This is a genomic window from Cupriavidus sp. GW823-FHT07A04 (assembly GCF_058794615.1).
This window is the reverse complement of sequence record NZ_JBXAHA010000001.1, coordinates 318,215-372,762: the sequence shown is the minus strand read 5'-3', so window position 1 is coordinate 372,762 and position 54,548 is coordinate 318,215. Positions and strand designations below refer to the sequence as shown.

55 protein-coding genes (2 of these 55 running past the window's edge) are annotated in these 54,548 nt (G+C 66.9%); 25 read left to right on the top strand and 30 right to left on the bottom strand.

Translation table 11 applies throughout. The features are described from left to right. From AC1Q7Q_RS01730 to tldD, 3 genes are all read left to right on the top strand, one after another. Positions 1 to 744 carry the 3' portion of a YhdP family protein gene (locus AC1Q7Q_RS01730; protein ID WP_492375768.1) on the top strand. The gene continues 3,567 nt to the left of window position 1, outside the view, so only the last 744 of its 4,311 coding nucleotides appear in the window; the start codon falls outside the window, past its left edge; the stop codon is at positions 742 to 744. Between the two features lie 66 nt (positions 745 to 810). Beyond that, positions 811 to 1,680: a carbon-nitrogen hydrolase family protein gene (locus AC1Q7Q_RS01725; protein ID WP_492375769.1), complete on the top strand. Its 870-nt coding sequence runs from the start codon at positions 811 to 813 to the stop codon at positions 1,678 to 1,680. A gap of 120 nt (positions 1,681 to 1,800) precedes the next feature. Next, positions 1,801 to 3,261 (top strand): metalloprotease TldD, encoded by a 1,461-nt coding sequence (tldD, locus tag AC1Q7Q_RS01720; RefSeq protein ID WP_492375770.1) that lies wholly within the window; start codon positions 1,801 to 1,803, stop codon positions 3,259 to 3,261. 45 nt (positions 3,262 to 3,306) lie between these two features. Here tldD and AC1Q7Q_RS01715 read toward each other — a convergent pair whose 3' ends face one another. Next, positions 3,307 to 4,362: a class I SAM-dependent methyltransferase gene (locus AC1Q7Q_RS01715; RefSeq protein WP_492375771.1), complete on the bottom strand. Its 1,056-nt coding sequence runs from the start codon at positions 4,360 to 4,362 to the stop codon at positions 3,307 to 3,309. Positions 4,363 to 4,574: 212 nt separating this feature from the next. Between AC1Q7Q_RS01715 and AC1Q7Q_RS01710 the strand changes: the two genes are divergently transcribed. Together AC1Q7Q_RS01710 and aroG are read left to right on the top strand one after the other, a co-directional pair. Next, positions 4,575 to 4,874 carry a helix-turn-helix domain-containing protein gene (locus AC1Q7Q_RS01710; RefSeq protein WP_492375772.1) on the top strand — a complete coding sequence of 100 codons (300 nt, stop codon included), beginning with the start codon at positions 4,575 to 4,577 and terminating at the stop codon, positions 4,872 to 4,874. Between the two features lie 326 nt (positions 4,875 to 5,200). Next, a complete protein-coding gene (aroG, locus tag AC1Q7Q_RS01705; RefSeq protein WP_416048049.1) occupies positions 5,201 to 6,280 on the top strand; it encodes a 3-deoxy-7-phosphoheptulonate synthase AroG in 1,080 nt (359 codons plus the stop codon). 120 nt (positions 6,281 to 6,400) lie between these two features. On the opposite strand, the gene AC1Q7Q_RS01700 is transcribed toward aroG, so the two are convergent. Both AC1Q7Q_RS01700 and AC1Q7Q_RS01695 read right to left on the bottom strand, forming a co-directional pair. Continuing rightward, positions 6,401 to 6,799 (bottom strand): c-type cytochrome, encoded by a 399-nt coding sequence (locus AC1Q7Q_RS01700; protein ID WP_441633577.1) that lies wholly within the window; start codon positions 6,797 to 6,799, stop codon positions 6,401 to 6,403. A 12-nt stretch (positions 6,800 to 6,811) separates the two neighbouring features. Next, entirely contained in the window at positions 6,812 to 7,159 is a 348-nt protein-coding gene (locus AC1Q7Q_RS01695; protein WP_043344837.1) for a c-type cytochrome, read from the bottom strand. A gap of 410 nt (positions 7,160 to 7,569) precedes the next feature. Between AC1Q7Q_RS01695 and AC1Q7Q_RS01690 the strand changes: the two genes are divergently transcribed. From AC1Q7Q_RS01690 to AC1Q7Q_RS01680, 3 genes are read left to right on the top strand one after another with little or no spacing between them, the layout of a single operon-like run. Further along, entirely contained in the window at positions 7,570 to 8,448 is an 879-nt protein-coding gene (locus AC1Q7Q_RS01690; RefSeq protein WP_043344836.1) for an AAA family ATPase, read from the top strand. Positions 8,449 to 8,458: 10 nt separating this feature from the next. Beyond that, positions 8,459 to 9,073 carry a GNAT family N-acetyltransferase gene (locus AC1Q7Q_RS01685; protein ID WP_492375773.1) on the top strand — a complete coding sequence of 205 codons (615 nt, stop codon included), beginning with the start codon at positions 8,459 to 8,461 and terminating at the stop codon, positions 9,071 to 9,073. Positions 9,074 to 9,125: 52 nt separating this feature from the next. After that, positions 9,126 to 10,301: a vWA domain-containing protein gene (locus AC1Q7Q_RS01680; RefSeq protein ID WP_006156773.1), complete on the top strand. Its 1,176-nt coding sequence runs from the start codon at positions 9,126 to 9,128 to the stop codon at positions 10,299 to 10,301. Positions 10,302 to 10,333: 32 nt separating this feature from the next. On the opposite strand, the gene AC1Q7Q_RS01675 is transcribed toward AC1Q7Q_RS01680, so the two are convergent. The 7 genes from AC1Q7Q_RS01675 to gcvA all read right to left on the bottom strand — a co-directional run bounded on the left by AC1Q7Q_RS01675 (position 10,334) and on the right by gcvA (position 16,002). After that, positions 10,334 to 11,494, bottom strand: a complete 1,161-nt coding sequence (locus AC1Q7Q_RS01675; RefSeq protein ID WP_492387124.1) for a DUF1501 domain-containing protein — start codon at positions 11,492 to 11,494, stop codon at positions 10,334 to 10,336. A 5-nt stretch (positions 11,495 to 11,499) separates the two neighbouring features. Then, on the bottom strand, positions 11,500 to 12,885 hold the full coding sequence (locus AC1Q7Q_RS01670; protein ID WP_492376730.1) for a DUF1800 domain-containing protein: 1,386 nt from the start codon (positions 12,883 to 12,885) through the stop codon (positions 11,500 to 11,502). Between the two features lie 76 nt (positions 12,886 to 12,961). Then, positions 12,962 to 13,447, bottom strand: a complete 486-nt coding sequence (locus AC1Q7Q_RS01665; RefSeq protein WP_174422869.1) for a periplasmic heavy metal sensor — start codon at positions 13,445 to 13,447, stop codon at positions 12,962 to 12,964. Beyond that, a complete protein-coding gene (locus AC1Q7Q_RS01660; RefSeq protein ID WP_492376729.1) occupies positions 13,444 to 13,842 on the bottom strand; it encodes a hypothetical protein in 399 nt (132 codons plus the stop codon). Before AC1Q7Q_RS01660 ends, AC1Q7Q_RS01665 begins: the two co-directional genes overlap by 4 nt. Next, positions 13,839 to 14,399, bottom strand: coding sequence for an RNA polymerase sigma factor (locus AC1Q7Q_RS01655; protein ID WP_492376728.1), 561 nt, complete (start codon positions 14,397 to 14,399; stop codon positions 13,839 to 13,841). Before AC1Q7Q_RS01655 ends, AC1Q7Q_RS01660 begins: the two co-directional genes overlap by 4 nt. 238 nt (positions 14,400 to 14,637) lie before the next feature. Continuing rightward, positions 14,638 to 14,943, bottom strand: a complete 306-nt coding sequence (locus AC1Q7Q_RS01650; RefSeq protein ID WP_492376727.1) for a YXWGXW repeat-containing protein — start codon at positions 14,941 to 14,943, stop codon at positions 14,638 to 14,640. Between the two features lie 156 nt (positions 14,944 to 15,099). Beyond that, positions 15,100 to 16,002: a transcriptional regulator GcvA gene (gene gcvA / locus AC1Q7Q_RS01645; RefSeq protein WP_441633559.1), complete on the bottom strand. Its 903-nt coding sequence runs from the start codon at positions 16,000 to 16,002 to the stop codon at positions 15,100 to 15,102. 179 nt (positions 16,003 to 16,181) lie between these two features. Here gcvA and AC1Q7Q_RS01640 point away from each other — a divergent pair, with 179 nt between their 5' ends. The 3 genes from AC1Q7Q_RS01640 (at position 16,182) to AC1Q7Q_RS01630 (ending at position 19,182) form a co-directional block, all read left to right on the top strand. Further along, the gene (locus tag AC1Q7Q_RS01640) at positions 16,182 to 17,168 is read left to right on the top strand and encodes a tripartite tricarboxylate transporter substrate binding protein BugE (RefSeq protein ID WP_150983798.1); all 987 of its coding nucleotides are present in this window, start codon (positions 16,182 to 16,184) and stop codon (positions 17,166 to 17,168) included. 12 nt (positions 17,169 to 17,180) lie between these two features. Next, positions 17,181 to 18,053 carry an N-formylglutamate amidohydrolase gene (locus tag AC1Q7Q_RS01635; RefSeq protein ID WP_492376726.1) on the top strand — a complete coding sequence of 291 codons (873 nt, stop codon included), beginning with the start codon at positions 17,181 to 17,183 and terminating at the stop codon, positions 18,051 to 18,053. Positions 18,054 to 18,366: 313 nt separating this feature from the next. Next, positions 18,367 to 19,182: a BspC domain-containing protein gene (locus AC1Q7Q_RS01630; protein WP_492387123.1), complete on the top strand. Its 816-nt coding sequence runs from the start codon at positions 18,367 to 18,369 to the stop codon at positions 19,180 to 19,182. A gap of 85 nt (positions 19,183 to 19,267) precedes the next feature. Here the strand turns inward: AC1Q7Q_RS01630 and AC1Q7Q_RS01625 are convergent, their stop codons facing one another. Then, positions 19,268 to 20,410: a M14 family metallopeptidase gene (locus AC1Q7Q_RS01625; protein WP_492376473.1), complete on the bottom strand. Its 1,143-nt coding sequence runs from the start codon at positions 20,408 to 20,410 to the stop codon at positions 19,268 to 19,270. Between the two features lie 94 nt (positions 20,411 to 20,504). Then, positions 20,505 to 21,290 (bottom strand): peroxide stress protein YaaA, encoded by a 786-nt coding sequence (gene yaaA, locus AC1Q7Q_RS01620; RefSeq protein ID WP_492376474.1) that lies wholly within the window; start codon positions 21,288 to 21,290, stop codon positions 20,505 to 20,507. 39 nt (positions 21,291 to 21,329) lie between these two features. On the opposite strand from yaaA, the gene AC1Q7Q_RS01615 reads away from it, so the two are divergent. Further along, a complete protein-coding gene (locus AC1Q7Q_RS01615) occupies positions 21,330 to 21,884 on the top strand; it encodes a putative toxin-antitoxin system toxin component, PIN family (protein ID WP_492376475.1) in 555 nt (184 codons plus the stop codon). A 54-nt stretch (positions 21,885 to 21,938) separates the two neighbouring features. Beyond that, positions 21,939 to 23,126 (top strand): pyridoxal phosphate-dependent aminotransferase, encoded by a 1,188-nt coding sequence (locus tag AC1Q7Q_RS01610; protein WP_492376476.1) that lies wholly within the window; start codon positions 21,939 to 21,941, stop codon positions 23,124 to 23,126. Between the two features lie 222 nt (positions 23,127 to 23,348). Here the strand turns inward: AC1Q7Q_RS01610 and AC1Q7Q_RS01605 are convergent, their stop codons facing one another. After that, positions 23,349 to 23,990 (bottom strand): glutathione S-transferase, encoded by a 642-nt coding sequence (locus AC1Q7Q_RS01605; protein WP_492376477.1) that lies wholly within the window; start codon positions 23,988 to 23,990, stop codon positions 23,349 to 23,351. 240 nt (positions 23,991 to 24,230) lie between these two features. On the opposite strand from AC1Q7Q_RS01605, the gene AC1Q7Q_RS01600 reads away from it, so the two are divergent. The 8 genes from AC1Q7Q_RS01600 (at position 24,231) to AC1Q7Q_RS01565 (ending at position 34,013) form a co-directional block, all read left to right on the top strand. Continuing rightward, the gene (locus AC1Q7Q_RS01600; protein ID WP_492376478.1) at positions 24,231 to 25,754 is read left to right on the top strand and encodes a 3-hydroxyacyl-CoA dehydrogenase; all 1,524 of its coding nucleotides are present in this window, start codon (positions 24,231 to 24,233) and stop codon (positions 25,752 to 25,754) included. A gap of 92 nt (positions 25,755 to 25,846) precedes the next feature. After that, the gene (locus AC1Q7Q_RS01595; protein WP_492376479.1) at positions 25,847 to 26,626 is read left to right on the top strand and encodes an oxepin-CoA hydrolase, alternative type; all 780 of its coding nucleotides are present in this window, start codon (positions 25,847 to 25,849) and stop codon (positions 26,624 to 26,626) included. Positions 26,627 to 26,731: 105 nt separating this feature from the next. Next, on the top strand, positions 26,732 to 27,466 hold the full coding sequence (locus AC1Q7Q_RS01590) for a histidine phosphatase family protein (protein ID WP_416048032.1): 735 nt from the start codon (positions 26,732 to 26,734) through the stop codon (positions 27,464 to 27,466). Between the two features lie 99 nt (positions 27,467 to 27,565). Further along, positions 27,566 to 28,642 (top strand): phosphotransferase, encoded by a 1,077-nt coding sequence (locus AC1Q7Q_RS01585; RefSeq protein ID WP_492376480.1) that lies wholly within the window; start codon positions 27,566 to 27,568, stop codon positions 28,640 to 28,642. 274 nt (positions 28,643 to 28,916) lie between these two features. Beyond that, a complete protein-coding gene (locus AC1Q7Q_RS01580) occupies positions 28,917 to 29,924 on the top strand; it encodes a Bug family tripartite tricarboxylate transporter substrate binding protein (RefSeq protein ID WP_492376481.1) in 1,008 nt (335 codons plus the stop codon). A gap of 128 nt (positions 29,925 to 30,052) precedes the next feature. After that, the gene (locus AC1Q7Q_RS01575) at positions 30,053 to 31,864 is read left to right on the top strand and encodes a vWA domain-containing protein (RefSeq protein ID WP_492376482.1); all 1,812 of its coding nucleotides are present in this window, start codon (positions 30,053 to 30,055) and stop codon (positions 31,862 to 31,864) included. Between the two features lie 98 nt (positions 31,865 to 31,962). Then, a complete protein-coding gene (locus AC1Q7Q_RS01570) occupies positions 31,963 to 32,583 on the top strand; it encodes an RNA polymerase sigma factor (RefSeq protein ID WP_492376483.1) in 621 nt (206 codons plus the stop codon). After that, positions 32,580 to 34,013, top strand: a complete 1,434-nt coding sequence (locus AC1Q7Q_RS01565; RefSeq protein WP_492387122.1) for a hypothetical protein — start codon at positions 32,580 to 32,582, stop codon at positions 34,011 to 34,013. The genes AC1Q7Q_RS01570 and AC1Q7Q_RS01565 overlap by 4 nt, the downstream gene beginning before the upstream one ends. 25 nt (positions 34,014 to 34,038) lie before the next feature. On the opposite strand, the gene AC1Q7Q_RS01560 is transcribed toward AC1Q7Q_RS01565, so the two are convergent. Further along, positions 34,039 to 34,974, bottom strand: coding sequence for a LysR family transcriptional regulator (locus tag AC1Q7Q_RS01560; RefSeq protein WP_492376725.1), 936 nt, complete (start codon positions 34,972 to 34,974; stop codon positions 34,039 to 34,041). Positions 34,975 to 35,166: 192 nt separating this feature from the next. Here AC1Q7Q_RS01560 and AC1Q7Q_RS01555 point away from each other — a divergent pair, with 192 nt between their 5' ends. Together AC1Q7Q_RS01555 and AC1Q7Q_RS01550 are read left to right on the top strand one after the other, a co-directional pair. Then, positions 35,167 to 36,429: an acyl-CoA dehydrogenase family protein gene (locus tag AC1Q7Q_RS01555; protein WP_492376724.1), complete on the top strand. Its 1,263-nt coding sequence runs from the start codon at positions 35,167 to 35,169 to the stop codon at positions 36,427 to 36,429. Between the two features lie 198 nt (positions 36,430 to 36,627). Then, positions 36,628 to 37,320, top strand: coding sequence for a glutathione binding-like protein (locus tag AC1Q7Q_RS01550; RefSeq protein ID WP_492376723.1), 693 nt, complete (start codon positions 36,628 to 36,630; stop codon positions 37,318 to 37,320). A 33-nt stretch (positions 37,321 to 37,353) separates the two neighbouring features. Here AC1Q7Q_RS01550 and AC1Q7Q_RS01545 read toward each other — a convergent pair whose 3' ends face one another. Continuing rightward, the gene (locus tag AC1Q7Q_RS01545) at positions 37,354 to 38,115 is read right to left on the bottom strand and encodes a hypothetical protein (protein WP_492376722.1); all 762 of its coding nucleotides are present in this window, start codon (positions 38,113 to 38,115) and stop codon (positions 37,354 to 37,356) included. On the opposite strand from AC1Q7Q_RS01545, the gene AC1Q7Q_RS01540 reads away from it, so the two are divergent. Then, complete coding sequence (locus tag AC1Q7Q_RS01540) at positions 38,114 to 38,929, top strand: helix-turn-helix domain-containing protein (RefSeq protein ID WP_492376721.1); 816 nt, start codon at positions 38,114 to 38,116, stop codon at positions 38,927 to 38,929. The two genes, AC1Q7Q_RS01545 and AC1Q7Q_RS01540, sit on opposite strands and share 2 nt — an antisense overlap. Positions 38,930 to 38,940: 11 nt before the next feature. On the opposite strand, the gene AC1Q7Q_RS01535 is transcribed toward AC1Q7Q_RS01540, so the two are convergent. From AC1Q7Q_RS01535 to urtA, 15 genes are all read right to left on the bottom strand, one after another. After that, a complete protein-coding gene (locus tag AC1Q7Q_RS01535; protein WP_492376720.1) occupies positions 38,941 to 39,960 on the bottom strand; it encodes a threonine/serine dehydratase family protein in 1,020 nt (339 codons plus the stop codon). 396 nt (positions 39,961 to 40,356) lie between these two features. Beyond that, positions 40,357 to 40,989, bottom strand: coding sequence for an urease accessory protein UreG (gene ureG, locus AC1Q7Q_RS01530; protein WP_492376719.1), 633 nt, complete (start codon positions 40,987 to 40,989; stop codon positions 40,357 to 40,359). Between the two features lie 49 nt (positions 40,990 to 41,038). Then, positions 41,039 to 41,731: an urease accessory protein UreF gene (locus AC1Q7Q_RS01525; protein WP_492376718.1), complete on the bottom strand. Its 693-nt coding sequence runs from the start codon at positions 41,729 to 41,731 to the stop codon at positions 41,039 to 41,041. Next, on the bottom strand, positions 41,728 to 42,285 hold the full coding sequence (locus AC1Q7Q_RS01520) for an endonuclease domain-containing protein (RefSeq protein WP_492387121.1): 558 nt from the start codon (positions 42,283 to 42,285) through the stop codon (positions 41,728 to 41,730). The genes AC1Q7Q_RS01525 and AC1Q7Q_RS01520 overlap by 4 nt, the downstream gene beginning before the upstream one ends. A 104-nt stretch (positions 42,286 to 42,389) precedes the next feature. After that, positions 42,390 to 43,019 (bottom strand): urease accessory protein UreE, encoded by a 630-nt coding sequence (ureE, locus tag AC1Q7Q_RS01515; RefSeq protein ID WP_492376160.1) that lies wholly within the window; start codon positions 43,017 to 43,019, stop codon positions 42,390 to 42,392. Positions 43,020 to 43,028: 9 nt separating this feature from the next. Continuing rightward, a complete protein-coding gene (ureC, locus tag AC1Q7Q_RS01510) occupies positions 43,029 to 44,747 on the bottom strand; it encodes an urease subunit alpha (protein ID WP_492376159.1) in 1,719 nt (572 codons plus the stop codon). Further along, complete coding sequence (locus AC1Q7Q_RS01505; RefSeq protein ID WP_492376158.1) at positions 44,747 to 45,052, bottom strand: urease subunit beta; 306 nt, start codon at positions 45,050 to 45,052, stop codon at positions 44,747 to 44,749. The genes ureC and AC1Q7Q_RS01505 overlap by 1 nt, the downstream gene beginning before the upstream one ends. 28 nt (positions 45,053 to 45,080) lie before the next feature. Further along, a complete protein-coding gene (locus AC1Q7Q_RS01500; protein WP_492376157.1) occupies positions 45,081 to 45,704 on the bottom strand; it encodes a HupE/UreJ family protein in 624 nt (207 codons plus the stop codon). A gap of 32 nt (positions 45,705 to 45,736) precedes the next feature. Next, positions 45,737 to 46,039 carry an urease subunit gamma gene (locus AC1Q7Q_RS01495; RefSeq protein WP_043351444.1) on the bottom strand — a complete coding sequence of 101 codons (303 nt, stop codon included), beginning with the start codon at positions 46,037 to 46,039 and terminating at the stop codon, positions 45,737 to 45,739. Between the two features lie 66 nt (positions 46,040 to 46,105). Then, complete coding sequence (locus AC1Q7Q_RS01490) at positions 46,106 to 46,978, bottom strand: urease accessory protein UreD (RefSeq protein ID WP_492376156.1); 873 nt, start codon at positions 46,976 to 46,978, stop codon at positions 46,106 to 46,108. Positions 46,979 to 47,219: 241 nt separating this feature from the next. After that, positions 47,220 to 47,912, bottom strand: coding sequence for an urea ABC transporter ATP-binding subunit UrtE (gene urtE, locus AC1Q7Q_RS01485; protein WP_006156811.1), 693 nt, complete (start codon positions 47,910 to 47,912; stop codon positions 47,220 to 47,222). 33 nt (positions 47,913 to 47,945) lie between these two features. Then, positions 47,946 to 48,794, bottom strand: a complete 849-nt coding sequence (gene urtD / locus AC1Q7Q_RS01480) for an urea ABC transporter ATP-binding protein UrtD (RefSeq protein ID WP_492376155.1) — start codon at positions 48,792 to 48,794, stop codon at positions 47,946 to 47,948. Further along, on the bottom strand, positions 48,791 to 49,996 hold the full coding sequence (gene urtC, locus AC1Q7Q_RS01475; RefSeq protein ID WP_492376163.1) for an urea ABC transporter permease subunit UrtC: 1,206 nt from the start codon (positions 49,994 to 49,996) through the stop codon (positions 48,791 to 48,793). Before urtC ends, urtD begins: the two co-directional genes overlap by 4 nt. Beyond that, positions 49,996 to 51,633 carry an urea ABC transporter permease subunit UrtB gene (gene urtB, locus AC1Q7Q_RS01470; protein ID WP_492376154.1) on the bottom strand — a complete coding sequence of 546 codons (1,638 nt, stop codon included), beginning with the start codon at positions 51,631 to 51,633 and terminating at the stop codon, positions 49,996 to 49,998. Before urtB ends, urtC begins: the two co-directional genes overlap by 1 nt. A 184-nt stretch (positions 51,634 to 51,817) precedes the next feature. Then, a complete protein-coding gene (gene urtA / locus AC1Q7Q_RS01465; protein ID WP_150983768.1) occupies positions 51,818 to 53,083 on the bottom strand; it encodes an urea ABC transporter substrate-binding protein in 1,266 nt (421 codons plus the stop codon). A 347-nt stretch (positions 53,084 to 53,430) separates the two neighbouring features. Here urtA and AC1Q7Q_RS01460 point away from each other — a divergent pair, with 347 nt between their 5' ends. Continuing rightward, on the top strand, positions 53,431 to 54,548 hold the 5' portion of the coding sequence (locus AC1Q7Q_RS01460; protein WP_492376153.1) for a flavin-containing monooxygenase. Its footprint extends 370 nt past the window's final position; 1,118 of the gene's 1,488 nt are visible here — the first part of the coding sequence; the start codon lies at positions 53,431 to 53,433; its stop codon lies off the right edge, out of view.

The window sequence follows — 54,548 nt, the reverse complement described above, 5'->3', positions numbered from 1 at the left end:
TTTACCGGCAGCGGCAGCTGGCGCTTGCCGCGCCGGGTGCGCGAAGGCGCTGCCGCCGAGCGCCGCACGCTGCTCGACTTCAAGCTCGACGTGCGCAACGGCGGCCAGGTGCTGGAGCGTATGGGCCTGCCCCACATGCTGGCTGATGGCCACGGCACCTTCGAAGGCCGGATCGGATGGCGCGGCTCGCCGCTGTCGATCGACTACCCTACCTTGTCGGGCCGGATGAAGCTGCAGCTGGAGAATGGCCAGATCCTCAGCGTGGACCCGGGCGCGGCCAAGCTGCTGGGCGTGCTCAGCCTGCAAGGCCTGATGCGGCTGGCCACCTTCGACTTCCGCGGCGTGGCGGGCCAGGGCATGGTGTTCGACGAGATCACCGGCACCGGCACGATCGAGAACGGCGTGGCCAGCACCAAGGACTTCGCGCTCAAGGGCGGACAGCTGCGCGCCTCGATGACCGGCAGCGCGAACATCCCGCGCGAAACGCAGGACCTGGACGTGACGGTCGTGCCGCGCATCAACGCCACCTCCGCCTCGGTGGCGGCGGCGTTCATCAATCCCGCGCTCGGCATCGGCACACTGGCGGCGCAGTTGCTGTTCGCTGACGAATTCTCCAAGGCCTTCAGCCGCCGCTTCCATATCAGCGGTGGCTGGGCGAACCCGCAGATCATCAAAGTGGGGGAGAATAAGACCGATTCGCCGCCCGTGCAGGGTTTGTTCAATCGTGTCTACCCGGCGCCATAACCGTAGCGACCGGCCCTGCCGTCCGAGCCCCGCCGCGCAGCCGCCGCAAGCCAAGGAAACCGCTTCATGACCGCAAATGCCTCCGCATCAGCACCCAGCGCAGCCCCTAGCTCGGCCCACGGCGCGACCCCTTTTCGCGTCGCTGCCATCCAGACCATCAGCGGGGTTTCGCCCGAGGCCAACCTGGCCCGCGCCGACGCGCTGATCGCGCAGGCCGCCAAGGGCGGCGCCGAACTGGTGCTGCTGCCGGAGTACTTCTGCATGATGGGCCTGCGCGAAGGCGACAAGGTGGCGATCCGCGAGCGCGACGGCGACGGGCCGATCCAGTCATTCCTGGCCGATGCCGCGCGCCGCCACCGGATCTGGCTGGTCGGCGGCACCCTGCCCTTGTGGTGCGAGGACGAGGCCCGCGTCTACAACACGTCGCTCGTCTACGACCCGCGCGGCGAACGCGTGGCGCGCTACGACAAGATCCACCTGTTCGGCTTCACGCGCGGCACTGAAAGCTACGACGAATCGCGTACCATCCTGGCCGGCCAGACCCCGGTCAGCTTCGAGGCGCCCTGTGGACGGGTCGCCATGTCGGTCTGCTATGACTTGCGCTTCCCGGAGCTCTACCGCCAGCTCGCCGAGAGCGGCGGCACCAGCTTGATTTTGATGCCGGCCGCCTTCACCTACACCACCGGCCAGGCACACTGGGAGATCCTGCTGCGCGCCCGCGCCATCGAAAACCAGTGCTATGTGCTGGCCGCCGCACAGGGCGGGAAGCACGAGAACGGACGGCGCACCTGGGGCCACTCGATGCTGATCGATCCCTGGGGCGAGGTGATGGCGGTGCTGCCGGAAGGCGAAGGCGTGGTGAGCGGGCTGATCGACCCCGCGCGCCTGGACGAGGTGCGGCAGAACCTGCCTGCGCTGCGCCATCGGGTGCTGTAGCATGTACAAGCAATGACCTGGCCGATTCCCCGATTCCCCGATTCCCGGGAATCGCCAGCATCCCAGATTTTTACGCGGCGGCGTCATTTCGCCACCGCGGCACGACGATAAAGGACAACCATGAACGCCGGCGACCTCGGAATCCGCAACCTCGCCACCGCCCAGCAGTTGCTGCTGGCGCCCTACGGCCTGGACGAAACCAATCTGCAGCGCGTGCTGGCGGACATCTTCACGCATAAGGTCGACTACGCCGACCTCTACTTCCAGTACACCCGCAACGAGGCGTGGAGCCTGGAAGAAGGCATCGTCAAGTCGGGCAGCTTCAGCATCGACCAGGGCGTTGGCGTGCGCGCCGTGTCCGGCGACAAGACCGCCTTTGCCTACTCCGACGACATCAGCCTGGACGCCTTGCTCAAGGCCGGCTCAGCAACCCGCACCATCGGCCGCGCTGGCAGCGGCCGCGTCAAGGTGGCGAGCAAGATGGCCTCCCAGGGCGGGCGCAACCTGTACTCGCCCAATGACCCGCTGGACTCGATGGACGCCGCCGAAAAGGTGGCGCTGCTCGAGCGCGTGGAACGCATGGCCCGCGCCAAGGACCCGCGCGTGGTGCAGGTGATGGCAGGCCTGGCCGGCGAATACGATGTGGTGCTGGTGGCGCGCAGCGACGGCGTCATCGCCGCCGACGTGCGCCCGCTGGTGCGGGTCTCCGTCACGGTGATCGCCGAGCAGAACGGACGCCGCGAGATCGGCTCCTCCGGCGGCGGCGGGCGCTATGCCTACGGCTATTTCACCGATGAGCTGCTGCGCCAGTACGTGGACGAGGCCGTGGCCTCGGCGCTCGTCAACCTCGAGGCGCGTCCGGCTCCCGCCGGTGCGATGACCGTCGTGCTCGGCCCGGGCTGGCCCGGCGTGCTGCTGCACGAGGCCATCGGCCATGGCCTGGAAGGCGACTTCAACCGCAAGGGCTCGTCGGCCTTCGCCGGCCGCATGGGTGAGCGCGTGGCGGCCAAGGGCGTGACGGTGGTGGACGACGGCACGCTGGCCAACCGCCGCGGCTCGCTCAACCTCGACGACGAGGGCAACCCGACCCAGTGCACCACGCTGATCGAGGACGGCATCCTCAAGGGCTATATCCAGGACACGCTCAACGCGCGCCTGATGAAGATGCCGGTAACCGGCAACGCACGCCGCGAGAGCTACGCTGCGCTGCCGATGCCGCGCATGACCAACACCTACATGCTCAATGGCAACCGCGACCCGCAGGAGATCATCGCCAGCGTCAAGCGCGGCCTCTACGCGGTCAACTTCGGCGGCGGCCAGGTCGACATCACCAACGGCAAATTCGTCTTCTCCGCCAGCGAGGCTTACCTGATCGAGGACGGCAAGATCACCGCCCCGGTCAAGGGCGCCACGCTGGTCGGCAACGGCCCGGAATCGCTCAAGGACGTCACCATGATCGGCAACGACATGCGCCTGGACTCGGGCGTGGGTGTGTGCGGCAAGGAAGGCCAGAGCGTGCCGGTGGGCGTGGGCCAGCCGACCCTGCGCATTGAGAACATGACGGTGGGCGGCACGGCCTGATTGCCGTCCCGCTGGTCGGGCAGGTCGGGCGCGGTCCCTAGCCGTTCAGGGCCGCGCCTCGTAGATCAGGTTGAACGGCGTTTGCGCCGCCCGGCGAAAACGCGAAAACCCGCCCTGCTGCACCACCGATCGCATGCGTGCCTCGCCCGACTGGGCGCCCAGGCACAGGCCCACCTCCTGCGAGCGCGACGCTGGCGTGCAAATGAAGGTCGAGGCCGAGTAAAACACCCGCCCGACCGGGTTCAGGTTGTCTTCGAGCCGGTCGTTGGCGAAAGGCTCGACGATCATCCAGGTGCCGTCCGGGCGCAAGGTCTCGCGCACATGCGCGGCGGCGCCTACCGGATCGCCCATGTCGTGCAGGCAGTCGAACACGGCCACCAGGTCGTAATCCTTGCCGCCATACTCCTTGGCTTTTGCCACCTCGAAATGCACGCGGTCCTGCACGCCGGCGCGCGCCGCCGCCTCGGTGGCAAAGCGGATCGACGGCTCGTGGTAGTCAAAGCCGTAGAACTCCGATGCCGGATACGCCTGCGCCATGATGATGGTGGAGGCGCCATGCCCGCAGCCCACGTCGGCCACGCGAGCGCCAGCCTGCAGCCTGGCCTGCGCATCCTCTAGCGCGGGAATCCATTCCGCCGTCAGGTGCGCCGCATAGCCCGGACGGAAAAACCGCTCGGTGCCGTGAAACAGTGACGGATCGTGTTCATGCCAGCCCAGCCCGCGCCCGTTGCGAAAGGCGTCCACGATCTTGGGAATCGCCTTGAACTGCGCGACGGCAATCTGGAAGGCGCCGGGAATAAAGGCCGGACTACCCTCCTGGGCCAGCGCGAAGGCCTGCTCCTCGGTCAGGCTGAACAGATCGGTGGCCGGGTCGTACGCGACATAACCGCTGGCCGCCTGCGCGGACAGCCACTCGAGCAGATAGCGCTCATCGGTATGGGTTTTCTCGGCCAGCACCTGCACTGTCATCGGTTTCTCGGCCAAGGCTTTGTACAGGCCAAGCGTATCGCCGACCACGATGGTGGCTGCATGCATCACCGCGCCCAGATCCTGGACGAACTGCCCCATGAAGGCGTTTAGCCTCCCCTCATCGATCGCCATGATGTTTCCCTCCCCCCCTCAGCCCCGCGTGCCTGAGCTGCCCGGCACGCCGCGTTCGCCTGTCTTCCCCCCGGGCAAACCGGTGCAGGCGCCGCCGCCGCACTGCGGTGCGCGCTGGCGACGCCTATACTGGCCTCATTCATGTTGGTTCACGCACGGGAAGGCGCCAATACGCAGCATTGCGTACCCGCGCGCTACCCAAAGCCGCCGCAATGCTCACATCCAGCCGCTGCCAGGATGGCCAGGCGCTCTCCATGCTCGCCAGGCTGACCGCGCGCGAGCAGCAGGTGCTGCGCTGGCTGGCGCACGGCAAGACGGACCGCGAAATTGCGGGCATGCTCGGCATCAGCGCCCGCACGGTGCAAAAGCACCTCCAGCATGTGTACGTGAAGCTGGGCGTGGAGAACCGCACCGCCGCTGTGATGCGCGGGCTGGAACTGGATCCGGGCGCCGCCATGGAACGGCCGGAAATTGTGGCCAGTCCAATGCCGGACGCTTGCCAAGCCCCTTAAAACGCGCTATAAAGATGCTTCGTTACCCGATGGTCAACGGCCTCAGCCGGCAGAATTGGCAAGGCCGGCGCAATTTTCTGCCATCTCGTGACGCATTGCCGCAAATAACCGACGCCATTTGAGCCGCATCCCATCCATGTCCGCTAAGTTTTATTTTTACTTTTTTAGCGATCTCGCACCGCTGGCGGATGGAGAGGGACGATCGTAAGTGCCTCCAGAATTCAAAAAAAGCCGCCAGCGAACCTGGCGGCTTTTTTTATACCGGCCCGCACCCAGCTCTAGCCCAGACACCCCAAACACACGACCCTACAAAATCCGGAGCCATCATGCTGAAGAACACCGACGACCTGCGCATTCGCGAACTCAAGGAATTGTTGCCCCCGGCGCACCTGATCCGCGAGTTCGGCTGCTCCGAAAAGGCGTCCGACGTGATCTATGGCGCGCGCCAGTCCATGCACCGGATCCTGCACGGCATGGATGACCGCCTGATCGTGATCATCGGCCCCTGCTCCATCCACGACACCCGCGCCGCGCTCGAGTACGCCAAGCTGCTCAAGGTCCAGCGTGACCGTTTCGCCGGGGAGCTGGAAGTCGTGATGCGGGTGTATTTCGAAAAGCCCCGCACCACCGTGGGCTGGAAGGGCCTGATCAACGACCCGCACATGGACGGCAGCTTCAAGATCAACGACGGCTTGCGCACCGCGCGCGAACTGCTGCTGAACATCAGCGAGCTGGGCGTGCCGACCGGTACCGAATACCTCGACATGATCAGCCCGCAATACATCGCCGACCTGGTCAGCTGGGGTGCCATCGGCGCACGCACCACGGAAAGCCAGGTGCACCGGGAGCTCGCCTCCGGACTGTCGTGCCCAGTTGGGTTCAAGAACGGCACCGATGGCAACGTCAAGATCGCTGTCGATGCGATCAAGGCCGCCTCGCAGCCCCACCATTTCCTGTCGGTGACCAAGGGCGGGCACTCCGCCATCGTGTCGACCTCGGGCAATGAGGATTGCCACATCATCCTGCGCGGCGGCAAGGCGCCTAACTATGATGCCGCCAGCGTGCAGGAAGCCTGCGAAGCGATCTCCAAGGCCGGCCTGGCCGCGCGCCTGATGATCGATGCCTCCCACGCCAACAGCAGCAAGAAGCACGAGAACCAGATCCCGGTCTGCGAGGACATCGGCCGCCAGATGGCCGCGGGCGACGAGCGCATCGTCGGCGTGATGGTGGAATCCCACCTGGTGGGCGGCCGCCAGGACCACGCCCAGGGCACGCCGGTGGAAGACCTCACCTACGGCCAGTCGGTCACCGATGCCTGCATCGGATGGGACGATTCGGTAAAGGTGCTCGAAACCCTGGCCAGCGCCGTCAAGGCACGCCGCCTGGCCAAGGGCACCGGCAACTGAGCCGCCTGACGCGGCCCGGGGCGCTTGCGCACCGGGCGCGCGGGCAAAGAAAAAGCCGCTGGGACCAGCGGCTTTTTCTTGTTCCGGACCCGCGCGCGGCCTGGGCCGGCGCCGTCTGGCTTACTTCTTCAGGACCAGGCCGCCCGGCAACGATTCGATGTAGGCGGCGATATCCTTCAGCTCATCCCGGGTGAAGGGACGCGGCTTGCCATCCTTGCCCGTCACGCCGGGGTTGGCGTTGACCTGGCCAGCCATGATGGCGTTGGAGCGGCCCACCTGCGGGTTGGTGGTGATCTGGTAGGCAGCCAGCGCGTGGTACAGGTAGTCGGCATGCTGGCCGGCCAGCTTCGGGTAATCCGGGGTGATCGGGGCATTCAAGCCGGCGCCGTGGCAGGCCGCGCAGTTGCCCTTCTCCACCAGCGCCTTGCCGCGCGCGAGGTCGGCAGCCGAGGCGGTGATGGCCGAGGCGCCCAGCACGAGTGCGCCGATCGCGAGCGAAAGCGTCTTAAGCGTATTCATGGGTGGGTCCTCTTACTTCTGGGTGTTGTTTTGCGTGCTGGAAGACTGCTGCGCGTAGTAGGCAGCCACGTCGGCGATGTCCTGGTCGGTCAGGGTCGCGGCAATGCCACGCATGGTCGGGTGCTTGCGGTCGCCCTTCTGGTATTCCTTGAGCGCATTTTCGATGTACTTGGCGTTCTGGCCGCCGAGCAGGGGCACCTGGTACACCTCGGGGAAGGAGGCGCGATAGCCGGGAATCCCATGGCAACCAATACACATCGCGACCTTGTTTTTGGCGGCGTCCACATTGCCCTTGACTTCCTGGGCTTGCGCAGCCGTTGCGGCCGCGCCCAGCACCACCATCGTGAGGAGCTTTTTCATTGTCGTAGCTGATTGGAAGTGTTAAACCCTGCGTGACCTGCCCAACCGGTCGGAAATGGCTTCAGAATGCGTCCGGCCGGACCGTATCTGCCCGCGGGTAGATGCGGTGCTGCCAGCGTGGGCCGGATACCCGGGCGCCGTGGTAAGCGCTGCCGGTGCATCTCGGCGTTGTCTCCGCCTCATTCTGTAACCATCTCTTGTCATCGCCGCCTCCCGGCAAGGACCGCGGGAGTGACAAGGCGGACAAAGCGAGGGGGGTGGAGTCTTGGACGTGGGGGGCGCGTCAAACCGCCGCATTGTACAGCACGCTGCACGTGGCAGTCCAGCATGGCACGGCGAGCCACACGCGAACCGAAAAGCTCTTTTATACTGGCCAATTCCGACACGCACAAACCCCTTCAGGTTGCCCCATGTCCAACACCACCAACGCCAGCCAGAACCAGCAAAACCGTTTCGAAGGCACGCAGCAATACGTCGCCACCGATGACCTCAAACTGGCCGTGAATGCCGCCCGCGCCCTGCAGCGCCCGCTCCTGATCAAGGGCGAGCCCGGCACCGGCAAGACCATGCTGGCCGAGGAGGTGGCCGCGGCGCTCGGCATGCCCCTGCTGCAGTGGCACATCAAGTCCACCACCAAGGCGCAGCAGGGCCTGTATGAATACGACGCGGTGTCGCGCCTGCGCGATTCGCAGCTCGGCGACGACCGCGTCCACGACATCCGCAACTACATCATCAAGGGCGTGCTTTGGCAGGCCTTCGAGGCCGACCAGCAAGTGGTGCTGCTGATCGACGAGATCGACAAGGCCGACATCGAATTCCCGAACGACCTGCTGCGTGAAATCGACCGCATGGAATTCTATGTGTACGAGACGCGCGAGCTGGTCAAGGCGCGCCACCGCCCGCTGGTGATCATCACCTCGAACAACGAGAAGGAGCTGCCCGACGCCTTCCTGCGCCGCTGCTTCTTCCACTACATCAAGTTCCCCGACGCGGAGACCATGCAGCGCATCGTCGACGTGCACTATCCCGGCATCAAGCGCGAGCTGGTAGCCGCGGCGCTCGAATCGTTCTACGAGATGCGCAACCTGCCGGGCCTGAAGAAGAAACCCTCCACGTCGGAACTGATCGACTGGCTCAAGCTGCTGATGGCCGAGGACATCCCGCCCGAAGCGCTCAAGAGCCCGGACAAGAAGGCCGCGATCCCGCCGCTGCATGGCGCGCTGCTGAAGAACGAGCAGGACGTGCACCTGTTCGAGCGTCTCGTCTTCATGAACCGCGCCAACCGCTGAGCGCCGCGCCATGGCACGCTTTATCGAACCCGTCACCCTGCGCGGCCAGCACGCCTTGCTGGAGCCGCTGCGCCCGGAGCATGAGGCCGAGGTACAGGCCGCCGTCGCCGATGGTGAGCTGTGGAAGCTCTGGTACACCTCGGTGCCGGCGCCGGACCAGGTGCGCGCGTGGACCGACACCGCGCTGCTAATGCGCGAGCAGCAGGGCGCGATGCCGTTTGTGATCCGCGAAGTCCGCGACGGCGTGCCGGGCGCGGTGGTGGGCGCGACGCGTTACTTCAATGTCGACGGCGCCAACCGGCGCCTGGAGATCGGCCATACCTGGCATGCGCAGCGCGTGCAGCGCAGCGCCGTGAACACCGAATGCAAGCTGATGCTGCTCACGCACGCGTTCGAGCAGCTGGCATGCATCGCCGTGGAATTCCGCACGCACTGGATGAACCACCAGAGCCGCACCGCCATCGCCCGGCTTGGCGCCAAGCAGGACGGCGTGCTGCGCAACCACCAGCGCATGCCCGACGGTTCGCTGCGCGATACCGTGGTGTTCTCCATCATCGCCAGCGAATGGCCGACGGTGAAGCGCCACCTGCAATACCGCCTGGACCTGCCGGGGCGTGCCTCGTGAACCGGCACGCAAACCGCCGCACCCGCTCCGGGAAACTCTAAGCGAGCCCACCATGCTGATCGATTTTTTCTTCTCGCTGCGCCACGCCAAGCTGCCCGTCTCGGTCAAGGAATACCTGACCATGCTGGAAGCGCTCAAGGCCGAGGTGATCACGCCGTCGATCGACGAGTTCTACTACTTGTCGCGCATGACGCTGGTCAAGGACGAGAAGCACTTCGACAAGTTCGACCAGACCTTTGCCGCCTACTTCAAGGGCATCGAAAGCCTGGTCGACTGGAAATCCGACATCCCCCTGGACTGGCTGCAAAAGACGCTGGAGCGCGAGCTCTCGGCCGAGGAAAAGGCCAAGATCGAAGCCATGGGGGGCCTCGACAAGCTGATGGAGCGGCTCAAGCAGCTGCTCGACGAGCAAAAGGAAAAACACGAGGGCGGCAACAAGTGGATCGGCACCGGCGGCACCTCGCCGTTCGGGCACGGCGGCTATAACCCGGAAGGCATCCGCATCGGCGGCCCGTCCAAGGGCAACCGCACCGCCATCAAGGTGTGGGAAACCCGCGCCTACAAGGACTACGACGACCAGGTCGAACTCGGCACGCGCAATATCAAGGTGGCGCTGCGCCGCCTGCGCCGTTTCGCGCGCGAAGGCGCGGAAACCGAGCTGGACCTGGACGACACCATCCACTCCACCGCCGCCAATGCCGGCCTGCTCGACATCAAGCTGCGCCCGGAGCGCCACAACAAGGTCAAGGTGCTGATGCTGATGGACGTCGGCGGCTCGATGGACGACCACATCAAGCGCGTGGAGGAATTGTTCTCGGCCACCAAGACCGAGTTCAAGCACCTGGAGTACTACTACTTCCATAACTGCGTGTACGACTACGTCTGGAAGAACAATCGCCGCCGCCATGCGGAGAAGATCGCCACGTGGGACCTGATCCACAAGTACACGCCGGACTACAAGGTGATCTTTGTCGGCGATGCCACCATGAGCCCGTACGAGATCCTGCAGCCCGGGGGCTCGGTGGAGTACAACAACCCCGAAGCCGGGGCGGTATGGCTCAACCGCCTGATCGAGCAGTTCCCGCGCTTCGTCTGGCTCAACCCCGAACCCGAAGGCCTGTGGCAATACCGGCAGTCGGTCACGGTGATCAACCAGATCATGAAGTCGCGCATGTATCCGGTCACGCTCGGCGGACTGGAGCAGGCGATGCGCCTGCTCTCCAAGTAACGCCACCGGGTCTGGACTGCTGCCCCTGTGTTTCAGGCGCGCAGCAGTCCGCCCAGCATTCCCCCCTGCTCGCCCCCGCCCCCCCGCCCGCGCCCGAACAGCGTGCGCGCCACGCGCTCGCTATCCAGCCCGAAGCTCTGTGCCGCTGCCGCGGCGATCAATCCATCCAGTTCCGTGGTCGGCGCCAGGTCGCGCCCCTGGTAAAGCGATCCCTGCGCCAGCCCCGGCCAGTCGGCCAGCACGCGCCCGCCTTTGACCCCGCCGCCCAGCAACATCGCCGCCGCGCCGGTGCCGTGATCGGTGCCGCCGGTACCGTTGGCAGCGGCGGTGCGCCCGAACTCGGTGGCCACCAGCACGGTGGTGCGCTCCCATGACGGGCCCAGCCCGTCGCGCAGTGCTGCCAGCATGGTGTCCAGGGCCTTGAGGCGAGCCGCCAGGCGTGGCGCTTGCGCACTGTGCGTATCCCAGCCACCGGTCTCGATCATGGCAATGCGCGGCCCGTCCGCGCGCGCCAGGAAGCCGGCTGCTAGACGGCCGAGGCTGGCCGGGTCCTGGCGCGCACCGGCGTCGCCTGCCAGCCCGCGTGCCTGCATGGCCGCGTTCCAGAGCGGATGCAATTGCGGATCCATCTCGTAGAGCTGCCCGACGCGGGCGAGCAGGTCATCGGGCGCTGACGGCAGTGCCGATGGCGCATAGGAGCCGACCTCCACCGGCCCGCGCAGCGCCGCCGGCACCGTGGGCGCGAAGGCGATGGCATTCTCGGGCCGCTTGGGCAGCAGGCTCACCAGCCGGTTCATCCAGCCATCTTTCACCTGGTAAGGCGCGGCGCCGCCGGTCTCCAGCACGTTCTGGCCGTCGAAGTGCGAACGTTCGCGATATGGCGATGCCACTGCCTGCACGAACAGCGCCTGCCCGGCGGCGTACATCCGTGCCGTTTCCGTCAGCGCGGGATGCAGCGCGAACGTGCCATCGAGCTTGGTGGCTTGCGCCGCGTCGATGGCCAGCGCGCCACGCAGGCGGGCGTAACCAGGATCGGCGTAGGGAATAACCGTGTTCAGGCCATCGGCGGCACCGCGCTGGATGACGAAGACGAAGCGGCGATCGGAATCGACGCTGGCGAGCGTGAGGCGCGGCAACGCAAGCATGGCGGCGGCACCGCCCGTCGCGCGGAGGAAATCTCGGCGGGAAAACATGGCAATCACCTCCGTTGAAAATCGGGCGACACCAGCAGCAAGGCCAGTGCGGTCTGCGCGCTTTCGGCACGCGCGATGGCGGCAGCGGTTGGTGCCGACAGCGTGCCCGCAAGCAGCTTGGGGCCGAGCTCGCGCGCGTCGATCCGGTCGCCGACGCGTGCGGCCAGCCGCTGCGCCAGCTCAACCCGGCGCACCAGCGCATCGGGTGCGGCCCAGCTTGCGGCAATGTCGTCGTAGCCCGCTGGCGAGCCCGGGCGCCAGACCGGCTGTCCGAGCTGGGTCAGCATGGGCGCGAAGTGCTGTGCGCCCGCCTCGCGCAGACCCAACCCGCGCAGGGAGGAAAGGGTCCACTCCCACGGCGTCTTGAATTTTGCCGGCTCGCTGGCCCAGGCCTCGGGCGACTGCACCAGCGCGCGGTACATCTCGGGCAGCGCGCCACCGCTACGCAGGTACGCCTGCGACACGCGCGCCACTAGCGCGGGCGGCGGCGCATCGGCAACGAAGTGGCGCACCAGCTTGGTGGCCAGGTGATTGGCCGTGGCCTCGCTCTGTGCAAGATCATGCAGCACGGCCAGCGCCTGCGCCTCGCCCTGCTGCGGGTAGCTGCGGCCGAGGATAGTGCGGGTGCCAGGCTCATGCACGCGCGCGCGGAACTGGAAGCGCCCGGGCTCGCCGTCGTCGCGCGCGCCCAGGCCGCCGATGCTCCAGCCGGTCAGCGCACGCGCGAACTCGGTCACGTCGGCCTGCTGGTAGCCGCTGCGCACGCCGAGCGTATGCAGCTCCATGATTTCACGCGCGAGGTTTTCGTTCAATCCGAGCTGGCGCTCGGGTGCGCGCTGCGCAGCCACCCGCGCGGCCATGCTGCCGGGGCCGATCGAGCGGACCTGGTCCAGGAAGACTTGCATGGCGGGATGGCGCTCCACCGCGACCAGCATGTCCTCGAAGCGTCCGAGCACATGCGGGCGGATCGCCTCGGCCTCGAAGGCGCCGGCCAGCGCGGCGACGGCCGGCTTCTCCACCGAGACCGCGAAGTGGTTGGACCAGAAATGCACCAGCCGCTCGACAAACGGCGCTTGCGTCACCAGCGCACTGGTCACGCGCGCGTCGACGGCATCGCGATAGGCCTCGCGCGTCTCGCGCTGCAATTGCTGGCGTGCCGCGGTCTTCGCATCGGCCTGCGCCTGGCGCACCTCGCGCTGCTGGGCGCCGAACTCGCCGGCCAGCGCGGCCGTGTCCGGCTGCGCGCTCCAGGCCGCGGGCCTGGCCTCGTAGTGCGCGAACTGGCCCAGCAGCCAGCCACGCGGATCGGCCGGCAGCGGCTCGTCCGGGCGCGCGCCCAGCCCGAACCGGTTGACCGCGACAGCCGCAGCCGTCATGGCGGTGTTTGTCATGCGTTGCTCCCCTGGGAAGTGCCTGTTGGCTTTGTCGCTATCGCCATTGCCATCGTTGTCGTGGTCGATCGCCGCATCATGGCGCCGCCTTCGCGGGCCGCGCCTGGCCGGTGCGCAGCGGGCCGCGCTGGACCAGTGCATCGGCCAGAGTCTGCCGCTCCTCGGGCGACAGCGTGGCGGCGAAATCCACCACGCTGCTTTCCAGGCGGGCACGCACCGCGGCATCGGCCTCGCGCGTGCGGGCCAATGCCGCCGCCAGCGCGTCGCGCTCGAACTGCGGCTGCCGCAGCAATTGCTCCACCTGGTGGCGTCCGTCGCGCGCGGCGTCCACGTCCGACGCCGCGGCACGGCGCGCCGCGCGCAAGCCTTGCAGGAATTGCCTGCGCTGCTCGGCCTCCAGCCCGTCGGCGGCAAAGCGCAGGCCGCGCGGCTGCGCGGCCGCTTGGCGCTCCACGGCGTACCAGCGATAGCCGCCACCGCCAATCGCGCCCAGCAGGAACACGTTGACCAGCACGGAGACCGCCAGCGCTACCTTGAGCCGCTTCGGCGTACGCTCGTTCATTCCTCGCTCCCGTTATGCGCCATGCCACCAAAGCCGGTCGGGGCGTAGGGCAGATCGATAGCGGCCGGCGCCGACACCGTGGCCAGCACGGCCGAGACCAGCAACGCGCCCGCCAAGGTGCCGGCCAGGCCGACGCCGGCCAGCCCTAGCCCGGACCACCACCACGGCGCGCGCGGCGCGGGCGCGCTCTGCGCAATGCGGCGCTGCAACGCCATCTCCGGGGCGGCCACCTGATGCGCGGCCAGCAAGCGGTCGAGCGCGGCGGCTTCGGCCAGCGCGCCACGATGCCCGGGCGCGGCAGCCATGGCCTGGCCCGCGGCGCGCTCCCCTTCGGGCCAGCGTGCCGGATCGGCGCCATAGCTCTCGGTCAGTGCGCGAAATCTCTCGGGTGTCATCGCAAATCCTCATGATGGCCGTCTTGCATGAGCAAATCGCGCAGGTTGCGGCGTGCGCGAGCGAGCAAGCTTTCCAGCGCCTCGATACTGATGCCCATCAGCGCGGCGGCCTCGCCATTGGGCAACTCCTGGTAATACTGCAGCACCAGCGCCTCGCGCTGGCGCGCGGGCAGCTTCGCCAGCGCCGCGCCTACGCGCGCGCCCTGCGCCGCCGCATCCAGCGCTTCCTCGGGCCCAGCCCCGGGCGTCGCCTGCTCGGGTCCCAGCTCCATGGCCTGCTCGCGCACGCCGCGCAAGCGGTCGTAGCAAAGGTTCAGCGCCACACGATGCAGCCAGGTGTCAAAGCGCGCCCGCCCGGGTTGCCAGCGCGCGGCCTGCTTCCACAACCGCACGAAGACTTCCTGCGCCACGTCTTCCGCTTCGCCGCGGTCGCCCAGCATGCGCGTGGCCAGCGCCAGCACGCGCGGCAGCTTGCGCGAAACCATCTCGCGCACCGCGGCTGCATCATGCCTGCCGACCCGCGCCAGCAGCGCATCGTCCGGATCTGTGTCGCTCAATGGGTGTGGTTCCGCGTTGCCGGTTCGTCCTTCTCATATGCCGCGCCCCCCTGGGGCGGGCGCGGCTTGCCTCGTCAGTAAACAAAAACCGGCGCGCGATAGTGGTAATAAGCGGGCCGGGCCGGCACGATCACACAGCCGGACAACGTGACGGCGAGAAGCGCCGCGATCAGAAGGCTTTTCATCGGTTACCCCTTGCTGTGGTGACTGCCATCGCGTTTGACGAATGCCATGCCGCTCATGGCGCCCAATGCCCTTCGACCCAGCGCCATTGCGGGCCACGCGCCACCCAGTGCCCCGGCACCCAGCGGTAGCCCGCCCTGGCCGGGCGCCAATGGCCGCCCACCCAGACGTAGGCGCCATTGCGCCATTGCCAGTGGCCCGGATCCCAGACATAGCCGCCGCGCGCGGGCGGCAGGACCTCCTGGCGCATCGGCGGGGGCGCCGCGGGTGCAATCACGATGGTTTGAGCGAATGCCGGCGCCAGCGCGAACGCCGCCGTCACGGCGACGCCCAGGCGGATAAGGCGAGATGAGAGGGGCATTGGTCTGCGCATGAGAGCCTCCAGTCCATGATCCACAGCCTGGCGCGGTTTGCACGCAGGCTTGTCATTCATGTCTGTCATGTCTCTTAAACGCAGGCGGGTGGAAAAAACCGTCGCGGAAAAGCGTAAGTTTTGATTACAGCGGCGGCGCGCGGCTCACGCCACCACGTCGACGCCTTCCATCACCCACTGGCGAAAGGTCTGCAGCGCCGGCAGATGCTGTTTCTGCTCGGGATAGCAAAGGTAGTAGCCCTTCTTGCTCAGCACCCGCGCCGGATGCGCCACCACCAGCACGCCGGTGGCGAGTTCCTCCTCGATCAGGCAGCGCGGGATCAGCGCGATGCCGAGCCCCGACATCGCCGCCTGCGTCAGCAGCGAGAACTGGTCGAAGCGCGCGCCGCTCCACGCCTTGCGGGTCGCCACGCCAAGCTCGGCGAACCAGTCGGGCCAGGCTTCGGGTACGGTGGTGTGATGCAGCAGGGGAAAACGCAGCAGCGCCGAGGGCACGCGCGCCATGCCTTCCGGCTCGCCGGCCAGCAGGGCCGGGCGGCACACGGGAAGCACTTCGCGGCCAGTCATGTAGTCGGCAAGGCTGCCGGGCCACATGCCGTCGCCGAAGCGGATGGCGGCATCGAGGTCGGGCTGGGAAAAGTCGTAGCCCTGCGCGTGCGGCACGAATTCAAGGCTGACGTCGGGATGCTTCTCGAAGAATTGCGGCAAGCGCGGAATCAGCCACTTGGCGCCCAGCGTGGGCATGCTGGCGATATGCAGGGTGCCGCCGCGGCCCTGCTTGGCGATCAACTCCACCGTGGCGGCCTCGATCTCGGTCAGGCTCGGGCGGATGCGGTCCAGGTAGCGCTGGCCGGCATCGGTCAGCATCAGGCGCTGGCGCACGCGCTCGAACAGTTCCACGCCAAGGAAGGCCTCCAGGCTGCGCACCTGCTTGCTCACGGCACCCTGGGTGACGTGGAGCTCCCGCGCCGCGGTGGTGAAGCTGTTGTAGCGTGCGGCAGCCTCGAAGGCCTGCAATTCAGTCAGCGACGGACATAAGCGTCGCATAGATAACCCCTTACTTCACTACCAAACGGAATGATCGCACGATTTTATTTCGTTTGCGGTGTGCCTGCACGAACAAGCAGAATCAGGGAAGCCTTTCTTTTCCGCGCTTTCACCGCTTTCACCGCTTTCACCGCTTTAATCGCTCTCCTTCTCTCCTCCCTCCATTCAGGAACCGAACCATGCAACGCCGTAACATGCTCCGCCTCCTTGCCGCCGCCACTGGCGCCGCCGCCGCCGGCCTGTCGCTGTCGGCCGCTGCCCAGGGCACGTACCCGACCAAGCCGATCTCGCTGGTTGTGCCGTTCCCGGCAGGTGGCACCACCGACATCGTGGCGCGCATCGTGGCCGACAAGCTCGGCCAGCAACTGGGCCAGACCGTGGTAGTGGACAACCGCGGCGGCGCCGGCGGCAGCATTGGTACCGGTTACCTGGCCAAGGCCGCGCCGGACGGCTACACCCTGGGCATCGCCACCGCGTCCACGCACGGTATCAACCCGGCCGTGTACCCGCGCCTGTCGTACGACGCCACCAAGGACTTCACCACCATCACCAACCTGGCTTCGGTGCCCAACGTGATGAGCATCAACCCGGCGGTGAAGGCCAACGACATGAAGGCCTTCATCGCGCTGGCCAAGGCCCAGCCGAACAAGATGGCCTACGGCTCGGCCGGCAACGGCAGCGTCTCGCACATGATGGGCGAGCTGTTCAAGATGAGCAGCAAGACCGAGCTGCTGCACGTACCTTACAAGGGCGTGGGCCCGGCGCTCAACGACGCGCTGGCCAACCAGGTGCAGGTGCTGTTCGACAACCTGCCGTCCTCGCTGCCGTTCATCGAAGGCGGCAAGCTGCGCGCCCTGGCCGTGGCCTCGCCCAAGCGCGTGCCGGCCCTGCCCAACGTGCCGACATTTGCCGAACTCGGCCTGCCTGAAGTCAACGACGCCGCCTGGTTTGGCCTGATCGCGCCGGCCAACCTGCCCGCCGACGTGCAAGCCAAGCTGCACGACGCCACCGTGAAGGTGCTGGCGCTGCCAGAAGTAAAGGCTAAGCTGGAGAAGCTGGGCGCGGTGCCGGTTGGCAACACGCCGGCGCAATTCGCCGCGCAGATCAAGTCCGAAGTGGCGAAGAACAAGCGCATCGCCGCCGCAGCCAAGATCACCCTGGATTAAACGACGCACATCATGACGGAAGCAGACCGAAAGACCGGGCTCAGCCCTTACCTCCTGCAACTGCCGCAAGGCGAGAGCAGCCCGCTCTTTCTCGATTCGCCGCATAGCGCCACCAGCTACCCGGCCGATTTCCGGCCGGCGGCCGGCCTGCCCCTGGCGCTGCTGCGCCAGGCCGAAGACACCTTCGTCGACGAGCTGTACGCCGACGCTCCCGCACGCGGCATTGCACTGCTGTGCGCGGGCTTCCCGCGCAGCTACCTCGATGCCAACCGCGGCATCGAGGAAATCGACGAAGCCGTGCTCGACGCGCCCTGGCCCGGCCCGCGCCAGGAAACCTCCAAGACCCGTCTTGGCAAGGGCCTGGTGTGGCGCGTGCTGGATACCGGCGAGGCCATCTACGACCGCAAGCTGAGCGTGGCCGAGGTGCAGGCGCGCATTACGCAGTACTACCTGCCCTACTACGCGCAACTGCAAAAGCTGGCCGACCAGGCCATCGCCACGCACGGCAGCGCCTGGCACATCAACTGCCACTCGATGCCCAGCCAGGCGGCGCAGTACGCCACCGAGCATCCCGGGCTGCAGCATCCGGACTTCGTGGTGGGCGACCGCGACGGCACCACCTGTGACACGCGCTTCACGGACCGCGTGGAAGGCGTGCTCAAGGAGATGGGCTACGACGTCTGGCGCAACCACCCCTACAAGGGCGTGGAAATCGTGCGCGTGGTGGGCCAGCCGGCGCAAAAGCGCCACAGCCTGCAGCTTGAGATCAACCGCAAGCTGTACATGGACGAAGTCGGCCTGGTGCACAACGCGGGCTTCGGCAAGCTGAAGGCAGACCTCAACGCGCTGCTGGACGACCTCAAGGCCTTCGTCAAGACAATCTGAGCGGGTTCAGCGTTTTCGCATTCGAGGGCGTTGAACGCCGGGAGGCCCGCCGCGCATTGCGTGGCGGGCCCAACTGGCACCCGCGCCGGGCTCACTCGTGCCTCACGCTTGCATCACCCCTCGCGCCGCCATCCCCGGGCGGCCCGTGCAGCCGGGCAAAACACTGCCCTGCGCTGCACTCTGCTGCACATCCGGCATGTATTCCCTTCGGGTAGAACCCTTAAGTCGGGAGATTTCGGAACTTTGCCGCATGGGTTTCCTCTATCATGGCAGACCTTTGCCAACCCCTTACGCTCCAAAGCAAGACGATCCCGTGATCCGACGAATCTCTGACCTCCTCAGCAGCCGGCTGTGTGCGCTCGCTGCTGCAGTGGCAGGTGCGATCGCCCTGGTGGGCTGCGCCGATACCCCGCTCAATGATCGCGACGCCGTGATGTCCTCCAGCATCGCCACCCCGGCAGCCGCTGCCAACTCCGCATCCACCCGCCCCGCGCCGACCCCGCCCGCCACCGCCGCACCGCCCACCAAGACAGTGACCCTGCCCGCGCAAGGCCGCGTGAGCCTGGCCGAGTACCGTGCGCAGATGCGCGAGCAACTGATGCAAACCGAGAACGCCAGCGCAGATGTGGCCGATTGCGCCGCGCACGCCAGCTGGGTCGTGCCCCGCTCGGCCACCTACGACGCCTTGAAGATCCCCACCGGCGCGCTCGGCGCCGGCCAGGCTACCGTCGAGCCATGGGACGGCCGCTTCTCGCAAGGCAAGCAAGCGGTGCCGGTCAGCTCGGTGGTGACATTTTCCGCGACCGCCCACAAGCGCCGCGCCGAAGCCCAGTGGGAACCGGTCAAGGTACGCTGCGGCTATGCCGACGGCATGATGCTGGCCTATGAATTGCTCGATGGCAGCGGCACCGTCATCAGCGAGCCGGCAGCCGCGCCCGCCGTACGCAGCAGCAGCACGCGCCAAGCCACCAGCGGCAAGGGCCGCAAGGGCAGCAAGGCAAGCAAGTCCAGCTCGGGCAAGTCCGCGAAGGCAACCGCGTCCTCTTCCAGGTCGGGCAGCAGCAAATCGACCGCGAAGAGCAGCAGCGCCAAGACCACCAGCAAGTCGACTACCAAGAAGACACACTGAGTGCTGCCCAGGCGCTGCCAGCCCTGCGCATGGAGCCGCCCGGCACCTGGCCACCTGAGTGGCGGCCAGGTGCCAGATCGCGCCCTCAGCCCAGTTGCGCCAGCACCGCCTGCAGCATCGCAGCGCCCAGCAGGGCGCTGCGCGCGCCATTCCAGCCCACCGCCGGATCGGGCTGGTCGGCATTGTCCTTGAATGGCATCTCCAGCGTCAGCGACAGGCAGCCAAAGGTATGGCCGATGTACTTCGAGGCCAGTTTGAGCGCGTCCTGGTTGTACTTGCTGGCGGCGTAGCCGTGCACATCCTGGAAGTCCGGCGTGGCGCGCTTGAACGCGTCGATGAAACGCAGTTGCTCGGCCTTCTGCACCTCGGTAAAGCCGGGCAGCATCTCGCTGCCCGCGACGAAGTTATAGGGCAGGCCCTCGTCGCCATGGATGTCGAAGAACATGTCGCAGCCGGTGGCCTCGATGGCACGGCGCACGTGATACACCTCCGGGCTGGTCTGCTCGCTGGGGGCCATCCATTCGCGGTTGAGGTTGGCGCCAGCCGCATTGGTGCGCAGGTTGCCACGCGCCGAGCCGTCGGGGTTCATGTTCGGCACGATATGGAACACGGCGCGCTCCAGCAGGCGGCGCGCCACGGGGTCGCCGGCCCACATGCCAGTGCCCGTCAGGCGCTGCAGCACGCCCTCGCAGAACCATTCCGCCATGGATTCGCCGGGATGCTGGCGCGCGATCATCCAGATGGCCTTCTTGCCGTCGCCAGGCGTGCCGACCGTGACCGCGGTCATGTCGCGGCCATCCACCGTGCTGCCCAGGTGTGACAGCCGCGCCAGCGGCGAACGCTGGCAAGTGGCTAGCAGGGACAGGTGGCGGTCCTCGGAGTACGGCTCGAAGTAGGCCAGCCACACGCTGTCGTGCTCGGGCGTGAAGGCCACCGTCATGGTGCTGCCATCGAAGCTGGTCGGCACGCGGAACCATTGCGCGCGGTCATAGGAGGCCACGGCCTGGTAGCCGCGCCAGCCGTCGGGGTAGGTGCAGTCGCCGGCATTGAGGAACTGCAGGCGGCATGCCTGGCCAGCCGCGCCCTGCAGCCGGAAATGGAACCACTGGCGGAATTCTGCATGCGAGTCGGCCCGGATGCGCAGGCGGATGTCGCTCGCCTGCGCAAGCGATTCGACTTCAATCGCGCCCGAATCGAAGCTGGCGGAAATATGCAGGGCTGAACTCATGATGTGGCGTCTCGGAGGGTTCGGGCCGGGATGCCTGTAGGCCATCCCTGGCACTGGGTTCGGGGGCGATAGGGCGTAGCCGGCGCAGCGTGCGTCAGTCTTCCAGGCGGCGGCGGAAGACCCAGCGGGCGTCGTCGGATGCCGCGGCATCAAAGGCGTAGCCATGCTCGGCGAAACGCTTGAGCTTGGCCGGCTCGGTGATGCGATGCGTCACCGCGTAGCGGGCCATGAAGCCGCGCGCCCGCTTGGCGTGGAAGGAAATGATCTTGTAGCGGCCGCCCTTCCAGTCCTCGAACACCGGCGTGACGATCCTGGCGCCAAGCACCTTGGGGCGCACCACCTTGAAGTATTCCTCGGAGGCCAGGTTGACCAGGGCCGGACTGCCTTCTGCCTTCTGTGCCTTGAAGTCATCGTTGAGCAACTGCGTGACGTCATCGCCCCAGAACGCATAGAGATCCTTGCCCGCCACGTTGTCCAGGCGCGTGCCCATCTCCAGGCGGTAGGGCTGCATCCAGTCGAGCGGGCGCAGCACGCCGTACAGGCCGGACAGGATGCGCACATGCTTCTGCGCGAAGCCAAGGTCATCGTCCGACAGGCTGGATGCGTCGAACCCCTCGTACACATCGCCGTTGAAGGCGAGCACGGCCTGCTTGCTGTTGGCCGCGGTAAATTCCGGCGACCAGTCGCCGTAGCGGGTGGCGTTGAGCACCGCGAGCTTGTCGGAGATGTCCATCAGCGCCCCGATATCCTGCAGCGCGAGCTTGCGCAGCCGCTCGATCAACACCGCCGAACGGTCGATAAAACGGGGCAGCGTATGGGTCTTCAGACGCGGGGGCGTCTCGTAGTCGAGCGACTTGGCAGGGGACAAGACGATGAGCATGGCAAAATCGCGGCAAACACAAAGGCCAGATTGTAACGAATGCACCCCGACTCTACCGCAGTACCCCTCAATTCCCCGCCGTCCCCACAGGCCATTCCTGTCCCCGGCCCGCTGGTACCGCGGGTCGTGCTCGACTCCAACATCTGGGTCGACCTGCTGGTCTTTGCGGATCCGCACGTCGAACCGATCCGGGCCGCGCTGGACACCGGCGCCATTGCCGCGGTGATCCGCGCCGATTGCCGCGAGGAGTTGCGCCGAGTGCTGGCTTATCCGCAATTTGCCCATTTTGGTGTCGATATTCCCGCCGCCATGGCCACTGTCGACCGGCTGACCGCCCTCATCGCCATCCCGGAAGAAGCCGACATCGCGGCGGCCCGCCTGCCGCGTTGCCGCGATACCGACGACCAGAAGTTCATCGAGCTGGCGCACTTTGCCCAGGCCGCCTGCCTGGTCTCCAAGGACAAGGCCGTGCTCAAGCTCAAAGGCCGCCTGCGCCGCCAGAGCGGCGTGGATATCCTGCTGCCCCAGGCCTTCGCCAACTGGCTGACGGCGCGCGAGGAGGCCGCGGCACAGGCGCCGGCCGATCCCCGCTAGAATGCCAGCATCGTTTTCCGCCCATCCCGACCGCCCAGCCTGACGCAGCTTCCCATGCCCACGAACCTTTCCGCCCAGCCCGGCACCCTTGCTCCCCTCACGCCGCCGGCTTCGCGCCTGCCCAAGGTCGGCACCACCATCTTTACCGTGATGTCGGCGCTGGCCGCCGAGCGCAATGCCGTCAACCTCGGCCAGGGCTTCCCGGATTTCGACTGCGACCCGAAGATCGTCGATGCCGTCGCGCACGCCATGCGCGCTGGCTTGAACCAGTACCCGCCGATGGCGGGCGTGCCCAAGCTGCGCCAGGCCATCGCCAGCAAGATCGGCAAGCTGTACGGCCATGCCTATGACTGGGACAGCGAGATCACGGTCACCGCGGGCGCCACCCAGGGCATCCTGACCACCATCCTGTGCGCCGTGCATCCGGGCGATGAAGTGATCGTGCTGGAACCCTGCTACGACAGCTACATCCCCGCGATCGAAATGGCCGGTGGCAAGGTCGTGTCGGTGGCCCTTGACGCGCCGCACTTCCACATCCCCTTTGACCGCCTCGCCGCCGCGATCACGCCGCGCACGCGGATGCTGCTGATCAACACGCCGCACAACCCCACCGGCACCATCTGGCGCGCCGGCGACATGGATCGTCTGGCCGCACTGCTGGCCGGCACCGACATCCTGCTGCTGTCAGACGAGGTGTACGAGCACATGGTGTTCGACGGCCAGCCGCACCAGTCGGTATCGCGTCACCCCGAGCTGGCACGGCGCAGCTTCGTGGTATCGAGCTTCGGCAAGACCTACCACGTGACTGGCTGGAAAGTGGGCTATGTGGCCGCGCCGGCCGCGCTCTCGGCCGAGTTCCGCAAGGTGCACCAGTTCAATGTGTTCACGGTGAACACCCCGGTGCAGCATGGCCTGGCCGACTACATGGCGGACCCGGCGCCCTACCTGGACCTGGCGGCCTTCTACCAGGCCAAGCGCGACTTCTTCCGCGCCGGGCTGGCCGGCACGCGCTTCAAGCTGCTGCCGTCGGACGGCACCTACTTCCAGTGCGTGGACTACTCCGCCATCTCGGACATGAGCGAGGCGGATTTCTCGATGTGGCTTACGCGCGAGATCGGCGTGGCGGCGATTCCGGTTTCGGCGTTTTACTCGCAGCCGCGGGAGTCTGGGGTGGTGCGGTTCTGTTTTGCCAAGAAGGAAGAGACGCTGGCGCTGGCGTTGGAGAGATTGAAGCGGCTGTAAGTGGGATGACGGTTTGACTGTAACTGCAACTGCAACTGCAACTGCTTAAATTCAAGGACAAAGTCAAAAGCAGTTTCACCTCCCCTGCGGGGAGGCGACCTCCTTTCTTGTCTCGCCAAGAAAGGAGGCAAAGAAGGCGACCCGGGTGGGGCGAAAGACTCCTCGCCCCATAACGGGAGATCACACCTTCACGGCTCGCTTCGCATCGCGCGACGTCTCGCCTTACTTCCGGCCGCTCAGCATCAGCTCGGTATTCGCCTTGCGATCCTCATTCACCTTTTGCACCGTCGGGCGCTCCGACATGCGCTTGAGGTACTCCTTGACCGGCAGGTCGGCCAGCATGTCCGTACCGTAGATGATCTTGGTGCAAGACGAGATCAGCGGAAAGTGCACCACCGCGGCGCAGTCCGCCAGTGTAAAGGTGTCGCCCGCCAGGTAGGGCGAGAACTTCGCCAGCTTGGCGAAGGCGGGGATATAGCGCTCCAGCAGCTTTTTCTGGCGTTCCTTGACGCCGTCGCTGACCTTGCCGCCGAAAAACGCTTCAGCGTAAAGCTCGCGCGCGGTCAGCTCCAGGTACAGCTCCAGGAAGGTCACCAGTTCGCGCACCTTGGCCGCCTCGTAGGGGCTGGCGGGCAGCAGCGGCGTTTGCGGGTAGGTCGCCTCGATGTAAGCGTCCAGTACTTCGGACTCGCATAGCGGGCCGTGATCGGTGATCATGTAGGGCACCTTGCCCAGGGGGGTGGCTTCGAGATCGGTCTTGCCGATCCAGGCCAGCTCCTCCTCGAACGGCAGGTTCTTTTCCAGCAAGGCCAGCTTGACCTTGTTGTAGTAGTTGCTGGCGGCAAAACCACAGAGTTTCAGCATGTCGTCTCTCTCCTCGTTATGGCGTGATTGGCGTGATTGGCAACCCACCGGGTGGATCGCGATGAAATCAGGGGCTAAGGTACCCTGCCCACACACAGGCAAGCAGGCATTGTGTGCCATGACAGACTCTGGCGGTCCGCGTTGGCCGATCAGCGCACGCCGCCTGCATCGCCCCACTGTCGCGGATGATGCAAAAAACGTACGATCGTGCTAATTTAACCACACTTTTCTGGACGCACTATGAGCACTTTCACCATTGACTCGCTAGGCATCGTCGGCACCGGTGCCATGGGCCGGGGCATTGCCCAGATCGCCGCGCAGGCCGGGCTGACCGTCAGCCTGTACGACACCAACCCGCAAGCCGTGGCAGCCGCCCGGCAATACCTGCAGGATACGTTCGCCAAGCTGACCGAAAAAGGCAAGATGAGCGCCGAGGACGGCGCCGCCGCGCTGGCCCGCGTGCTGCCCTGCAATGCGCTGGAAGACCTGGCCGGCTGCGACATGGTGCTCGAGGCCATCGTCGAGAAGCTCGAAGTCAAGCGTGACCTGGTGGCCAAGCTCGAAGCCATCCTGCGTGCGGATGCCGTGATTGCCTCCAACACGTCGTCGCTGTCGATCACCGCGATCGCGGTGGGCGCCAAGCAACCTGGCCGCATCGCCGGCTACCACTTCTTCAACCCGGTGCCGCTGATGAAGGTGGTCGAGGTGATCGACGGCCTGTCCGGCGACCCCGCCGTGGGGGACGCGCTGATGGCGCTGTCGCGCCGCCTGGGCCATACTCCGGTGCGCTGCAAGGACATGCCCGGCTTTATCGTCAACCATGCCGGGCGCGGCATGAACATCGAAGGCCTGAAGGTCGCGCAGGAAGGCGTGGCCGGGTTCGCCGACATCGACGCCATCATGCGCGAGCAGGCGGGTTTTCGCATGGGCCCCTTCGAGCTGATGGACCTGACCGGGCTGGACGTGTCGCACCCGGTGATGGAGTCCATCTACAACCAGTTCTACCAGGAACCGCGCTACCGGCCGTCGCCCATCACGGCGATCCGCTCGGTGGGCGGCCTGATCGGCCGCAAGGCCGGCGCCGGTTTCTACCGCTATGCCGACGGCCAGAAGCAGCTGCCCGCCACCGCCGCCGTGCCCACCGCGCGCCCGGCCAGCGTCTGGGTCAGCCTTAACGACGAACGCGGCCACGGCATGGCCGTCAAGCTGCTGCTCTCGCTGGGCATCACGCCCGAAGCCGGCAACCGGCCCTCGGACGACGCCCTGATCGTGGTCACGCCGCTGGGGCTGGACGCCACCACCTGCGCCCTGCATGAGGGCCTGGACCCCACCCGAGTGGTCGCCATCGACACGCTGCTGCCGTTCGAGGCCACCAAGCGCCGCACGCTGATGACCACGCCAGCCACGTCAGCCGCCATGCGCGAGGCCGCACACGGCGTGTTTGGCAGCGACGGCGTGCCCGTGACCGTGATCCGCGACTCGGCCGGCTTCGTGGCCCAGCGCATCATCAGCTGCATCGTGAACATCGCCAGCGACATCGCGCAGCAGCGCATTGCCACGCCGGTGGACATCGACCTCGCCGTCAACCTCGGCCTGGGCTACCCCAAGGGCCCGCTGGCGCTGGGCGACGTGATCGGCCCGCACCTGGTGCTGACCGTGCTGCGCAACCTGGAACGCCTGACCGGCGACATGCGCTACCGCCCCAGCCCGTGGCTGTGGCGCCGCGCCGGCCTCGGCCTGTCGCTGCTGACCGAAGAGCAGTAAGAACCGCGACCGCAGGCTTGTTTCTGGCCTGCGGTCGTTTCGTATCCGACACCGCGTTGCATCGTTGCATTCGCGCATCCGCACAGGCCGCCATGACCGCACAGCTGCTATCCGAACGCGTCGACACCACCCTGGTGCTGACCATCTCGAACCCCGAGGCACGCAACGCGCTGCATCCGGACATCTACGCGGCCTCGCAGGAAGCGCTTGAGCTGGCCTCGCGCGACGACGAAATCCGCGCGGTGGTGATCACCGGCGCCGATGGCGTGTTCTGCGCCGGCGGCAACCTCAACCGCCTGCTCGGCAACCGCGCCAAGCCGCGCGAGGTGCAAGCCGAGAGCATCGAAGTCCTGAACCACTGGATCGAAACGCTGCACGCCTTCCCCAAGCCGATCATCGCCGCCGTGGAAGGCCCCGCCGCGGGCGCCGGCTTCTCGCTGGTGCTCGCCTGCGATTTCGTGGTGGCCGCCAGCGACGCCAAGTTCGTGATGGCCTACGTCAACGTTGGCCTGACGCCTGACGGCGGCGGCTCGTACGAGCTGGCCCGCGCCCTGCCCCGGCAGCTCGCCTGCGAACTGATCATGGAAGGCAAGCCCGTGGATGCCGCGCGCCTGGCGCATTTCGGGCTGGTCAACCGCGTGGTGCCGCCCGGCCAGGCGCTGACCGAAGCCCTGCGCCTGGGCGAATCGCTGGCCACGCGCTCGCCGCACGCCATGGGCCGCATCAAGGGCCTGATCAACCACGCCGCTACCGCCAGCCTGACCGAACACCTGGCGGAAGAACGCGACAACTTCGTGGCCGCGCTGCATCACAAGGATGGCGGCGAAGGCATCGGCGCCTTCCTGGAAAAGCGCAAGCCGAACTACCGCTGAGCCGCCCTGCCCGCCGGGTTCGCCAATGCGCGCACCCGGCCTCGCAATGCCACGCCAACGATGCCCGCGCAGACGGGCACAGAAGCAAAAGCACCGGAGACTTGCATGGAATTGCCGCCCTCGCCCCGCCGCCGCGTCTACCTGATGCGCCATGGCGCGGTGACCTACTTCGACGAGACCGGGCGCCCTGCGCTGCCCGAGCTGGTGCCGCTCAACGAGACCGGGCGCGAACAGGCCAGCGCGGCTGGCCGTGCCTTTGCCGCCGAGAACATCCGCTTCGACCGCATCATCGTCAGCGGGCTGCCACGCACGGTGGAAACCGCCGAGCGCGTGCTGGCGGAGTTGCCCGGCATGGCCGATGCCGCGATGGAAACCTGGCCCGAGCTGCAGGAAATCCGCGGCGGCAAGCTGCAAGGCATCAGCGACGACAAGCTGCGCGACGCATTTATCGGCGCCTTTGAAGGCGAAGTGCCCGAAGACAAGCGCTTCCTCGATGGCGAGAGCGTGGGCGAATTCCTCGACCGCGTGCTGCCTGCGCTGCGCCGCCTGCGCGACGACCCGAACTGGGACACCGCCCTGCTGGTCCTGCATGGCGGCACCAACCGCGCCATCCTTTCCCACGCCATCACCTGCGGGCGCCGCGTGTTCTACGGCAGCCTGATGCAAACCGCCGGCTGCATCAATGTGCTCGACGTGGGCGACGATCCGCTGGACTGGGTGGTGCGCATGATGAATTACTCGCCGCCCACGCCCGTGCACAGCGGTTCGCGCCACACCACCATGGAAGTGTTGCTGCATCAATACCTGCGCTTTCGCGACCTGCGCGGGCCGGCCAGCTAGCCACGCCGCACAGAGATAAAGATAAAACAGACAAGACGGACAAGACAGACGTAATCGAATCTCGGAAAACCCGGAACATACCGAAAACATGGAGACAGCATGAGCACCAACGTTTCGAATTTCGAAGGCACCCGCGAGGTAGCCGAGCAGCAACGCTTTGACCTGGCCGCGCTGGAAGCCTGGATGCGCGAGCATGTTGCCGGCTTTGCCGGCCCGCTCTCCATCGAGCAGTTCAAGGGCGGCCAGTCCAACCCCACCTTCAAGCTGATCACACCTGGCCAGACCTACGTGATGCGCGCCAAGCCGGGCCCCAAGTCCAAGCTGCTGCCTTCGGCCCACGCCATCGAGCGCGAGTACCGCGTGATGGCCGCGCTGGCCGGCACCGACGTGCCGGTGGCCAGGATGTACGCGCTGTGCGAAGACGAAGCCGTGATCGGCCGCGCCTTCTACATCATGGAATTCGTCGCCGGCCGCGTGCTGTGGGACCAGTCGCTGCCCGACATGACGCCGGCAGAGCGCGCCGCCATCTACGACGAGATGAACCGCGTCATCTCCGCGCTGCACACCGTCGACTACAAGGCCATCGGCCTGGGCGACTACGGCAAGCCGGGCAACTACTTCTCGCGCCAGATCGAGCGCTGGACCAAGCAGTACAAGCTGTCCGAGACCGAGAGCATCCCGGCCATGGACTCGCTGATGGCCTGGCTGCCCGAGCATATCCCGCAGGAAGACGCCGATCTCACGTCCATCGTGCATGGCGACTACCGGCTGGATAACCTCATGTTCCACCCCACCGAGCCGCGCGTGCTGGCCGTGCTCGACTGGGAACTGTCCACGCTGGGGCACCCGATGGCCGACTTCGGCTACCACTGCATGAGCTGGCACATCGCCCCGGGACAGTTCCGCGGCATCGCTGGCCTGGACCATGCCGGGCTTGGCATCCCTGACGAGGCCACGTACCGCCGCACCTACGAGCAACGTACCGGCCGGCCGATCACCGGCGACTGGAATTTCTACCTGGCGTTCAGCATGTTCCGGATTGCCGGCATCCTGCAGGGGATCATGAAACGCGTGGTGGACGGGACAGCTTCCTCCGCGCAGGCCGCGGATGCAGGAAAGCGCGCCCGGCCGATGGCGGAAATGGGCTGGGAGTACGCAAAGAAGGCAAAGCAATAACAATCTGGCAATCTGGCGCTTCGCCGGGATCATCGGAAAACCTCTTCCCCCAGCGCGGGGAAGAGGTTTTTTTACGGGGCAAGTTATCGTATCAGATGATGTGTAGGCCTGTTTTCGGCAACGACCTCACTGCGACTCTCGTCAGGCTCGCCATCCTTCACGCCTGAAATCCCGCCAAAAAATGCCCTGGACCCGCCCAGGACTTCCGGCTATGATCCAACATATACGACAACATACAACAATCATAAAGAAAACAAAGCCGGAGACAACGCCCATGGCAACCAGCCGCCGCACCTTCCTGACCCAACTCTCGACCCTCGGCACAACCGCCACGCTGGGCAGCCTCGGCGCGGCCGGCACGCTGCTGTCGTCGCCGGCGCAAGCCGCCGACTGGCCTACCCGCCCGATCCGGCTGGTTGTGCCCTATCCCGCCGGCGGGTCCTCCGACATCATTGCCCGCCTGATCAGCCGCCAGCTCGGCGAAGCCCTCGGCCAACCCATCGTGGTGGATAACCGCCCGGGCGCCAACGGCAATATCGGCGCCGCCATGGTCGCGCAGGCCGGCACCGACAATCACACGTTGCTGCTGTGCGATGTCGGCGCGCTGGCCATCAGCCCGTCGGTCTACACCAAACTCACGTTCGATCCGGGCAAGGACCTGAAGGGCGTTTCCATGCTGGCGTACTCGCCGCATTTGCTGGTGGTCCATCCGTCGGTGCAGGTCAGCAACCTCAAGGAACTGGTGGACCTGTCCAAGCGCACCCAGCTCAACTTTGCCGTGACCGCCATCGGCAGCGCGCCGCACCTGGCGGGCGTGGCGGTGGCGCAGGCTACCGGCGCGAAGTGGCAATACGTGCCTTACAAAGGCGGTGCGCAGGCGGTGGCCGATACCGTGGGCGGCACCGCCCAGGTGCTGATGAACGGCATGCTGGCGACGCTGCCCCAGGTGCAGGCCGGCAAGCTGAAGGTGATCGCGGTGTCCAAGAAGACGCGCATGCCGCTGGTGGGGCAAGTGCCGACCATTGCCGAGCAAGGAGTGCCAGGCTTCGAGTCCGGAACCTGGCAAGGCGTGATGGCGCCCGCGGGCATGCCCGATGCGCTGGTGGCACGCATCAGCAGCGAACTGATCCGCATCATCCGCTTGCCGGACGTGCGCGCGCAGCTCGCCGGCCAGGGTGCGGAAGTGGTGACCATGACGCCGCCGGAGACAAACAAGTTCTTCAGCGCCGAGCGTGCGCGCTGGGCCACCGTGGTGAAGCAGGCCGACATCCGGCTCGACTGACCCGCGCCGGGTCTTGGCACGTTCTGACTTTTTTTGATCGCGCTTAACCCCTTGCGCCAGGCTGCCTCGTTTCACTGACAGCGCCCAGCCGCCGGCATCGCCGGCGCGGCCCTTCAGGAGAAAAGAACATGCTTAAGCGCTTGGGAGCCTTGGCCATTGCCTTTGCGGTGGCCGCTTGCGGTGGTCATTCCACCACTGCCCCTACCCCGCCGGATTTGCCCGCGCGCGCCGACAACGCGCCACCGGCCACGCAGCCGGTGGCAACTCCCCCGGTTGCGCCGGTTGCCCCGGCCGCTCCCGTGCAGTCCGTGGCCACCGTGCCGACGGCAGAAGCCCGCGACACCGCATCTGCCGCCAAGGAGGCGGTCGCCGGCGCCGTGGCCAATGCATACGCGCCTGCCATGCGCGCCATGCCTGCGGCGCCCATGACCCTGATGGCACGCCCCATGCCCTACCCGCAGCCGCAGCCTGGGCCAGACCGTGAGCGCTATGGCGCCATCGACGAGAACGGCGTGCAGCAGGTAGCGCAAGCGCCTGTCTCCACCTTCAGCATCGACGTCGACACCGGCAGCTACAGCAATGTGCGCCGCCTGCTCAATGCCGGCCGCCTGCCGCCGGCCGACGCGGTGCGCGTGGAGGAAATGGTCAACTACTTCCCGTACGACTACGCGCAGCCGCGCGACGGCCGCCCCTTTGCCGTGCACGCTGACGCCGCGCCCGCGCCATGGCAAGCGCGCAACGTGCTGCTGCGCATCGGCATCAAGGCCGCCGACGCGGCACGCGACAGCCTGCCGCCGGCCAACCTGGTCTTCCTGGTCGATGTGTCGGGGTCGATGTATTCGCCCGACAAGCTGCCGCTGCTAAAGTCCTCGCTCAAGCTGCTGACCAACGCGCTGCGCGCGCAGGACCGCATCACGCTGGTGACCTACGCCAGCGGCACGCGCGTGGTGCTGCCGCCGACGCCAGGCAGCGACAAGGCTACCATCTCGTCGGCCATCGATTCGCTGGTAGCGGGCGGCTCGACCGCCGGCGCGAGCGGCATCGCGCTGGCCTACCAGGCGGCGCAGCAGAGCTTTATCGCGGGCGGCATCAACCGCGTGCTGCTAGCCACCGATGGCGACTTCAACGTGGGCATCACCGACTTCCGCCAGCTCAAGGCCCTGGTCGCGGAGAAGCGCAAGTCCGGCGTTTCGCTGTCCACGCTGGGCTTTGGCACCGGCAACTACAACGACCAGCTGATGGAGCAACTGGCCGACGCGGGCGACGGCGCCTACTCGTACATCGACAACCTGATGGAAGGCCAGAAGGTGCTGGCCGAGGAGTTCAGCTCCACGCTGGCGACGGTGGCGCGCGACGTCAAGATCCAGGTCGAGTTCAACCCCGCCACGGTCAAGGAATACCGCCTGATCGGCTATGAAAACCGCGCGCTCAAGCGCGAGGATTTCAACAACGACCAGGTCGACGCCGGCGACATCGGTGCCGGCCACACCGTGACAGCCCTCTATGAGCTGACGCTGGCGGGCCAGCCCGGCCTGATCGACCCGCTGCGCTACCAGCCGGCGAGCCCTGCCGCCCAGCCAGGCAAGGGCGCCGCTGGCGAGCTGGCCCACATCAAGCTGCGCTACAAGCTGCCGCAGGCGCAAGCCAGCGAGCTGATCGACCTGGCCGTGCAGGACAGCGCGGTGCGGCCGCTGGCGCAGGCCGACGACGCCATGCGCTTCGCCGCGGCGGTAGCCGGCTTCGGCCAGATACTGCGTGGCGGCAATCATGTCAACGGCTGGACCTACGCCGACGCGCGCACCCTGGCGCTCGGCGCGCGCGGCGCCGACCGCTTTGGCTACCGCGGCGAGTTCATCAAGCTGGTCGACCTGGCGCAGGCCCTGTCGACGCGCGCACCGCTGGCACAAGGCGGCGAGCCTGCCGGGGAGCCGCCACGCTGAGGCCGCCTCGCCCACCATCCGCCGGGTTGCCCGCGCGCAGGCACCCGGCACCGACAGCCCCTCGCGGCGGCGCGCGGGGCTGTCATATACTCCCGCGCATGCATGCCCCCTCACCTGGCGCCCCGCCCTCCCCATCCTCTGCCGGACTGTCCGCGCTGCCGGATACCGACCTGATGCTGCTGGTCGCCAACGGCCTGATCGAGCAGCCGGTGGCCGAGCTGTTCCGCCGCCACAACGCGGCGCTGTACAACTACGTGGCCTGGCTTTGCCAGGGCAACACCAGCGAGGCCGAGGACGTGACCCAGAAGACCTGGGTCAAGCTGATGACCCGCTGCGCGGACTACCAGCCCAGCGCGGCCCTGCGCACCTTCCTGTTCCAGATCGCACGCAATACCTGGCTGGACCAGTTGCGCGGCGCCTACGAGCGCCAGCGCGACACGCTCGACGAGACGCATCTCGCCATGCCTGCCGACGACCTCAGCCCCGAGGCCGAGGCGCAGTTGCGCCAGAACCTGCAGGGCGTGCGGCAAGCGCTGCTGGCGCTGCCGGCGGCGCAGCGCGAGGTGATCGTGCTGCGCTTCTTCAGCGAGATGAGCGTGGAGGACATCGCCCTGACGCTGGGCGAGAAGTTCGAGACCATCAAGAGCCGGCTGCGCTACGCCTTTGCACGGCTGCGCGAGAACCTGGTGGCCACGCCATCGCAGGAGCGGCTGCCATGAGCGCGGACGAACGCTTCATCGCCGGCGAGGACCGGCTCGCGGCATTGCTGCGCGAGTTACCCGCCTTTATACCGCCCGCCTCGCTGGAGGCCTCGGTGATGGCTGCGGCGCGTGCGGAGCAGGCGGCGCGCAACGCGCCAGCGCCGCTACCGCCAGCCTCGCTGCCGGCCAAGGTCCGGGCCTACGCCGAACAAGCCGAGGCGCCCGCCGACGATGACGAACTGGATTTCACGCCGCCGGCGGGATTGCAGGCAGCGGTCATGGCGCAAGCCGCGCGGATGCAAGCGGCGCAGGCCACGCGCCGCAATGCCGTGCTGGAGGAAATCCGGCGCGGCGACGTGCCGCAAAGCGTGCTAGGCGCGCCAGTCAGCGAGGCAGCGCAGGCGTGGCTGCGCGAGCAGGCGCTGCCCGCACAACCGGCCGCCGGCGCAGAGCCAACTGGCAAGCCGCCCCGTGCCCGCCCCGCACGGCGCTGGTGGCCCGCGCTGGGCGCGCTCGCCGCCACCCTTGGCGTGGGCGTCTTGTCGCTGCAGATCGTCATGCGCCAGCTTGACCTGCGCCACGGCGAAATCACGTTACCCGCCCAAGCCCCGGCCCCCGTGGCGGACACGGCAGCAAACAAGACGGCAAAGCAGGCGGAACCCGCCAAGCCGGTTGCACAAGCGGCGGTGCAGCCAGCGGCTCCGGCCCCGGCTCCAGCTCCGCAAGCGGAATCCGCGGGACAGCAGGCATCGCCGCGCGCGGATGCGCCAGTGCCTCCGCCCGACACTCAAGCCGCTCATGCCGCACAGCCTGCGCCTGCACCGGCCCGCCCGCCCGCCGAGGCACAGGCCAAGGCCGCGCCTCGCGAGCCGGACCGGCTAGCGGAACAGCGTGCACCTGCATCCAGGGATAGCGCAGCGGGCGCGACCGGCTCACTCTCTGCCGGAGCGCCTCCCGCCGCAGCGGCAGCGCCTGCGGTACCTGCCCCGGCACCCATGGCGCCGATCGCGCCGATGGCTGCCATTGCGCCGCCAGCCCCGATCGCCCCCATCGCCCCACCGGCGCCAGCGCCCACCATCGATGCACCCAGGTTGGCACTGCGCGCCAGCCCGTCGCAGCAGGCCGATGCGGCACGCGCACCCGCGCCTGCCGCACGCGTGCAAAGGGTGGGAACGTTGACGATGAGCTTGCGGGAAGAACCTCAGCTAGCGGTGGAGCGCTTGCTATCCGCCCCGTCGGGGGCCGAGCCCGCCGCCGGGGCGCAGCTGGCGCTGCGTGTCACGGCGTCGGCGCCGGCCAGCCCCGAGGTCAGGGCGTGGGTCGAGCGGCTATGGCAGGCGGTGCCGGCGCAATACCGGCCGCCGCTGCCCTATGCGGTGCAGGCCGACAGCACATTGCCGCCAGCCACCGTGCGCATCGAGCGCCAGGCCGATAGCGCATCCTGGTAGGCGCAGGGGACGAGGCTCGGCGCACTCAGTCCAGGGCCACCTCGCCCACACCGCCGCCGAGCGAGTTGATCACCACCAGCAGTTGCTCGCGCAGCCAGCGATTGGCGCCATCATTCTCGCCGCCGGCATGCCAGTAAAGGTGCAGTTCCAGCGTAGGCACCTTGAAGGGCAGCGAGAGCAAGCGGTTGGCATATGGCTCGTTGGCGATGCGCGCGTAGCGCAGCGGCAGCGTGGCCAGCAAGTCGGTGCAGCTCACCACCCGGCAGGCCGCGGCGTAATGCTGGCAGCGCAACCGCACCCGGCGCGTCAGGCCCATGCGGTGCAGCGCCTGGTCTTCCAGGCCGGCCCCGCGCCGGCGGGACGACACATGCACGTGCTCGGCGGCCAGGTAGCGCTCCAGCGTCAGCTCCTTCTTCATCAGCGGATGGTCGCGGCGGGCCAGCACCACCATCGGGTCGGCCATGAAGGGCGTGTGATGGATGGCCGGCGACACCGGCAGCAAGATATCGATGGCCGCGTCGAGCGTGCCGGCCAGCAGTTCCGACTCCATCTCGCGCCGGTCGAAGCGGATCGCCGCGATCTCCACCTGCGGCGCCATCGCGGTCACGCGGGCCATCAGGGGCGGCAGCAGGGTGGACTCCAGCGCATCGCGCATGCCAATGGTGAAGCGGCGCACCGTGGCCGCCGGATCGAAATGCGGCGTGTCCTGCAAGGTGCGGGCAAAGGACTGCAGGGCCGTGCGCACCTCGGCGGCCAGCGAGCGCGCCAGCGGCGTGGGTGCCATGCCCTGCCCCCGCCGCTCGAATAGCGGGTCGTCAAACAAGAGGCGCATGCGCCCCAGCGCGTGGCTGACCGCGGGCTGGGTCAGGTTAAGCTGGCGGGCGGCGGCCGTGATGCTGCCTTCGCTATAGATAGCGTCGAACACCACGAAGAGATTCAGGTCGATGCGGGATAGCTGCATGACGGGCATTCTGGCATGGAATGCACGGTATTGATACTGGCAAATCCAGAAAATTCATTTTTCTAATTACCTGGATTGCGGTACAGTCCTCTCCAGTCGGCGCAAACCGCGTCCGCCGGTGCCGGAAACGGCCCACCGCAACCCGCGGCGGCCCAACCGATGCCGGCCTCATTCAGAGGTGGAGGAGACAACATGCAATTCGAGTACACCCCCAAGGTCAAGGAAATGCAGGCTCGCCTGCTGGCCTTCTTCGACAAGCACATCTATCCGAACGAGAAGCGCTTCTACGCCGAGATCCAGGCCAACCGCCAGGCCGGCAACGCCTGGGTCCCAACCAAGGTGATCGAGGAACTCAAGCCGCTGGCGCGCGAAGCCGGCCTGTGGAACCTGTTCCTGCCCCATTCCAAGCGTGCCCCGGAAGGCCTGTCCAACCTGGAATACGCACCGCTGTGCGAGATCATGGGCCGGGTGCCCTGGTCGGCCGAAGTCTTCAACTGCGCGGCGCCCGATACCGGCAACATGGAGACGCTGGAGCGCTACGCGTCGGAAGAACTCAAGGACAGGTGGCTGGAGCCGCTGCTGCGCGGCGAGATCCGCTCGGCCTTCCTGATGACCGAGCCGGCCGTGGCTTCGTCGGACGCCACCAATATCTGCTGCAGCATCCGCCGCGATGGCGACGAATACGTGATCAACGGCACCAAGTGGTGGTCGTCGGGCGCGGGCGATCCCCGTTGCGAGGTCTATATCGTGATGGGCAAGACCGACCCGGAAGCGGGCCGTCATGAACAGCAATCGATGATCGTGGTGCCGGCCGATACCGCAGGCATCACCATCAAGCGCTTCCTGCCGGTGTTCGGCTACGACGACGCGCCGCACGGCCACATGGAGATCGAGCTGAAGGACGTGCGCGTGCCGGCAGCCAACATCCTGCTGGGCGAAGGCCGCGGCTTCGAGATCGCCCAAGGCCGCCTCGGCCCGGGCCGCATCCACCACTGCATGCGCAGCATCGGCGTGGCCGAGCGCGCGCTGGAACTGCTGTGCAAGCGCGCCCTGTCGCGCGTTGCATTCGGCAAGCCGGTGGCCGCCCAGGGCGTGACGCGCGAGCGCATCGCCGAAGCCCGCTGCGAAATCGAAATGGCGCGCCTGCTGACGCTCAAGGCCGCCTACATGATGGACACCGCCGGCAACAAGGTGGCCAAGGCCGAGATCGCCATGATCAAGGTCGTCGCCCCCAACATGGCGCTGAAGGTGATCGACTGGGCCATCCAGGTGCACGGCGCCGCTGGCGTCTCTGACGAATTCCCGCTGGCCAACTGGTGGGCGCACCAGCGCACCCTGCGCCTGGCCGACGGCCCGGACGAGGTGCACCGCAACGCCATCGCCAAGCTGGAGCTGGCCAAGCACATGGGCGTGAGCCCGGACGACATCAGCATGCCGGTGGCACGCGGCTTCTAAGCCGCAACGATCCGCAATCCGCCACAAGCGGCCACAACCGGCCACAACCGGTCTCACCGCCGGCCCTGCTGGCAACATGGAAAACGCGCAGCCAGTCTGCGCGTTTTTTTCTTCTGTGCTTAAATCGCGCGGTTCGCCGCGCCAGTGGTTGATGTGGCGATTCACCGATTGCACGATCGCAGCCAGGAGCCCTTCCCGATGATCGACGTCTACAGCTGGCCCACGCCCAACGGCCACAAAATCCACATCATGCTCGAGGAGTGCGGCCTCCCGTACAAGGTCCACCCCATCAATATTGGCGCCGGCGACCAGTTCGGCGAGGACTTCCTCAAGATCAGCCCGAACAACAAGATCCCGGCCATCGTCGACCCCGATGGCCCGGACGGCAAACCCATCTCGCTGTTCGAGTCCGGCGCCATCCTGCTTTACCTCGCCGGCAAGACCGGCAAGTTCCTGCCCGAGGACGTGCGCGACAAGTACGACGCGCTGCAATGGCTGATGTTCCAGATGGGCGGCGTCGGCCCGATGCTGGGCCAGGCGCACCATTTCCGCATGTATGCGCCACAGCAGATCGAGTACGCCATCAACCGCTACACCAACGAGGCCAAGCGCTTGTACGGCGTCATCGACAAGCAACTGTCGGAACATGCCTGGCTGGCTGGCAGCGAATACTCCGTGGCGGATATCGCGACCTTCCCGTGGCTGCGCAGCTGGCAGAACCAGGGTGTGGAGCTGGACGACTATCCGCACCTGAAGCGCTGGTTCCTTGAGATCGCCGAGCGGCCCGCCGTGCAGCGCGGTGTCGCGGTGCTGGCACAGGAACGCAAGCCGCTGAGCGGCGACAAGGAACGGGAAATCCTGTTCGGCGCCACGCAGTACCAGCGCCGCTGAGCAGCCCGTCAGCGCGGCCATGGCGCCAGGCGGTCAATGGAGGGAAACCACCTGCATCTCGCCAGCGCCGGCCACGCGCGCCGGCGCCTGCAGGCAGCACAGCAGGCTCGCCACGGGATGCAGCGCGTCGATCCGGTACGCCTCATCGGGATCCGGCGCGAAGACCATGCCGGGCTGCAGGTACGCCACCTGCCGCTCGACGTGCGGCCATGGCGAATGCCACTGCAGGCATAGCGTGCCCGCATGGCAGGCCGCCCAGTTCAGCCCGCCCGCGCGCAGGCGCAGCGCCCATTCAGGCTCGCCCTCGGCCAGCGAGACAAAAGCCGCATTGGCGCGCGGCACGCCATCCGCACCGCGCTGTGCGCCACCGGCCCGCCAGAAATCCGCCCGGCCCACGGCAAAGGCATCGTAGCTGCTGGTCACGCCCGCTCCCACCAGCCCGACGGCATTCGGGTCCAGGATCGCACGGATCAATACCGTGTCCTGCAGCACCGCCAGATGCACGCGCTCGGCCTGGCGCAGCGCATAGACGCCGCCCGCCGACACCAGCACCGGCTCGCCACCCACCGGAGTCAGCTTGATCGTGCCGTGCAGGCAAGCCCACCACTCGGCACGCGTGGTGACAATGCCGGACTGCATCGCGCCTTGCCGCAAAAAGACGTAGTCCCCGCTGCTGCCCAGGCCAGCGGCTTCCGGCACCACCCTCACCTGCAGGCCCACGCGCAACTGCGACGCGGTTCCGCCTGTCAGGATTTCGCCACGCATCTGCGCGTCGAACAACGAAAAAATACGCATGGCACTCACTCTCCACGTAATTGAAAAATACAGCGCCGCGCTTCCCCGGGGATTTGAGTGCCTCTATGTCGAGGTCGTGATCTTTTTTGGCCTGGTGCTTCGCTGCTTTAACAAGATGCCGAGGCGGGGCGCCTCTTTCCTTGTGGCCGCGAAACCCATTCGTAACATGTGGACAAGCTTTTACCCTTCGCCGGCGGGCATCATCCGCAGGTTGCCGGCGACGCATTGGCGCCGCGCTTCGTCCGGCATGCAACGACGTCCGGCGACGTCCGGCGACGTCCGGATACATGGGATTACATGCGAGGACATGCGAGGGCATGCGGCGAGTGCCAGGTCAGTGACCTATAGTGCGTACTACTATAAGGCGTCGCCACAAAGAGGTCAAACCCTTAGCCTCGATCCGTTCTCAATCACGTACAGAGCCATGGTCGCCGATCCTCTCAAGCGCTTCGGGCTGCACCTTGCCGAGCTGCGCAAACAGCGTGGCTGGTCACAGGAAAAGCTCGCTCTCGAAAGCGGCATGGCGCGCTCCTACCTCAGCGGCATCGAGCGCGGCGTGCGCAATGTCTCCTTGATCAATATCTGCGCGCTGGCCGGCACGCTGGGCGTGGACGCCAGCGAGATGCTCAACTTCAGCGAGGCCGACAGCGGCGGCCGCGGCGGCGCGCTCGTGCTGGAACAACGCTGCGCCGAGTTCAACATCACGCCGGCACAGCGTGTCACGGTGCGCCATATGGCCTTGATGACCGATGCAGAGCAGGACGTGATCGCATCGGTGGCACGCACGATCGCCGTCCGGGCCATGCAGGCCTGACGGTGCCGGATTCAGCTAGCGCAGGCGGGCTCGTCCACTGCCAGCAGTTCGGCAAAGCGCGCTGCGTCGAGATTGGACCCGCACACGATCAGCGCGACCTTCTTGCCCGCCAGCGTCTGGCGCAGCGGCCCCAGCAGCGCGGCAGTGGACACCGCGGTAGCCGGCTCCGTGGCCAGCTTCATGTCGCGATAGAGGATGCGCATGGCCGCGCGTATCGCCTCGTCGGAGACGCGCACCATGCCGTCGACAAACTGGCGGCACACGCCGTAGCTGTAGTCCAGCGCGTAAGGCGCGCCCAGGCTGTCGGCAACCGTCGTGACGCGCTCCAGCGTTTGCGGCCGCCCGGCCTCGAAGCTGCGGTTCATGGCATCGGCGCCCTCCGGCTCGACCCCATAGACCCGGCAAGCCGGATTGATCTGCTTGACCGCCGCGGCAATGCCGCCGCACAGGCCGCCACCGCCCACCGGCACCACCACCGCATCCAGCCCAGCCACCTGGCGCATCAGCTCAAGCCCGACCGTTGCGGTGCCCTGCGCGATCAGCGGGCCGTCGTAGGGGTGCACCATGGTGCGGCCCTCGTCGGCCACCAGCTGCAGCGCGTGGTCAAAAGCGGCGTGCACGTCCGGCAGCAGCAGCACCTCGGCGCCCGCCTCACGGCAGGCCGCCACGCGCGCGGGGCTGGCGGTGGCCGGCATGGCCAGCTTGGCGCCGACGCCGGCCACCTTGGCCGCATAGGCCACCGCCATGGCATGGTTGCCAGCGCTGGCCGCCACCACGCCGCGCGCCCGCGCAGAGGCATCCATGTGCTCGATGCTGTTGAGCGCGCCGCGTACCTTGAAGGTGCCGGTGATCTGGAACAGTTCCAGCTTGAGCCAGACCTCGGTGCCGGCATCGAGTTGCAGGGCCGCCCCGGTCTGCCAGCGCCAAACGGGTGTCTCCAGCACCTTGCCTTGCAGGCGCCGCGCGGCGCTCTGGATTTCGGTCAGCAAGGGATAGCGGGCGTGCGCGCGCAGGTCGGAAAGATCGGACATCGGGTGTTCTCCATCGAATCGGTTGGTCGCGTGCAAGCCCCTATGGCCGTGCACGGCAAGGGAGGGACCACGGGCCACCGAGCACCAGCCAAAGCCGCAGCTCAGCGACCCCGGATAATTCGAATAATGGAGAACGAGAAGGAAATCGACGACGCGCCGGACGTGCAGGCAACCCCGACCGGCAGCTCGGCACCCACGCATGCAGCAGCGCCACCGGTATCGGTGGTACGGCACAGCGAAGAAGGGGCGAGCGCTTGGAACGTCATGGAGCGGCAAGTATGCCACAAGCCGCGGCGTTGCGGCGGCATGCGTGGAATGCGAGGGCGTAGCGTGCCGTCCATGCCCTGTGCACGCAGTGCCCGCCGCCGTTGAGGACGCGGTTGCGGCAGCCCCGCGTTACAACACCCCCAGCATGCCCTGGCGCTCGATGAATGCGATCACCTCATCCAGCCCCTGCCCCGACTTCACGCTGCCCATCACGAACGGGCGCGCGCCACGCATCTTGCGCGCATCGCTTTCCATCACTTCCAGGTTGGCGCCAACATAAGGGGCCAGGTCGGTCTTGTTGATCACCAGCAGATCCGACTTGGTGATGCCCGGTCCGCCCTTGCGCGGGATCTTCTCGCCGCCGGCCACGTCGATCACATAGATGGTCAGGTCCGACAGCTCCGGGCTGAAGGTGGCCGCCAGGTTATCGCCGCCGGACTCGATGAAAACGATGTCGGCATCGGGAAACTTGCCCAGCATGCGCTCGACCGCTTCCAGGTTGATCGAGGCATCCTCGCGGATCGCGGTGTGCGGGCAGCCGCCGGTTTCCACGCCCATGATGCGCTCCGCCGGCAAGGCGCCGGAGATGGTCAGCAGGCGCTGGTCTTCCTTGGTGTAGATATCGTTGGTGATGGCGACCAGGTCATAGCGCTCGCGCATGGCCTTGCACAGCATCTCCAGCAAGGTAGTCTTGCCGGAACCGACGGGGCCGCCCACGCCGACGCGCAACGGGGGATTCTTCTTGGTACGAGCCTGGGTCATGGTGGACATCTTGTCTTGGGGAATCGTTTGAATGCTGCCGTGGTTCGCTTCAGGAACGGAACAGCCGCGAGTACTGCGTCTCATGGCGCGCGGACAGCAGCCCCAGCATCGGGGAAAAAGTGGACAGCTGCGGTGGCTCGGCAGCGGCGCGCCGCACGGCCTCGTCGACAGTCTCCAGCACCGCGGGATGCAGCCGGCGCAGGATGTGCTGCCCGGCCACCTGCCCCAGCGGCACCGCCTTGAGCGCCGCCGACACCTGGTTCTCCGCCCAGCTGAAGCAATAAGCCGCCAGGCCGTCGCGCTCATTCACGTCCAGCGCCACGCAAGCCGCGGCAAAGGCAGTAGGCAGGCACACCGGCGACAACGCTGCCAACTGCGCGCGCAGTGCGGCATCGCCCCACGCCATCTGCGCCACCAGCCGCGCCAGCGACCAGCCCATCTGCTCCGTCTCCAGCCGCAACTCGGCGCTTTCGCGCGTGGCATGGAACCAGTCGTTCCATTCGGCCAGCCGCGCTGCATCCAGCGTGCGCCAATGGCGATACAGCAGCAGCCACACGGGCGCTTCGCACTGCGCCTGCACGTCCAGCAGGTTGCTGCGCACCCACTGCTCCGCGCTGCCGGCATCGCGCACCATGCCGCACTCGATGGCGGCCTCCAGCCCTTGCGAATAGCTGAAGCCGCCGATCGGCAGCGCCGGCGAGGCGAGGTGCAGCAGGGAGATGAGTTGGGCGAGCTGGGTCATGGGCGCTTGCGCATAAGGCGCTGACTTGCGTCGCCCGGGGGCTCGGAGGCCGCAGGCTTCGGCGAGCGCCCGCCCTCTCCCCCCACCCCTCTCCCGCGAGCGGGAGAGGGGAGCGTTGGCGAAGTCGACGATATCGATCTAGCATGCTCCGATGCGCAGCCGGTTTGCTCCCCTCTCCCGCTCGCGGGAGAGGGGCTGGGGGAGAGGGCGGGCGCATCCATATGCCCCAGCTCCAAAACTACCTCACGCACTCTTTCCAGCACGGCATCCGTTTGCGCCAGCACTTCGTTATTCCAGAAACGCAGGAGCGTATAGCCGCTGCGCTTGAACCACGCGTCGCGCGCGCCATCGGACGCATCGCCGTGTTGCCCGCCGTCAGCCTCGATCACCAGCTTCAATTCCATGCACACAAAGTCGGCAATAAAAGGACCGATCTGCTTCTGGCGCCTGAACTTGAGGCCCATGAAGCGATAGGCGCGCAGGCGATACCAGAGTCGCTGCTCGGCATCGGTCTGGCTGGCACGGAGCAATTTGGCGAACTGGGGCTTCGGCACCCGCTCGCCCTCCTCCCCCTCCCCTCTCACGCAAGCGGGAGAGGGGTGTTCAGGCATCGGAGTTTGGGTGCGCGGTGGCTTGCTCATACGTGTGGGACAAAGCCTCAGTGCTTGTGCCCGCAGCTCTCGTCGTGCACATGCGGCGCGTGGTCGTGGCCATGTTTATCGCCGTGGTCATGGCTGTGCGCATGGCCATGATCGTGATCGTGATCGTGCCCATGATGTTCATGGAATACGGCCTGCGCCGCGGCATAGTCCTCGGCAAACGTCGCATCGTGCCCATGCTTGTGCCCGCCGCCGTAGGCGCCGGCTTCCGGCTCGAACGGCAGTTCCGCGCGTTCGGCCTGCACACCGAGGCGGGCCAGCATGTCCGCGAGCACCGGGTCGAATTCCAGGCGCAGGTAGTCGCGGCCCACTTCCACCGGCGTGTGGCGATTGCCAAGGTGGTAGGCCGCGCGCATCAGTGCCTGCGGATCGCTGGCGCCGACTTGCAGCACGGACTCCGGCGCGGCTTGCACTTCAACGAAGACGCCACCTTCGGTGACCAGCAGGTCGCCGCCGCGCAGCACGGTGCCGCGCGCAAGGAACAGCGCCACGTCTTCGCCGTTGTCGAGGGTGGCGCGCAGGCGGCTTTTGCTGCGCTCGGAAAAAGGCAGCACCAGCTTGGGCGCGCGGCGCACCAGCACGGCGGCGATGCCGTGCGGGGCGGCGAGATGTTTGTCGATCTTTTGCAAAGCGGCCCTTCAGAAGAGGAAATAACGCTGCGCCATCGGCAGTACGGTAGCCGGCTCGCAGATCAGCAACTGGCCGTCGGCCACCACCTGGTAGGTCTCGGGATCCACCGTGACGTTCGGCTGCCAGTCATTGTGCACCATGTCGCGCTTGCCCACGGTGCGCGTGCCTTGTACCGCCGACAGCACCTTGTTCAGGCCGTAGCGCCCGCCCACATCGGCGGCCAGCGCCGCTTGCGAAACGAAGGTCAGCGATGACTTGTGCAGGGCGCGTCCGGCGGCGGCGAACATAGGGCGGTAGTGCACCGGTTGCGGCGTGGGGATCGATGCGTTGGGGTCGCCCATCGCTGCCGCGGCGATCATCCCGCCCTTCAAGATCAGGCTCGGCTTGACGCCGAAGAAGGCCGGCTTCCACAGCACCAGGTCGGCCCACTTGCCGACTTCTACCGAGCCCACCTCGTGCGCGATGCCGTGCGTGAGCGCGGGGTTGATCGTGTACTTGGCGATGTAGCGCTTGACGCGGAAATTGTCATGCCCGCCGCGCGCGTCGTTGGGGTCGCCGGGCAGCTTGCCGCGCTGCGCGGCCATCTTGTGCGCGGTCTGCCAGGTGCGGATGATGACCTCGCCAACCCGGCCCATGGCCTGCGAATCGCTGGAGATCATCGAGAACGCGCCGAGGTCGTGCAGGATGTCCTCGGCGGCAATGGTCTCGCGCCGGATGCGGCTTTCGGCGAAAGCGATGTCCTCGGCGATCGACGGGTCCAGGTGGTGGCAGACCATCAGCATGTCGAGGTGTTCGTCGAGCGTATTGATGGTGTACGGCCGCGTCGGGTTGGTCGACGACGGCAGCACGTTGGGCTCGCCGCACACCTTGATGATGTCGGGTGCATGGCCGCCGCCCGCGCCTTCGGTGTGATACGTATGGATGGTGCGGCCCTTGAACGCGGCCACGGTGGCTTCGACGAAGCCAGCCTCGTTGAGCGTATCGGTGTGGATCGCCACCTGCGTGTCGGTGGCATCCGCCACGCTCAGGCAGTTATCGATGGCCGCGGGCGTGGTACCCCAGTCCTCGTGCAGCTTGAGCCCGATGGCGCCGGCCTCGACCTGCTCCATCAGCGGCCCCGGCAGGCTGGCGTTGCCCTTGCCGAGCAGGCCGATATTCATCGGATAGGCCTCCACCGCCTGCAGCATGCGCTCCATGAACCAGGGGCCGGGTGTGACGGTGGTGGCAAAGGTGCCGGTGGCCGGCCCGGTGCCGCCACCGATCATGGTGGTGACACCGCTCATCAGCGCCTCCTCGATCTGTTGCGGGCAGATGAAGTGGATGTGGCTGTCGATGCCGCCAGCGGTGACGATCATGCCCTCGCCCGCGATCACCTCGGTGCCCGGCCCGACGACGATCGTCACGCCCGGCTGGATGTCCGGGTTGCCGGCCTTGCCGATGGAGGCAATGCGCCCGTCCTTGAGGCCGATGTCGGCCTTGACGATGCCCCAGTGATCGACGATCAGCGCATTGGTGATGACCGTGTCGACGCAGTCCTTGGCCATGCGCTGGCTCTGCCCCATGCCGTCGCGGATCACCTTGCCGCCGCCGAATTTCACTTCCTCGCCGTAGACGGTGAAGTCCTTCTCCACCTCGATGATGAGCCCGGTGTCGGCCAGCCGCAGGCGGTCGCCGGTGGTGGGGCCGAACATCTCGGCATAAGCCTGCCTGGAGATTTTCACGCTCATCACAGCGCTCCCATGATCTTGCCGTTGAAGCCGTAGACGATGCGCGCGCCCGAAAGCGCCACCAGCTCCACCGTGCGGCTCTGGCCCGGCTCGAAGCGCACGGCAGTGCCGGCGGCGATATTCAGGCGGAAGCCGCGCGCGGCCTCGCGGTCAAAATCCAGCGCGGGGTTGGTCTCGTAGAAATGGAAATGCGAGCCGACCTGGACCGGGCGGTCGCCGGTGTTGGCCACCGCCACGCTGACCGTGGCACGGCCGGCGTTCAGTTCGATCTCGCCCTGCGCGGGCATCAGTTCACCGGGGATCATGATGGGTTCCTTGTCGAGGTCAGTGCGCTCAGGCAACCATCAGGCCGACGCCATACAGCGCCACGCCCGCACCGGCCAGCCGTGCCAGCCAGCCCGCGTGGCGGCGCAGCGCGCCGCCCAGGCCGATGCCGGCCGCGTGCAGCACCATCGTGGCCACGCTGAAGCCGCCCACATAGGCCGCTACCGCGGGCAAGGCGCCGGCCGTGGCCGGCAACTCGGATCCGTGCGCATAGCCGTGGAAGACGGCGAAGCCGCCCACGATGGCCATCCCCGCCCATGCCGGCAGTTTGGCGCGCAGTGCCACCAGCAAGCCGATCACCAGCAGCGACGCGGCAATCATCGGCTCCACCAGCGGCAGGCTCATGCCGGCGAGGCCGAGCACCGCGCCAGACAGCATCAAGGCCACGAAGGCAAAGGGCATGCGCAAGGCTTCGCGCGGCGAGCGCGCACCCAGCGCGCTCCACACACCCACGCCCACCATGGCGAGCAAGTGATCCATGCCAGTAAAAGGATGCAGCAAGCCGGCAAACAGGCTGGCGCCAACGGTGGTGGCGTCATGGCCCGGATGCGCGACGGCGGCGGCGCTGGCGAGCGCCAGCGAAGCGCCCACGGTGGCGAGCCTCACGGCGCGCGAGCGGTTGGAGTGGTTCATGTCTTGACCTCGTGTCTTGTTCAAACTCTTGTTCAAACGATGGGATGGTGCACGGTGACCAGCTTGGTGCCGTCGGGGAAAGTCGCTTCCACCTGAATATCCGGGATCATCTCGGCCACGCCATCCATCACGTCCTCGCGCGAGAGCACGGTCGTGCCCTCATGCATCAGCTCCGCCACGGAGCGGCCGTCGCGTGCGCCTTCCATGATGGCGGCGGTGATCAAGGCCACCGCCTCGGGATAGTTGAGCTTGAGCCCGCGCGCGCGGCGGCGCTCGGCCAGCAGCGCGGCGGTGAAGATCAACAGCTTGTCCTTCTCTCGCGGAGTGAGTTCCATCTTGGTATTCCCGTTGTTTTTTGTGTTGTCCGTGCGGTGTGCGATGAACAATGCTTGCGTCGGCACCTACGTCGCCCACAGCCTCAGGGGCCTGGCCGGCACACCGTGGATCGGTTCGCGCAGCGCGCTCCACGCCGTGACCATCAAGTGCCTGACCGCTTCCATCTGCGCGCCCAGCACGCGCAGCAGCAGCATCGACTGGCCGTCCTGCTCGAGCCGCGTCACGCCGGCGCGCAGGTCCGGCCGATACGGCAGCTGCTCGGCCAGCATCTCGGCGAGTTCCTGCGTGGCACCGTCACCTACCGCCCACAGCGTGCCCATGACATTGAGCCCGTCCAGCCCGGCCACCGCCTGGCGCAGCGCAGACGCCGCGTCCAGCTGCGCGCTCTCGATCCACAGCGCGCGCTTGCCGCCGCCCTGCACCCGGGTCTCCATGCCCAGCGTGCCGCGGCTCCAGGTCTCGCCGCTGGCCTGCCGGCCCAGCACGACCGCATCCCAGCCGATCGCGCTGGCACCGGGCGCCACCGTCACGGTGGTGGCAAGGCGCGCGTGCGCGTCATCGAAAACGATGTTCTCCTGCGGCAGCCAGTCCACCCGCGCGCCGGCTTCCAGCGTCAGCGTGACGCGCTGCGCGGCCTCCCGGCCGAGCGACTTGTACCACTTGGTGGCGCCAGGCGTCGCCAGCACCGCATGGGCGCCGGCGCCCACCGTCACGTCGATGTCCAGGCTGTCGCCGCCGGCCACGCCCGCGGGCGGATGCAGGATCACCACGTGGCAGATCGAGCCCTCGGGATAGAGTGGCTTTTGCACCAGCAACGGCCCCTGGTGCCGGCGCTCGACCAGCGCGCTGCGCTCGGCGCGCGCGGCAAAGCGCAGGCGCAGGCTGGCCTCCCATGCGGGTGGCACGGCGAGGGTCGAAGGAAAGTCGGGATGACGCATGAATGTTGGAATGGCGGAGGCAGCCGGCAATGCATCGTGCCCTGGATGCGGGCATCATAGCGCGCAGCCGGGGGCACTGGAAGTGGTATTCGAGGCGGCATTCGAAGCGGCATCCGAGGCCGCACTCGAGGCCACATTCGGGACGGCACCCGATCGGCTGCCGGCAAGCGTCCGTCCTCTCCCGCACAGCGGGAGAGGGGGAACACACCAGCACTACGATCATGCGGCACCGCGTGTCGCATCACACCGCGATGAGCTCCCGCACGCCCTCCTCTTCCATCTTCGCGCCCTCGCCCCTTGCCACCACTTCGCCGCGGCTCATCACCACGTAATGATCTGCCAGGTGCCGGGCGAATTCGTAATATTGCTCCACCAGCAGCACCGTCATGCCGAACTCGTCCACCAGCAGGCGCAGCGCGCGCCCGATGTCCTGGATGATCGAGGGCTGGATGCCTTCGGTCGGCTCGTCCAGGATCAGCAGTTCGGGCTCGCTCATCAACGCGCGGCCGATCGCCAGCTGTTGCTGCTGGCCGCCGGAGAGATCGCCGCCGCGGCGCTGGCGCATGCTGCGCAACACGGGAAACAACTGGTAGATGCGGTCCGGCACGCCCGACGGGCTCTTGAGGCTGGCCGCGCCGATCAGCAGGTTCTCTTCCACCGTCAGGCGCGGGAAGATCTCGCGGCCTTGCGGCACGTAGGCCAGCCCCGATGCGACGCGCTCATACGGCGGCTTTTTCTCCAGCGCCTGCCCCGCCCAGCTGATACTGCCGCTCTTGGTCGGCACCACGCCCATCAGGCATTTGAGCAAGGTGCTCTTGCCCACGCCATTGCGGCCAAGCAAGGTCGTCAGCTTGCCTTGCGGCACCTCGAAGGTGACGTTGCGCAGGATGTGGCTGCCGCCGTAGAACTGGTTGAGTGCATTGACCTGCAACATAGTCTCGTTCCTTTTTTCGATCCGGCCCTGCGCCTAGCGGCCGAGATAGGATTCGATCACGCGCTCCTCGCGCTTGACGGCGTCGAGCGTGCCTTCGGCCAGCACGCTGCCCTCGGCCAGCACCGTCACCTTGCCCTCATCGCCGGCCAGTGCGGCGACGAACTCCATGTCGTGCTCCACCACCATCATCGAGCAGGTGCCGCGCAGGCTGTTGAGCAGCTTGGCCAGCTGCATGGTTTCTTCATCGGTCATGCCGGCCACCGGCTCGTCCAGCAGCAGCAACTGCGGCTTCTGCATCAGCAGCATGCCGATTTCCAGCCGCTGCTTCTGCCCGTGCGACAGCAAGCCGGCCGGACGATAGGCCTCGTCCTCCAGCCCCGTCAGCGCCAGCGTTTCCTCGATGCGGCGATGCCCTTCGGCGCCCAGGCGCGCGCGCAATGCAGTGAACCAGCGTTTGTCGCCCTTCGTCGCCAGCTCCAGGTTCTCCCACACTTCGTGCTGCTCGAACACGGTAGGCTTCTGGAACTTGCGGCCGATGCCGGTCTGCGCGATCTTGGGCTCGGTCATGCGCATCAGGTCGATGCTCTGGCCGAGGAACACGCGCCCGCTCACGTTGGCGTTGCGCGGCCCGGTCTTGCCGGTGATCACGTCCATCATGGTGGTCTTGCCCGCGCCATTGGGCCCGATCACGCAGCGCAGCTCGCCGTGGTCGATCGACAGCGTCAGCTTGTTCAGCGCGCGGAAACCGTCGAACTGCACGGTCACGTCTTCCAGGTAAAGGATGGGGCCGTGCGAGACGTCGATGACGCCCGGCTCCATGACGCGGCCAAGGCCCGTGGTGCCGCCGCTTTCGGCCTGTTGTGCTCCCAGTGCTGCGTTCATGCTTCCCCTCCGCTGCGGGTGGCGGCCGCCGGCGCATTCGCCGCGTTGCCCGGCGTGGCCTGCGGGCTGGCGCGCAAGGCACGCGCGCGCTTGAGCAGGCCGATCACGCCATCCGGCATGTACAGCGTCACCAGCACGAACATCGCGCCCAGCAGGAACAGCCAGTACTCCGCGAAGTAGGCCGTGAACATGGTCTTGGCGCCGTTGACGATAAAGGCGCCGATGATCGGGCCGATCAGCGTGCCGCGTCCGCCCACGGCCACCCAAACCGCCATCTCGATGGAGTTGGCCGGCGACATCTCGCCCGGGTTGATGATGCCCACCTGCGGCACGTAGAGCGCGCCGGCGATGCCGCACAGCACGGCCGAAAAGGTCCACACGAACAGCTTGTAGCCAAGCGGGTTGTAGCCCGAGAACATCACGCGCATCTCGGCATCGCGGATCGCGGTCACGACCCGGCCGAGCTTGGACGTCACGATGTAGCGGCAGGCGATGAAGCCGGCCAGCAGGGCAAGGAACGTCAGCACGAACAAGGCGGTACGGGTCTGCGGCGCGGCCACGGCAAAGCCGGCGATGCGCTTGAAATCCGTGAAGCCGTTGTTGCCGCCAAAGCCCGTCTCGTTACGGAAGAACAGCAGCATGGCGGCGTATGTCATGGCCTGCGTGATGATGGACAGGTACACGCCCTTGATGCGCGAGCGGAAGGCGAAGAAGCCGAACAGCCACGCCAGCACGCCCGGCACCAGCACCACCAGCAGCATCGCGTAACCGAGATGCTCGGTGCCGTGCCAGAACCACGGCATCTCCTTCCAGTCGAGGAACACCATGAAGTCCGGCAGGTCGCTCTTGTAGACGCCTTCGCGGCCAATGCTGCGCATCAGGTACATGCCCATGGCATAGCCGCCAAGCGCGAAGAACAAGCCGTGGCCGAGGCTGAGAATGCCGCAGTAGCCCCATACCAGGTCCAGCGCGATCGCGGCCAGCGCGAAGCACATGATCTTGCCGATCAGCGTCAGCGCATAGGCCGACAGATGCATGGGATGGCCTTCGGGCACCAGCAGCGCGCACACCGGCACGCCGATGCCCACCACCAGCGCGATCACCAGCAAGGCGGTCCAGCTGCGCCCGGAGAACAGCGGCTGGCGCTCCGGCACGGCCAGCCGGAAACCCGCCGTGGATGGATTCGAGAGTGAAGTCTTCATCATGCCTCCGCGCTGCGCCCTTTGAGCGCGAACAGTCCCTGCGGGCGCTTCTGGATGAAGAGCACAATCAGCACCAGGACAAAGATCTTGGCCAGCACCGCGCCATAGAACGGCTCGATGAACTTGTTGATCAGGCCCAGCCCGAAAGCACCAATGATGGTGCCCGCGAGCTGCCCCACGCCGCCCAGCACCACCACCATGAAGGAGTCGATGATGTAGGCTTGCCCGAGGTCAGGGCCGACATTGCCGATCTGCGACAGCGCGCAGCCGCCCAGGCCAGCGATGCCCGCGCCAAAGGCAAAGGCGTAGCTATCCACCTTCCAGGTGCGCACGCCCACGCAAGCCGCCATGGTGCGGTTCTGCGTGGTGGCGCGCACGAACAGGCCAAGGCGGGTGCGGTTGAGCACGGCCCAGGCCACCGCCACCACCGCCAGCGCAAACACGATGATGACCATGCGGTTGTACGGCAGCACCATGCCGGGCAGCCATTCGATGCCGCCGCTCATCCAGGATGGATTGGCCACTTCCACGTTCTGCGCGCCAAACAGCGTGCGCACCGCCTGCATCAGCAGCAGGCTCACGCCGAAGGTGGCCAGCAGCGTTTCCAGCGGGCGGCCGTAGAGATGGCGCAGCACCAGCCGCTCCAGCACGAAGCCAACCACGGCGGAGGCGAGGAACGATGCGGGCAACGCGAACAGCAGGTACCAGTCGAACGCGCTGGCGAAGTGCGCGCGGAACACGCCCTGCACCATGTACGTGGCGTACGCGCCGATCATCAGGAATTCGCCGTGCGCCATATTGATGACGCCGATCAGGCCGTAAGTGATGGCCAGCCCCAGCGCGGCGAGCAGCAGCACGCTGCCCAGGCTCAGGCCGGCAAAGAGGTTGCCGATCAGCTCGGCGCGGCGCTGGTCGCCGCGCAGGGCGTCGAGCGCCTGCTGCGCGGCGCCGCGCAGTTCGGCGTCGGGCTCGCGAAAATTGCCGGCGGCGTCCTTTTCCAGCAGCGGCTGCAACTTCTGGCGGCTCTGCGGATTGCTGTCGCGGCCAAGGATGCGGATGGCTTCGAGGCGATCGTCGCGGCTGCCATCGGCCAGCACGATATTTGCCCAGATCACATCGAGCTTGGTGCGCAGGCCGGCGTCGGCCTCGGCCTTGCGCGCGGCCTCCACCACCGGGCGCGATGCGCTGCCCGGCTGGTCCAGCAGCGTATTGACTGCCTGCGTGCGCACCGCCGCATCGGGCGATTGCAGCAGCGTGCTGCTGGCGGCACTGTCCACCATCGCGCGCAGGCTGTTGTTCAGGGTGAGCGCTTCGAGCGCATCGGGCTTGACCGTGACCGGCGTGCCGCTGATCGCGTCCACCAGCTTGTCGCCGTCCTGGCGCACCATGCCGACGCCGGGCGCATATTGCAGCGTATCGTCCTGCAAGGCCTTGAGGATGGGGCCGGCCTGCGCCACCGGAGCCTTGGTCAGTGCGGTGATCGCGGCGGTCTTGGCGTCGAAGTCGTCTTCGGCCAGCGGCTTCAGGTCGGCCTGCGTGAGCGGCGCGGCCCACAGCGGGCACGCAGCCAGCAGGAGCAGCGCGGCCAGCATGGCGCGCAACCGTGAAGCGAGAGAGAACGATAAGGGTCGGTGCATAAGGTTTGCGAGTCGCGCGCGGCGAAGCACGCGCGTCACCTTGATCGGCGTGACGATTTGCCGCCACCGCGCCGAAGCGGCGGACAGCATGCGAAGAGGCAAAGGCACTGCCTGGCGCCCTCCCCTCTCTCACCAGCCGCGAGGCCAAGCGGGGGAGCAGGAGAGCGCCAGGCGGGAGCCCTGCTTACATCACCTTGTCCGGCTTGCCTTCGTTACCCGCGATGAACGGGCTCCACGGCTGCGCGCGCACGGCCTTGGGCGTCTTCCACACCACCGTGAACTGGCCATCGCCCTTGATCTCGCCGATCATCACCGGCTTGTACAGGTGATGGTTCTCGCCCATGGTCAGGGTGAAGCCGTCCGGCGCCTTGAAGGTCTGGCCATACATCGCGGCACGCACCTTGTCGGGATCGGTCGTGCCGGCCTTCTTGACGGCCTGCGCCCACATATGGATGCCCACGTAGGTGGCTTCCATCGGGTCGTTGGTCACGCGCTTGTCGCCGCCCGGCAGGTTGTTCGCCTTGACCCACGCCGCCCATTGCTTCTTGAAGGCTTCGTTTTCCGGGTTCTTGACCGACATGAAGTAGTTCCACGCGGCCAGGTGGCCCACCAGCGGCTTGGTGTCGATGCCGCGCAGTTCTTCCTCGCCCACCGAGAATGCCACCACCGGCACGTCCTTGGCCTTCAGGCCTGCGTTGCCCAGTTCCTTGTAGAAGGGCACGTTGGAGTCGCCGTTGATGGTGGAGATCACGGCGGTCTTGCCGCCTTGCGAGAACTTCTTGATGTTGGCGACGATGGTCTGGTAGTCGCTGTGGCCAAACGGCGTGTAGACCTCTTCGATATCCTTGTCCGCCACGCCCTTGCTCTTCAGGAAGGCGCGCAGGATCTTGTTGGTGGTGCGCGGGTAGACGTAGTCGGTGCCCAGCAGGAAGAAGCGCTTGGCGCCGCCGCCTTCCTTGCTCATCAGGTATTCCACCGCGGGAATGGCCTGCTGGTTGGGCGCCGCGCCGGTGTAGAAGACGTTCTTGGACATTTCCTCGCCTTCGTACTGCACCGGATAGAACAGCAGCGAGTTCAGCTCTTCATAAACGGGCAGCACCGACTTGCGCGACACCGAGGTCCAGCAGCCGAACGTGACGGCAACCTTATCCTTGGTGATCAGCTGGCGCGCCTTCTCGGCGAACAGCGGCCAGTTGGAAGCGGGATCGACCACGACCGGCTCAAGCTTGCGGCCAAGCACGCCGCCGCTCTTGTTGATCTCGTCGATGGTCATCAGCGCCACGTCCTTGAGCGAAGTCTCGGAAATGGCCATGGTGCCGGACAGCGAATGCAGGATACCGACCTTGATCGGCTCCTTGGACTGCGCCAATGCCAGCGGGCTCACGCCTGCCGTTGCAAACAAGGCCGCGGCGGCTACCGCCGACAGCTTCAGCATGTCACGTCTTTTCATTGCAGCTCCCAGATTGTCGTGTTGGATAAAGGAACAACGCACCCCGGGTACCTCTTCTGCAACTAGCATGCCATGGCATACAAGCTTGTATACAAGGCTGTGCACACGGCCTGGCGAGCCTCCAGAGGCCGCCAGGCCACCTATCGCACCACGATAGTGCGCAAACGTAACGCACCAAGCCTGTGCGCCGCCGCCGGCTGATTCAGATTGGGGCACATGGCGGCACGCATGTTGCGCCGTGCCTTGCCCGAATCCGCAATCGGCTCTATGGTGGCCTCTCGATTGCGCGCCAAGGCGTTGCCGCATGCGCCGCGACTACCCAGAAAAAGCACGACGGAGACAGCCCATTGAAAGCGTCAACGACGCCCGGCGCGGACCAGATCGTCATCATCGGCGCCGGTGTGGCCGGCATGTGCATGGGCATCAAGCTCAAGCAAGCCGGCGTCGACGACTTTGTCGTGCTGGAGAAGGCCGGCACGGTGGGCGGCACCTGGCGGGACAACACCTACCCGGGCTGCGGCTGCGACATCCCCTCCCATCTTTATAGTTTCTCGTTCGCGCCCAAGCCGGACTGGTCCAGCGCATACTCGCCCCAGCCGGAGATCCATCGCTACCTGCAGCACTGCGCCGAGCGCTTCGGGCTGCTCGGGCATATCCGCTTCGGCACGGAGGTCACCGAGGCGCGCTACGACCAAGCCGCCTGCCTGTGGCGAGTGCGCACCAGCAACGGCGACACCATCGCCGCGCGCATCCTCGTCAGCGGCACCGGGCAGCTCAACCGCCCGCTGACACCGGATATTGCAGGACTGGATCACTTTGCCGGCACGGCCTTCCACTCCGCGCGCTGGCGGCATGACGCCGATCTGCGCGGCAAGCAGGTCGCGGTGATCGGCAATGGCGCCAGCGCGCTGCAGTTCATCCCGCGCATCGCGCCGGAAGCGGGCAAGCTGACGGTATTCCAGCGCAGCGCCAACTGGGTGCTGCCGCGCAACGGCGAGGCCTATACGCCCGGACAACAGGCGCGCTTCGAACGGCACCCGTGGACTGCCCGGCTGCATCGCTGGCACCTCTACCTGCAGCGTGAACTGCGCTTCGGGCGCATGCAGCGGGACAGCGGCCGCAACCGGGAACTGGAAACGCTGGCGCGCCGCTACCTCGCGCACATGATTCCCGACCCGGTGCTGCGCGCCAAGCTCACGCCCGATTACCCGATCGGCTGCAAGCGCATCCTGATCTCCGACGATTTCTACCAGGCGCTCAAGCGGCCGAACGTCCATGTCGAGACCGCCCGCATCGAGCGCGTCGAATCCGACGCCGTGGTCACGGCCGACGGCGCCAGGCATCGGGCCGACGCCATCGTCTTCGCCACCGGCTTCGACGCCCGCTCCTTCCTCGCGCCGATCCGCATCACCGGCCGCCACGGCCACACCCTGGCCGATCAGTGGCGCGAGGATCCCGAGGCGTA

What these genes read in the sequence shown, in the direction of transcription:
- AC1Q7Q_RS01525 (WP_492376718.1), bottom strand. Translation starts at nt 41,731, where the DNA reads ATGACCCAGCTCGCCCAACTCATCTCCCTGCTGCACCTCGCCTCGCCG.
- AC1Q7Q_RS01670 (WP_492376730.1), bottom strand. Translation starts at nt 12,885, where the DNA reads ATGACAAACACCGCCATGACGGCTGCGGCTGTCGCGGTCAACCGGTTC.
- AC1Q7Q_RS01565 (WP_492387122.1), top strand. Translation starts at nt 32,580, where the DNA reads ATGAGCGCGGACGAACGCTTCATCGCCGGCGAGGACCGGCTCGCGGCA.
- gcvA (WP_441633559.1), bottom strand. Translation starts at nt 16,002, where the DNA reads ATGCGACGCTTATGTCCGTCGCTGACTGAATTGCAGGCCTTCGAGGCT.
- ureG (WP_492376719.1), bottom strand. Translation starts at nt 40,989, where the DNA reads ATGACCCAGGCTCGTACCAAGAAGAATCCCCCGTTGCGCGTCGGCGTG.
- AC1Q7Q_RS01675 (WP_492387124.1), bottom strand. Translation starts at nt 11,494, where the DNA reads ATGTTTTCCCGCCGAGATTTCCTCCGCGCGACGGGCGGTGCCGCCGCC.
- AC1Q7Q_RS01570 (WP_492376483.1), top strand. Translation starts at nt 31,963, where the DNA reads ATGCATGCCCCCTCACCTGGCGCCCCGCCCTCCCCATCCTCTGCCGGA.
- AC1Q7Q_RS01600 (WP_492376478.1), top strand. Translation starts at nt 24,231, where the DNA reads ATGAGCACTTTCACCATTGACTCGCTAGGCATCGTCGGCACCGGTGCC.
- urtD (WP_492376155.1), bottom strand. Translation starts at nt 48,794, where the DNA reads ATGAACGCAGCACTGGGAGCACAACAGGCCGAAAGCGGCGGCACCACG.
- AC1Q7Q_RS01535 (WP_492376720.1), bottom strand. Translation starts at nt 39,960, where the DNA reads ATGTCCGATCTTTCCGACCTGCGCGCGCACGCCCGCTATCCCTTGCTG.
- urtA (WP_150983768.1), bottom strand. Translation starts at nt 53,083, where the DNA reads ATGAAAAGACGTGACATGCTGAAGCTGTCGGCGGTAGCCGCCGCGGCC.
- AC1Q7Q_RS01660 (WP_492376729.1), bottom strand. Translation starts at nt 13,842, where the DNA reads ATGACACCCGAGAGATTTCGCGCACTGACCGAGAGCTATGGCGCCGAT.
- tldD (WP_492375770.1), top strand. Translation starts at nt 1,801, where the DNA reads ATGAACGCCGGCGACCTCGGAATCCGCAACCTCGCCACCGCCCAGCAG.
- AC1Q7Q_RS01635 (WP_492376726.1), top strand. Translation starts at nt 17,181, where the DNA reads ATGACGGAAGCAGACCGAAAGACCGGGCTCAGCCCTTACCTCCTGCAA.
- AC1Q7Q_RS01700 (WP_441633577.1), bottom strand. Translation starts at nt 6,799, where the DNA reads ATGAATACGCTTAAGACGCTTTCGCTCGCGATCGGCGCACTCGTGCTG.
- urtE (WP_006156811.1), bottom strand. Translation starts at nt 47,912, where the DNA reads ATGTTGCAGGTCAATGCACTCAACCAGTTCTACGGCGGCAGCCACATC.
- AC1Q7Q_RS01725 (WP_492375769.1), top strand. Translation starts at nt 811, where the DNA reads ATGACCGCAAATGCCTCCGCATCAGCACCCAGCGCAGCCCCTAGCTCG.
- AC1Q7Q_RS01665 (WP_174422869.1), bottom strand. Translation starts at nt 13,447, where the DNA reads ATGAACGAGCGTACGCCGAAGCGGCTCAAGGTAGCGCTGGCGGTCTCC.
- AC1Q7Q_RS01605 (WP_492376477.1), bottom strand. Translation starts at nt 23,990, where the DNA reads ATGCTGAAACTCTGTGGTTTTGCCGCCAGCAACTACTACAACAAGGTC.
- AC1Q7Q_RS01590 (WP_416048032.1), top strand. Translation starts at nt 26,732, where the DNA reads ATGGAATTGCCGCCCTCGCCCCGCCGCCGCGTCTACCTGATGCGCCAT.
- AC1Q7Q_RS01715 (WP_492375771.1), bottom strand. Translation starts at nt 4,362, where the DNA reads ATGGCGATCGATGAGGGGAGGCTAAACGCCTTCATGGGGCAGTTCGTC.
- AC1Q7Q_RS01585 (WP_492376480.1), top strand. Translation starts at nt 27,566, where the DNA reads ATGAGCACCAACGTTTCGAATTTCGAAGGCACCCGCGAGGTAGCCGAG.
- AC1Q7Q_RS01595 (WP_492376479.1), top strand. Translation starts at nt 25,847, where the DNA reads ATGACCGCACAGCTGCTATCCGAACGCGTCGACACCACCCTGGTGCTG.
- AC1Q7Q_RS01710 (WP_492375772.1), top strand. Translation starts at nt 4,575, where the DNA reads ATGCTCACATCCAGCCGCTGCCAGGATGGCCAGGCGCTCTCCATGCTC.
- AC1Q7Q_RS01555 (WP_492376724.1), top strand. Translation starts at nt 35,167, where the DNA reads ATGCAATTCGAGTACACCCCCAAGGTCAAGGAAATGCAGGCTCGCCTG.
- ureC (WP_492376159.1), bottom strand. Translation starts at nt 44,747, where the DNA reads ATGAGCGTGAAAATCTCCAGGCAGGCTTATGCCGAGATGTTCGGCCCC.
- aroG (WP_416048049.1), top strand. Translation starts at nt 5,201, where the DNA reads ATGCTGAAGAACACCGACGACCTGCGCATTCGCGAACTCAAGGAATTG.
- AC1Q7Q_RS01690 (WP_043344836.1), top strand. Translation starts at nt 7,570, where the DNA reads ATGTCCAACACCACCAACGCCAGCCAGAACCAGCAAAACCGTTTCGAA.
- AC1Q7Q_RS01560 (WP_492376725.1), bottom strand. Translation starts at nt 34,974, where the DNA reads ATGCAGCTATCCCGCATCGACCTGAATCTCTTCGTGGTGTTCGACGCT.
- AC1Q7Q_RS01545 (WP_492376722.1), bottom strand. Translation starts at nt 38,115, where the DNA reads ATGCGTATTTTTTCGTTGTTCGACGCGCAGATGCGTGGCGAAATCCTG.
- AC1Q7Q_RS01495 (WP_043351444.1), bottom strand. Translation starts at nt 46,039, where the DNA reads ATGGAACTCACTCCGCGAGAGAAGGACAAGCTGTTGATCTTCACCGCC.
- AC1Q7Q_RS01650 (WP_492376727.1), bottom strand. Translation starts at nt 14,943, where the DNA reads ATGCCCCTCTCATCTCGCCTTATCCGCCTGGGCGTCGCCGTGACGGCG.
- AC1Q7Q_RS01615 (WP_492376475.1), top strand. Translation starts at nt 21,330, where the DNA reads ATGCACCCCGACTCTACCGCAGTACCCCTCAATTCCCCGCCGTCCCCA.
- urtC (WP_492376163.1), bottom strand. Translation starts at nt 49,996, where the DNA reads ATGAAGACTTCACTCTCGAATCCATCCACGGCGGGTTTCCGGCTGGCC.
- AC1Q7Q_RS01540 (WP_492376721.1), top strand. Translation starts at nt 38,114, where the DNA reads ATGGCACTCACTCTCCACGTAATTGAAAAATACAGCGCCGCGCTTCCC.
- AC1Q7Q_RS01490 (WP_492376156.1), bottom strand. Translation starts at nt 46,978, where the DNA reads ATGCGTCATCCCGACTTTCCTTCGACCCTCGCCGTGCCACCCGCATGG.
- AC1Q7Q_RS01575 (WP_492376482.1), top strand. Translation starts at nt 30,053, where the DNA reads ATGCTTAAGCGCTTGGGAGCCTTGGCCATTGCCTTTGCGGTGGCCGCT.
- AC1Q7Q_RS01680 (WP_006156773.1), top strand. Translation starts at nt 9,126, where the DNA reads ATGCTGATCGATTTTTTCTTCTCGCTGCGCCACGCCAAGCTGCCCGTC.
- AC1Q7Q_RS01580 (WP_492376481.1), top strand. Translation starts at nt 28,917, where the DNA reads ATGGCAACCAGCCGCCGCACCTTCCTGACCCAACTCTCGACCCTCGGC.
- AC1Q7Q_RS01505 (WP_492376158.1), bottom strand. Translation starts at nt 45,052, where the DNA reads ATGATCCCCGGTGAACTGATGCCCGCGCAGGGCGAGATCGAACTGAAC.
- yaaA (WP_492376474.1), bottom strand. Translation starts at nt 21,290, where the DNA reads ATGCTCATCGTCTTGTCCCCTGCCAAGTCGCTCGACTACGAGACGCCC.
- AC1Q7Q_RS01550 (WP_492376723.1), top strand. Translation starts at nt 36,628, where the DNA reads ATGATCGACGTCTACAGCTGGCCCACGCCCAACGGCCACAAAATCCAC.
- AC1Q7Q_RS01500 (WP_492376157.1), bottom strand. Translation starts at nt 45,704, where the DNA reads ATGAACCACTCCAACCGCTCGCGCGCCGTGAGGCTCGCCACCGTGGGC.
- urtB (WP_492376154.1), bottom strand. Translation starts at nt 51,633, where the DNA reads ATGCACCGACCCTTATCGTTCTCTCTCGCTTCACGGTTGCGCGCCATG.
- AC1Q7Q_RS01610 (WP_492376476.1), top strand. Translation starts at nt 21,939, where the DNA reads ATGCCCACGAACCTTTCCGCCCAGCCCGGCACCCTTGCTCCCCTCACG.
- AC1Q7Q_RS01685 (WP_492375773.1), top strand. Translation starts at nt 8,459, where the DNA reads ATGGCACGCTTTATCGAACCCGTCACCCTGCGCGGCCAGCACGCCTTG.
- AC1Q7Q_RS01695 (WP_043344837.1), bottom strand. Translation starts at nt 7,159, where the DNA reads ATGAAAAAGCTCCTCACGATGGTGGTGCTGGGCGCGGCCGCAACGGCT.
- AC1Q7Q_RS01625 (WP_492376473.1), bottom strand. Translation starts at nt 20,410, where the DNA reads ATGAGTTCAGCCCTGCATATTTCCGCCAGCTTCGATTCGGGCGCGATT.
- AC1Q7Q_RS01640 (WP_150983798.1), top strand. Translation starts at nt 16,182, where the DNA reads ATGCAACGCCGTAACATGCTCCGCCTCCTTGCCGCCGCCACTGGCGCC.